56 protein-coding genes and 1 pseudogene (1 of these 57 running past the window's edge) are annotated in these 55,778 nt (G+C 65.8%); 29 read left to right on the top strand and 28 right to left on the bottom strand.

What is annotated here, in order from left to right; genetic code table 11:
- Positions 1-61, top strand: the 3' end of a protein-coding gene (locus tag HPS01S_RS15215; protein ID WP_066157922.1) for a PAS domain S-box protein. 1,844 nt of this gene lie to the left of the window's left edge; the window shows 61 of its 1,905 coding nt (coding positions 1,845-1,905); its start codon lies off the left edge, out of view; the stop codon is at positions 59-61.
- 15 nt (positions 62-76) lie between these two features.
- Here HPS01S_RS15215 and HPS01S_RS15210 read toward each other — a convergent pair whose 3' ends face one another.
- Genes HPS01S_RS15210 through HPS01S_RS15200 form a run of 3 tightly spaced genes read right to left on the bottom strand, consistent with a single transcriptional unit; the run spans position 77 to position 2,787 of the window.
- Positions 77-1,348, bottom strand: a complete 1,272-nt coding sequence (locus HPS01S_RS15210; RefSeq protein ID WP_143434224.1) for an MFS transporter — start codon at positions 1,346-1,348, stop codon at positions 77-79.
- Between the two features lie 28 nt (positions 1,349-1,376).
- Positions 1,377-2,201: an undecaprenyl-diphosphate phosphatase gene (locus HPS01S_RS15205; RefSeq protein WP_066157915.1), complete on the bottom strand. Its 825-nt coding sequence runs from the start codon at positions 2,199-2,201 to the stop codon at positions 1,377-1,379.
- Positions 2,202-2,211: 10 nt separating this feature from the next.
- On the bottom strand, positions 2,212-2,787 hold the full coding sequence (locus tag HPS01S_RS15200; RefSeq protein ID WP_157576340.1) for a DUF1439 domain-containing protein: 576 nt from the start codon (positions 2,785-2,787) through the stop codon (positions 2,212-2,214).
- Positions 2,788-2,970: 183 nt separating this feature from the next.
- Between HPS01S_RS15200 and HPS01S_RS15195 the strand changes: the two genes are divergently transcribed.
- Genes HPS01S_RS15195 through HPS01S_RS15185 form a run of 3 tightly spaced genes read left to right on the top strand, consistent with a single transcriptional unit; the run spans position 2,971 to position 5,442 of the window.
- Positions 2,971-3,507: a DUF6622 family protein gene (locus tag HPS01S_RS15195; RefSeq protein WP_066157908.1), complete on the top strand. Its 537-nt coding sequence runs from the start codon at positions 2,971-2,973 to the stop codon at positions 3,505-3,507.
- A gap of 37 nt (positions 3,508-3,544) precedes the next feature.
- Positions 3,545-4,639 carry a sensor histidine kinase gene (locus HPS01S_RS15190; RefSeq protein ID WP_066157905.1) on the top strand — a complete coding sequence of 365 codons (1,095 nt, stop codon included), beginning with the start codon at positions 3,545-3,547 and terminating at the stop codon, positions 4,637-4,639.
- On the top strand, positions 4,636-5,442 hold the full coding sequence (locus HPS01S_RS15185; protein WP_066157900.1) for a LytR/AlgR family response regulator transcription factor: 807 nt from the start codon (positions 4,636-4,638) through the stop codon (positions 5,440-5,442). The genes HPS01S_RS15190 and HPS01S_RS15185 overlap by 4 nt, the downstream gene beginning before the upstream one ends.
- A gap of 436 nt (positions 5,443-5,878) precedes the next feature.
- On the opposite strand, the gene hutC is transcribed toward HPS01S_RS15185, so the two are convergent.
- The gene (gene hutC / locus HPS01S_RS15180; RefSeq protein ID WP_066157897.1) at positions 5,879-6,580 is read right to left on the bottom strand and encodes a histidine utilization transcriptional repressor HutC; all 702 of its coding nucleotides are present in this window, start codon (positions 6,578-6,580) and stop codon (positions 5,879-5,881) included.
- A 123-nt stretch (positions 6,581-6,703) separates the two neighbouring features.
- Here hutC and HPS01S_RS15175 point away from each other — a divergent pair, with 123 nt between their 5' ends.
- Genes HPS01S_RS15175 through hutG form a run of 6 tightly spaced genes read left to right on the top strand, consistent with a single transcriptional unit; the run spans position 6,704 to position 14,077 of the window.
- Entirely contained in the window at positions 6,704-8,029 is a 1,326-nt protein-coding gene (locus HPS01S_RS15175; protein ID WP_066157894.1) for a YjiH family protein, read from the top strand.
- Positions 8,030-8,069: 40 nt separating this feature from the next.
- The gene (gene hutU, locus HPS01S_RS15170; protein WP_066157892.1) at positions 8,070-9,767 is read left to right on the top strand and encodes a urocanate hydratase; all 1,698 of its coding nucleotides are present in this window, start codon (positions 8,070-8,072) and stop codon (positions 9,765-9,767) included.
- Positions 9,768-9,787: 20 nt separating this feature from the next.
- The gene (gene hutH, locus HPS01S_RS15165) at positions 9,788-11,329 is read left to right on the top strand and encodes a histidine ammonia-lyase (protein WP_066157889.1); all 1,542 of its coding nucleotides are present in this window, start codon (positions 9,788-9,790) and stop codon (positions 11,327-11,329) included.
- A 5-nt stretch (positions 11,330-11,334) separates the two neighbouring features.
- Positions 11,335-11,919, top strand: a complete 585-nt coding sequence (locus tag HPS01S_RS15160; RefSeq protein WP_066157886.1) for a HutD/Ves family protein — start codon at positions 11,335-11,337, stop codon at positions 11,917-11,919.
- Complete coding sequence (gene hutI / locus HPS01S_RS15155; RefSeq protein ID WP_066157882.1) at positions 11,916-13,133, top strand: imidazolonepropionase; 1,218 nt, start codon at positions 11,916-11,918, stop codon at positions 13,131-13,133. Before HPS01S_RS15160 ends, hutI begins: the two co-directional genes overlap by 4 nt.
- A complete protein-coding gene (gene hutG, locus HPS01S_RS15150) occupies positions 13,130-14,077 on the top strand; it encodes a formimidoylglutamase (RefSeq protein ID WP_066157880.1) in 948 nt (315 codons plus the stop codon). Before hutI ends, hutG begins: the two co-directional genes overlap by 4 nt.
- A gap of 18 nt (positions 14,078-14,095) precedes the next feature.
- On the opposite strand, the gene HPS01S_RS15145 is transcribed toward hutG, so the two are convergent.
- A complete protein-coding gene (locus HPS01S_RS15145) occupies positions 14,096-14,530 on the bottom strand; it encodes a hypothetical protein (RefSeq protein ID WP_079365433.1) in 435 nt (144 codons plus the stop codon).
- Between the two features lie 133 nt (positions 14,531-14,663).
- Here HPS01S_RS15145 and HPS01S_RS15140 point away from each other — a divergent pair, with 133 nt between their 5' ends.
- Positions 14,664-15,269, top strand: a complete 606-nt coding sequence (locus HPS01S_RS15140; RefSeq protein WP_066157877.1) for a DUF924 family protein — start codon at positions 14,664-14,666, stop codon at positions 15,267-15,269.
- A gap of 10 nt (positions 15,270-15,279) precedes the next feature.
- Here the strand turns inward: HPS01S_RS15140 and HPS01S_RS15135 are convergent, their stop codons facing one another.
- Positions 15,280-15,666, bottom strand: coding sequence for a hypothetical protein (locus tag HPS01S_RS15135; protein ID WP_066157875.1), 387 nt, complete (start codon positions 15,664-15,666; stop codon positions 15,280-15,282).
- 161 nt (positions 15,667-15,827) lie between these two features.
- Here HPS01S_RS15135 and HPS01S_RS15130 point away from each other — a divergent pair, with 161 nt between their 5' ends.
- A complete protein-coding gene (locus HPS01S_RS15130; RefSeq protein ID WP_066157870.1) occupies positions 15,828-17,699 on the top strand; it encodes a glutamine--tRNA ligase/YqeY domain fusion protein in 1,872 nt (623 codons plus the stop codon).
- A gap of 56 nt (positions 17,700-17,755) precedes the next feature.
- Here HPS01S_RS15130 and HPS01S_RS21610 read toward each other — a convergent pair whose 3' ends face one another.
- From HPS01S_RS21610 to HPS01S_RS15120, 5 genes are all read right to left on the bottom strand, one after another.
- The gene (locus HPS01S_RS21610; protein WP_084397411.1) at positions 17,756-18,949 is read right to left on the bottom strand and encodes a DGQHR domain-containing protein; all 1,194 of its coding nucleotides are present in this window, start codon (positions 18,947-18,949) and stop codon (positions 17,756-17,758) included.
- A gap of 8 nt (positions 18,950-18,957) precedes the next feature.
- On the bottom strand, positions 18,958-19,500 hold the full coding sequence (locus tag HPS01S_RS21840; RefSeq protein WP_157576337.1) for a hypothetical protein: 543 nt from the start codon (positions 19,498-19,500) through the stop codon (positions 18,958-18,960).
- 107 nt (positions 19,501-19,607) lie between these two features.
- Positions 19,608-20,453 carry a DNA adenine methylase gene (locus tag HPS01S_RS21605; protein WP_084397409.1) on the bottom strand — a complete coding sequence of 282 codons (846 nt, stop codon included), beginning with the start codon at positions 20,451-20,453 and terminating at the stop codon, positions 19,608-19,610.
- Between the two features lie 232 nt (positions 20,454-20,685).
- Positions 20,686-21,444, bottom strand: coding sequence for an NYN domain-containing protein (locus HPS01S_RS15125; protein ID WP_066157868.1), 759 nt, complete (start codon positions 21,442-21,444; stop codon positions 20,686-20,688).
- A gap of 18 nt (positions 21,445-21,462) precedes the next feature.
- Positions 21,463-23,289 (bottom strand): 3'-5' exonuclease, encoded by a 1,827-nt coding sequence (locus tag HPS01S_RS15120; protein ID WP_174545256.1) that lies wholly within the window; start codon positions 23,287-23,289, stop codon positions 21,463-21,465.
- Between the two features lie 98 nt (positions 23,290-23,387).
- On the opposite strand from HPS01S_RS15120, the gene HPS01S_RS15115 reads away from it, so the two are divergent.
- Positions 23,388-23,678: a nucleotidyltransferase family protein gene (locus HPS01S_RS15115; RefSeq protein ID WP_066158165.1), complete on the top strand. Its 291-nt coding sequence runs from the start codon at positions 23,388-23,390 to the stop codon at positions 23,676-23,678.
- Entirely contained in the window at positions 23,675-24,031 is a 357-nt protein-coding gene (locus tag HPS01S_RS15110; protein ID WP_066157862.1) for a HepT-like ribonuclease domain-containing protein, read from the top strand. The genes HPS01S_RS15115 and HPS01S_RS15110 overlap by 4 nt, the downstream gene beginning before the upstream one ends.
- Before the next feature lie 194 nt (positions 24,032-24,225).
- Here HPS01S_RS15110 and HPS01S_RS15105 read toward each other — a convergent pair.
- Positions 24,226-24,788, bottom strand: a pseudogene (locus HPS01S_RS15105) (transposase); the annotation flags it as partial.
- A gap of 199 nt (positions 24,789-24,987) precedes the next feature.
- Here HPS01S_RS15105 and HPS01S_RS15100 point away from each other — a divergent pair.
- The gene (locus HPS01S_RS15100; RefSeq protein ID WP_066157854.1) at positions 24,988-25,851 is read left to right on the top strand and encodes a restriction endonuclease; all 864 of its coding nucleotides are present in this window, start codon (positions 24,988-24,990) and stop codon (positions 25,849-25,851) included.
- Positions 25,821-26,144, top strand: a complete 324-nt coding sequence (locus HPS01S_RS15095; RefSeq protein WP_066157851.1) for a hypothetical protein — start codon at positions 25,821-25,823, stop codon at positions 26,142-26,144. The genes HPS01S_RS15100 and HPS01S_RS15095 overlap by 31 nt, the downstream gene beginning before the upstream one ends.
- Positions 26,145-26,170: 26 nt before the next feature.
- On the opposite strand, the gene HPS01S_RS15090 is transcribed toward HPS01S_RS15095, so the two are convergent.
- Positions 26,171-27,085 (bottom strand): DUF3014 domain-containing protein, encoded by a 915-nt coding sequence (locus tag HPS01S_RS15090; protein ID WP_084397407.1) that lies wholly within the window; start codon positions 27,083-27,085, stop codon positions 26,171-26,173.
- 57 nt (positions 27,086-27,142) lie between these two features.
- Complete coding sequence (locus HPS01S_RS15085) at positions 27,143-28,906, bottom strand: T6SS phospholipase effector Tle1-like catalytic domain-containing protein (RefSeq protein ID WP_066157849.1); 1,764 nt, start codon at positions 28,904-28,906, stop codon at positions 27,143-27,145.
- Between the two features lie 140 nt (positions 28,907-29,046).
- On the opposite strand from HPS01S_RS15085, the gene HPS01S_RS15080 reads away from it, so the two are divergent.
- Positions 29,047-29,868: a hypothetical protein gene (locus HPS01S_RS15080; RefSeq protein WP_066157847.1), complete on the top strand. Its 822-nt coding sequence runs from the start codon at positions 29,047-29,049 to the stop codon at positions 29,866-29,868.
- Between the two features lie 95 nt (positions 29,869-29,963).
- On the top strand, positions 29,964-30,368 hold the full coding sequence (locus HPS01S_RS15075) for a hypothetical protein (protein ID WP_066157845.1): 405 nt from the start codon (positions 29,964-29,966) through the stop codon (positions 30,366-30,368).
- Positions 30,369-30,395: 27 nt separating this feature from the next.
- On the opposite strand, the gene yghU is transcribed toward HPS01S_RS15075, so the two are convergent.
- Positions 30,396-31,220: a glutathione-dependent disulfide-bond oxidoreductase gene (gene yghU, locus HPS01S_RS15070; RefSeq protein WP_066157843.1), complete on the bottom strand. Its 825-nt coding sequence runs from the start codon at positions 31,218-31,220 to the stop codon at positions 30,396-30,398.
- Positions 31,221-31,349: 129 nt separating this feature from the next.
- Here yghU and HPS01S_RS15065 point away from each other — a divergent pair, with 129 nt between their 5' ends.
- Entirely contained in the window at positions 31,350-32,897 is a 1,548-nt protein-coding gene (locus tag HPS01S_RS15065; RefSeq protein ID WP_066157840.1) for a sensor histidine kinase, read from the top strand.
- Positions 32,898-32,917: 20 nt separating this feature from the next.
- Here the strand turns inward: HPS01S_RS15065 and HPS01S_RS15060 are convergent, their stop codons facing one another.
- On the bottom strand, positions 32,918-33,877 hold the full coding sequence (locus HPS01S_RS15060) for a chemotaxis protein (protein ID WP_066157837.1): 960 nt from the start codon (positions 33,875-33,877) through the stop codon (positions 32,918-32,920).
- Positions 33,878-34,046: 169 nt separating this feature from the next.
- Between HPS01S_RS15060 and HPS01S_RS15055 the strand changes: the two genes are divergently transcribed.
- Positions 34,047-34,676 carry a hypothetical protein gene (locus tag HPS01S_RS15055; protein WP_066158161.1) on the top strand — a complete coding sequence of 210 codons (630 nt, stop codon included), beginning with the start codon at positions 34,047-34,049 and terminating at the stop codon, positions 34,674-34,676.
- Here the strand turns inward: HPS01S_RS15055 and HPS01S_RS15050 are convergent.
- Positions 34,673-35,611, bottom strand: coding sequence for a M14 family metallopeptidase (locus HPS01S_RS15050; RefSeq protein WP_066157833.1), 939 nt, complete (start codon positions 35,609-35,611; stop codon positions 34,673-34,675). The genes HPS01S_RS15055 and HPS01S_RS15050 overlap by 4 nt on opposite strands.
- A gap of 43 nt (positions 35,612-35,654) precedes the next feature.
- Here HPS01S_RS15050 and HPS01S_RS15045 point away from each other — a divergent pair, with 43 nt between their 5' ends.
- From HPS01S_RS15045 to HPS01S_RS15005, 9 genes are all read left to right on the top strand, one after another.
- A complete protein-coding gene (locus HPS01S_RS15045) occupies positions 35,655-35,972 on the top strand; it encodes a DUF2322 family protein (RefSeq protein WP_066158160.1) in 318 nt (105 codons plus the stop codon).
- A 243-nt stretch (positions 35,973-36,215) separates the two neighbouring features.
- Complete coding sequence (gene asd, locus HPS01S_RS15040) at positions 36,216-37,346, top strand: aspartate-semialdehyde dehydrogenase (protein ID WP_066157830.1); 1,131 nt, start codon at positions 36,216-36,218, stop codon at positions 37,344-37,346.
- Positions 37,347-37,628: 282 nt separating this feature from the next.
- Positions 37,629-40,241, top strand: coding sequence for a FimV/HubP family polar landmark protein (locus HPS01S_RS15035; RefSeq protein ID WP_307174074.1), 2,613 nt, complete (start codon positions 37,629-37,631; stop codon positions 40,239-40,241).
- 47 nt (positions 40,242-40,288) lie between these two features.
- The gene (gene truA / locus HPS01S_RS15030; RefSeq protein ID WP_066157826.1) at positions 40,289-41,086 is read left to right on the top strand and encodes a tRNA pseudouridine(38-40) synthase TruA; all 798 of its coding nucleotides are present in this window, start codon (positions 40,289-40,291) and stop codon (positions 41,084-41,086) included.
- 5 nt (positions 41,087-41,091) lie between these two features.
- A complete protein-coding gene (locus tag HPS01S_RS15025; RefSeq protein ID WP_066157822.1) occupies positions 41,092-41,766 on the top strand; it encodes a phosphoribosylanthranilate isomerase in 675 nt (224 codons plus the stop codon).
- A gap of 53 nt (positions 41,767-41,819) precedes the next feature.
- On the top strand, positions 41,820-43,112 hold the full coding sequence (gene trpB / locus HPS01S_RS15020; RefSeq protein WP_066157819.1) for a tryptophan synthase subunit beta: 1,293 nt from the start codon (positions 41,820-41,822) through the stop codon (positions 43,110-43,112).
- Positions 43,109-43,918, top strand: a complete 810-nt coding sequence (gene trpA, locus HPS01S_RS15015; RefSeq protein WP_066157816.1) for a tryptophan synthase subunit alpha — start codon at positions 43,109-43,111, stop codon at positions 43,916-43,918. The genes trpB and trpA overlap by 4 nt, the downstream gene beginning before the upstream one ends.
- A 52-nt stretch (positions 43,919-43,970) precedes the next feature.
- Positions 43,971-44,849, top strand: coding sequence for an acetyl-CoA carboxylase, carboxyltransferase subunit beta (gene accD, locus HPS01S_RS15010; protein WP_066157810.1), 879 nt, complete (start codon positions 43,971-43,973; stop codon positions 44,847-44,849).
- Complete coding sequence (locus HPS01S_RS15005; protein WP_066157803.1) at positions 44,846-45,505, top strand: LON peptidase substrate-binding domain-containing protein; 660 nt, start codon at positions 44,846-44,848, stop codon at positions 45,503-45,505. Before accD ends, HPS01S_RS15005 begins: the two co-directional genes overlap by 4 nt.
- Here HPS01S_RS15005 and nagZ read toward each other — a convergent pair whose 3' ends face one another.
- From nagZ to HPS01S_RS21600, 11 genes are all read right to left on the bottom strand, one after another.
- Complete coding sequence (gene nagZ / locus HPS01S_RS15000) at positions 45,506-46,597, bottom strand: beta-N-acetylhexosaminidase (protein WP_066157800.1); 1,092 nt, start codon at positions 46,595-46,597, stop codon at positions 45,506-45,508.
- A 1-nt stretch (position 46,598) separates the two neighbouring features.
- Complete coding sequence (gene acpS, locus HPS01S_RS14995) at positions 46,599-46,991, bottom strand: holo-ACP synthase (RefSeq protein WP_066157797.1); 393 nt, start codon at positions 46,989-46,991, stop codon at positions 46,599-46,601.
- Positions 46,988-47,764 (bottom strand): pyridoxine 5'-phosphate synthase, encoded by a 777-nt coding sequence (locus HPS01S_RS14990; protein ID WP_174545254.1) that lies wholly within the window; start codon positions 47,762-47,764, stop codon positions 46,988-46,990. Before HPS01S_RS14990 ends, acpS begins: the two co-directional genes overlap by 4 nt.
- A 2-nt stretch (positions 47,765-47,766) precedes the next feature.
- Positions 47,767-48,567: a DNA repair protein RecO gene (gene recO, locus HPS01S_RS14985; RefSeq protein ID WP_066157790.1), complete on the bottom strand. Its 801-nt coding sequence runs from the start codon at positions 48,565-48,567 to the stop codon at positions 47,767-47,769.
- Between the two features lie 6 nt (positions 48,568-48,573).
- Positions 48,574-49,605 (bottom strand): GTPase Era, encoded by a 1,032-nt coding sequence (gene era / locus HPS01S_RS14980; protein WP_079365462.1) that lies wholly within the window; start codon positions 49,603-49,605, stop codon positions 48,574-48,576.
- A gap of 39 nt (positions 49,606-49,644) precedes the next feature.
- Complete coding sequence (gene rnc / locus HPS01S_RS14975) at positions 49,645-50,349, bottom strand: ribonuclease III (RefSeq protein ID WP_066157787.1); 705 nt, start codon at positions 50,347-50,349, stop codon at positions 49,645-49,647.
- 34 nt (positions 50,350-50,383) lie between these two features.
- Positions 50,384-50,731 (bottom strand): DUF4845 domain-containing protein, encoded by a 348-nt coding sequence (locus tag HPS01S_RS14970; protein WP_066157784.1) that lies wholly within the window; start codon positions 50,729-50,731, stop codon positions 50,384-50,386.
- 26 nt (positions 50,732-50,757) lie between these two features.
- Positions 50,758-51,738: a signal peptidase I gene (lepB, locus tag HPS01S_RS14965; RefSeq protein WP_371836599.1), complete on the bottom strand. Its 981-nt coding sequence runs from the start codon at positions 51,736-51,738 to the stop codon at positions 50,758-50,760.
- Complete coding sequence (gene lepA / locus HPS01S_RS14960) at positions 51,738-53,546, bottom strand: translation elongation factor 4 (RefSeq protein WP_066157781.1); 1,809 nt, start codon at positions 53,544-53,546, stop codon at positions 51,738-51,740. The genes lepB and lepA overlap by 1 nt, the downstream gene beginning before the upstream one ends.
- 518 nt (positions 53,547-54,064) lie before the next feature.
- Entirely contained in the window at positions 54,065-55,507 is a 1,443-nt protein-coding gene (locus HPS01S_RS14955; RefSeq protein ID WP_174545253.1) for a DegQ family serine endoprotease, read from the bottom strand.
- A gap of 112 nt (positions 55,508-55,619) precedes the next feature.
- On the bottom strand, positions 55,620-55,778 hold a 159-nt coding region (locus tag HPS01S_RS21600), incomplete at its 5' end, for a MucB/RseB C-terminal domain-containing protein (RefSeq protein ID WP_174545252.1).

Below are 55,778 nucleotides of genomic sequence, written 5' to 3'. Positions count from 1 at the left end.
GGCCGAAGCCCGTCCGGGCGCGGGAGCCACATTCGGATTCACGCTGGGCGATCCCGCCTGACCCCGCCTGGGACGTTCAGTGGGGCGGCGTGCTGGCGGACGCCGCATCGTCCGGGCCTGTTGCCCCGGACTGGCGCGGGTCCATCTGCAGCACCGCCTGGGACCCTCCGCCCATGAGCACGAACTGCGCCTTGTCCTCGGCAGGCACCGGGCCGGCGACCCCCAGGCGCTTGAGGGTGTAGATCGCCAGCCCGCCCAGCACCGCGGCGAAGCACAGCATCAGGCTGTCGGAACCGGCCACCTCCATCACCGTGCCGGCCAGGGTCGGTCCCAGTGCCGCACCGGCACCATGCAGCAACAGGAGGCCTCCGGTGAACTCCACCAGCCGGCTGGAGTCGATCACATCGTTCACGTGCGCCACACCCAGGCCATAGATCGCGAAGATCAGGCCGCCGAGCAGCGGCGCCAGCGCCAGCAGCCAGGGCGCCGCGATGCCCGCCACCAGCCAGCCCAGGCCGCACAGGCCCGCACCGAGCAGGCACACCCACAGCAGCACCAGGCGCCGGTCGTGGGTGTCCGAGAAATGCCCGACCGGCCACTGGAACACCGCTCCACCCAGGATGGTCGCGGCCATGAAACTGGCCACAGCGCCATCGCCCAGCCCGGCGCCCTGCGCGAACGACGCCGCCAGCCCGTAGAACGACCCGGTGACCAGCCCCGAACAGAGGGCCGCCGCCATGCCCATGGGCGACGCGTCGTAGAGGCTGCGCATGCTCAGCCGGGGCGCCTGCACCGGCTCGGGTTCGTCCACCGGCGTCATGGTGATCGGCAGCAGTGCGAACGAGAACATCACAGAGACCAACGCGAACGGCACGAAGCCCAGCCGGTCACCCACCAGGATGAGCCACTGCCCCAACGCCAGCGCCACGAAATTGATCGCCATGTAGACCGCGAACAGCTTGCCGCGGTGTTCGCTGGGTGCCAGCGCGTTCAGCCAGCTCTCCACCACGATGTACAGACCCACCATGCACACGCCGGTGACCAGGCGCAAAAGGCCCCAGAACCAGGGGTCGATCCACAGCGCGTGCAGGATCGGCATGGTCGATGCCAGCGAGGCCATGGCCGCGAAGGCACGGATGTGGCCCACCCGGCGGATCACCTTCGGGCAGAGGTAGGTGCCCAGCACGAAGCCAGCGAAGTAGGCCGATGTCACCAGGCCCAGCGCCAGGCGCGAGAAGTCGGCCGCCCCCGCACGCAAGCCCAGCACCGAGAACAGCAGGCCCACGCCCACCACCAGCAGCCCGACGCCACCGAGCAGCGTGGACAGCCGCCAGAGCAGCGAACCCATGGTGGTCACCGGGCCGTGTTCTCCGCCCTCAGGCCGACCAGTCGACCCAGCCGAAGTGGGCGGTCAGCAGGATCAGCACACCGAAGGCGATCCGGTACCAGGCGAACGGCACGAAGCTGTGGCTGGCCACGTAGCGCAGCAGCCAGCGGATGCAGACCCAGGCGCTGAGGAAGGCAAACAGCAGGCCGACCGCGAACATGGGGATGTCGGCGGCCGACAGCAGCGCGCGCTCCTTGTAGAGGCTGTAGGCGCCGGCGCCGATCAGGATCGGAATGCCCAGGAAGAAGCTGAAGTCGGTCGCCACCTGGCGCGAGAGGCCGAACAGCATGCCGCCGATGATGGTGGAGCCCGAGCGGCTGGTGCCCGGCACCAGGCCGAAGCATTGCGCCAGCCCCACCTTGAGCGCGTCCAGCGGCGTCAGCTCGTCCAGCGACTGCACGCGCGCGGCCGAGGGCGGGCGCCGCTCGGCCCAGAGGATCACGAAGGCGCCGGCGATGAAGGCCAGCGCCACCACCGTGGGCGTGAACAGGTGCGCCTTGATGGCCTTGCCCAGCAACAGACCCAGCACCACGGCGGGCACGCAGCCGATCACCACGTTGAGCGCGAAGCGCTGCGCATCCCGCTCGGACGGCAGGCCGACGATGGTGGCCCGGATGCGCTGCCAGAACACGATGATCACCGCGAAGATGGCGCCGGTCTGGATCGCGATCTCGAACACCTTGGCGCGTTCGTCGTGGAAGTCCAGCAGCGTGCCGGCCAGGATGAGGTGGCCGGTCGACGAAATCGGAAGGAACTCGGTCAGCCCTTCCACCACGCCCATGATGGCGGCCTTGATCAGCAGCATGAGGTCCATGGTGTGGCCCTCAGCGCGCCAGGGGTTCGAGGGTGAGCTGCAGCCCGCCGGGCACGACGCGCAGCGCGCCGGGCCGGTAGCCGCGGCCGGCCAGCGACTCCAGGTCTTCCTTCTTGAAGCGGTGCACCACCGCCTCGTTCAGCAGGTCCTCGGCCAGCAGGCCGCCCACCTTCTTCACCTGCGCCGCCTGGGCGGCGTTCATCCCGTCCACGTCCAGCCGCTCCACCCGCGCCTGCGTCAGCCGCAGCGTGGTGTCCGAGGGCTCGAAGCGCAGGCCGTAGCTCAGCTCCAGCTGGCCCTTGATGTCCGACTGCCCGGGCAGGGGCAGCGCGATCAGATAGTTCACCAGGGTGCCGACCCGGTTCTCCTCGGGCCGCAGGCGCAGCCGGGGCTGGTCCAGCGTGGTTTCCAGCAGGCCCAGGTAGCGCTGCTTGACCGGGAAGCGCGTGGCGATGCGTTCGAGCAGCTGGGCTTCGCTGATGTTCACCTGGCGCGGGCCGGTGGGCAGGGCGTTGCAGCCGGCCAGGGCCAGCAGGGTCAGCGATGCGGCGGCCAGGCGGCGCCGGGGAAGCACGGGAAGCGTCATGAAGTCGGTGTCCTCGAAGGCCGCCACCCCGGGCGGGGAGCGGTCGGTCGATTGTAGGAAGCCTGCATTTCGCTCCCCGCTGGCCGCACTTCGCGAAGGTTTCCAGATGTTCCGTCTCGCGGCACTGGCCGGGCACGCGGGCGACCGGCACAGTGCGCCCATCGCCACCCGACGGAGAACCCCATGCTGATCCAGTTGCTGATGAACCACCCCGAAGCCGGCGCCGAGATCCTGCGGCGCACCCCGACCTGGGTCTGGGGCCTGCTGGCCGGCCTGTTGACGCTGGGCGCGACCCAGCTGCGCACCCGCCACATCGGCCTGCGCCGCGCGGCCGCGCCGGCGATGGGCCTGACCGCGTTCTCGCTGATCAGCCTGGGCAGCGACCTGGCCGCCGGCCCCTGGCTGGCTCCTGGCCTGCTGGTATGGCTGGCCGCGGGCGCCCTGGTGCTGGCCTGGCGCGGCCCGCGCGCCCTGCCGACCGGCACCGCCCGCGACCCCGCCACCGGCCTGTTCACCCTGCCCGGAAGCGCCCTGCCCCTGCTGACCATCGCCGCCATCTTCCTGCTCAAGTACGGCGTGGGCGTCGAGCTGTCCATGCAGCCCAGCCTGCGCCTGGACCCGCTCTTTGCCCTCTCGATGGCCGCCGGCTATGGCGCCCTCACCGGACTGTTCTCGGCCCGGCCCGTGGCGCTCTGGCTCATGGTCGGCCGCCGCGCATGACAGAATCGTCGCCGCTCCGCCAGCCACCGAATCAGCCATGAAATCCGCCGTCGCCCACCGCCTGTTCGGCTGGCTGCCTGCCGATGCACGCGAGCGGGCGCTGCGGCGTTTGCTGGTGATATGGGGCTTTTCACTCGCCATCGGCCTCATCCTCTGGGGCATCGGGGCACGCAGCCACCCGCTGGACATCTCGCTGGTCTACAGCTACGCGATCAGCACCTCGATCTGGTTCTTCAGCGACCCGCTGCGCATCGCGCTGCATGGCTGGCTGCGTACACCGCCGCCGCACTACTGGGCGTCCAATCTGCGTGTGTTCACCTACATGCTGGTGGCGGCGACACTGGGCTACACCCTGGGCACCGCCATCGGCGACGCCTATGCCGGCCGCTCGACCTGGGACCTGGTCAGCCAGTCGCCCAAACGGCTGTTCGGCATCTGGTTCTCGGGCATGGTGATCTCGGGCTTCTTCGTGATGGGCTTCTACCAGCGCGCCAAGGCCGAGGATTTGCGCCGCCAGGCCACCGAAGCGCGACTGAGGCTGCTGGAAACGCAGCTCGAACCGCACATGCTGTTCAACACCCTGGCCAACCTGCGGGTGCTGATCCAGACCGACCCGCCGCGTGCGGTCCAGATGCTGGACCGGCTCAACGACTACCTGCGCGCCACGCTGCGCGGTTCGCGCGCCGACGCCGCCGCAGGCTCCCACACACTGGCCGACGAATGCGCCCGGCTGGGCGACTACCTCGAACTCATGGCGGTGCGCATGGGGCCGCGGCTGGCCTTCGGCTTCGACCTGCCGGCCGAGCTGCAGGCGCACCCGGTGCCGCCGCTGCTGCTGCAGCCGCTGGTGGAAAACGCCATCCGCCATGGGCTGGAGCCGCGCGTCGAGGGCGGCCGCATCGACGTGGTCGCGCGCTGCGAAGGCCAGACGCTGCGGATCGACATCACCGACACCGGCGTGGGCATGGCGCCCGACGCGCAGCGCACCGACACCGATGGCGGCTTCGGCCTGGCCCAGGTGCGCGAGCGCATGGCCAGCCTGCCCGGTGGCGCCGGCGCCGTGCAGGTCATCAGCCAGCCCGCCCAGGGCACCACGGTGCGGCTCACGCTGCCCCTTCAGATCACCCCATGACATCCATCACCGCCCTGATCGCCGAAGACGAACCGCTGCTGGCCGCCGCGCTGCGGGCCGAGCTGGCGCGTGCCTGGCCCGAACTGCGCATAGCGGCGCAGGTGGGGGACGGTGCGAGCGCGGTGCGCCAGGCGCTGGCACTGCGGCCGCAGGTGCTGTTCCTGGACATCCGCATGCCCGGCATGACCGGCCTGGAGGCGGCCGCCGAGCTGGCCGAAGAGTGGCCGGACGATCACCCCTTTCCCTCGCTGGTGTTCGTGACGGCCTACGACCAGTACGCGGTGCAGGCCTTCGAGGCGCAGGCGGTGGACTATGTGCTCAAGCCGGTGGTGCCGGTGCGGCTGGCGCGCACGGTGCAGCGGGTGCAGCAGCGGCTGCAGCAACGGATGGACGGGCAGGCGTCACCCGCGCCGATGGCGGGCGCGGACGACGCGACCTTCGAGCGCCTGCGCGCCCTGCTTGCAGCGCCTGCCGCGCCCGCACTGAAGGTGATCCAGGCCGGCGTCGGCAGCACGATCCGGCTGGTCCCGGTGGACGAGGTGCTGGTGTTCGAGGCCGCCGACAAGTACGTGCGGGTGCTGACGGGCGAGGCCGAGCTGCTGATCCGCACGCCGCTGAAGGACCTGTTGCCACAGCTGGACGGCAGCGTGTTCTGGCAGGTGCACCGGGGCACGGTGGTGCGTGCCACCGCGGTCCGAACGGTGCACCGGGACGAGGCCGGCAAGCTGAGTCTGGAAGTGGCGGGGTTGATGGAGCGGGTGCCGGTGAGTCGGCTCTATGCGGGGCGGTTTCGGGCGATGTGAGCTGGCTGGCTGGCGTTCGGGCGGTTTCGCTCATCCACCTCGCGTCATGCGGGTGGTGAGGCCGGCGTTCTCCGGCTCACGCTCGCGGGCGACGCGCCCTGCCCGCCTGCATGCCTTCGCCAACCAGGTCACTGGCGCGCCAACTCTGTGGCAACCGCGAATGGAGCCTGCGCCCGCCGACCTCACCACCCCCATGCAGTGCGACCCGGACACTCGAAGAGAGACATGGCGTTTGATTCTTGGCGCGCCAACCCGTCTGCGGGGCTGGGGCGTGGGGAGCCCGGGCGCAGGCTCCATTCGCGGTTGCCCCCACAGCCGCGCACAGGTCCGGTGTTGACGAAGTGGCACCGGCAAACAGGCACCGACGCCCGCGAGGTGAGCCGGAGAACGGGCACCCCACGTCCCAGCCCACCCAACACAGCAGGCAAAAAAGAAGTCAAAAACTCCCCGTGAACTGGTACCGGGAAGCCGGATGCCACATAGCAGCGACAGAAGCCACCTTGCCCATCGACCGCGTCTGCCGCCGCAGCACCAGACAAGGCTCCCCCGCCTGCATCGCCAGCATCTCGGCCACAGCCTGCGGTGGATGCAGCGCCTCGATCTCGAACGACACGCCCTGCAGCGGCGCCACCCGCATCAGGTAGGCGTTCGGCGTCTGCGAGGTGAAATCCTGCGTCAGGTAGTCCGGCGCCACCTCCGGGTTCACATGCCGGTCCTCTACCTGGATCGGCTGGTCGTTCTCGAAGTGCACCACCACCGAATGGAACAGCGTGTGGCCCGGTGACACGCCGAACGCGCGCCCCAGCGCCTCGCCCGCCTTCACCCGCTCCAGCTTGTGCAACTCGCTGCGGTGCCGGTGGCCACGCGCCGCGATCTCCTCGGCGATGTTGCGGATCTCCACCAGCGTCGCCTGGTACTTCTGCTGCGCCACATAGGTGCCCGAGCCCTGCACCCGCTCGACGATCTGCTCCTCGCTCAGCTCGCGGATCGCGCGGTTCACCGTCATGCGCGAGACGCCGAACTCGCGCGCCAGCGCTTCCTCGCCCGGGATCGCGTCGCCCTCTTTCCAGGTGCCGTCGTGGATGCGCGCGAGCACGTGGCGCTTGATGGTTTGGTAGGCGGGCAGCTTGTCGGACATAGGGTTTTCCCGGGTTCGCCAGGCGATCAATGGCATTGACAGGCCGGATTCTGGCCCATAAAGTTGTATATACATTTAAACCAGACAGATTTAAAAGCTGTCTGTCAGACCAGGAGACACCACATGAACACCAGCGTCGCTGCCGCCAACGCCCCCAACCCCACCGCCGCCCTGCGCATGCTGGCCTACAGCAGCCTCGGGCTGGTGATGTTCTTCCTGCCGGTGGAAATCGCCGGCAAGTCCACCATCCTGTTCGACCACGCCGCCACCTGGCTGGCCACGCAGCAGCGCCCGCTGGCGATTGCCTTCGTGCTCGCGCTCATGGCCTGGGGCGCGGCCTCGCCCTTCGTCTCTGGCCGCTGGCGCGCCAGCACCACCGCCACCGTGTTCAGTGCGCTCAAGGTGCTGGGCCTGGTGCTGGCGCTGATGTACCTCACGGGCACCGGCCCGGCCGTGCTGTTCCAGAAGGACATGCTGCCCTTCCTGTTCGACAAGCTCGCACTCACCGTGGGCCTGATCGTGCCGCTGGGCGCGGTCGCGCTGGCCTTCCTGGTCGGCTTCGGCCTGCTGGAGCTGGTGGGTGTGCTGATGCAGCCCGTCATGCGCCCCATCTGGCGCACGCCCGGCCACTCGGCCATCGACGCCGTGGCCTCCTTCGTCGGCAGCTACTCGGTGGGCCTGCTGATCACCAACCGCGTCTACCTGGAAGGCAAGTACACGGCGCGCGAGGCCGCCATCATCGCCACCGGCTTCTCCACCGTCTCGGCCGCCTTCATGATCATCGTGGCCAAGACACTGAGCCTGATGGACGCGTGGAACTTCTACTTCTGGTCCACCTTCGTCATCGCCTTCGCCGTCACTGCCATCACCGCCTGGATCCCGCCGATCTCGCGCATGGACCACACGGGCGGCGTGAGCGATGCCCTGCCCGCCGGCCGCGGCCGCTGGCAGGCCGCCTGGGAGGCCGGCATGCACCAGGCCCGCAGCGCACCGTCGATCTGGCGCGTGCTCACCGAGAACCTGCGCGACGGCATCGCCATGGCCAGCGCCGTGGTGCCCACCATCCTCGCCGTGGGCCTGATCGGCCTGCTGCTGGCGCGCTACACGCCGGTGTTCGACCTGCTGGGCCTGCTGCTGGTGCCTTTCGTGTGGATCGCCGGACTGGCCGAACCCATGCTGACCGCCAAAGCCCTGGCTTCGGGCCTGGCCGAAATGTTCCTGCCCGCCATCCAGCTCAAGGGCGCCGACCCGGTGGTGCGCTACGTCGCCGCCGTGGTCTCGGTCAGCTCGGTGCTGTTCTTCTCGGGCTCCATCCCCTGTGTGCTGGCCACGCGCATCCCACTGTCGCTGCGCCAGATGGTCGCCGTCTGGTTCGTGCGCACCGTGCTCAGCCTGCTGATGGCTGCCGCCGTCGGCCACTTCGCCCTCGCCCAAGGCTGGATCGCCTGATCCCGCCGCTCACCACAGCTTGTTCTTCAGGAGTCACCCCATGTCCACCAACACCGATCCCCGCCTCGACCCGACCCGCGTCATCCGCGCCCCGCGCGGCAACACGCTGACCTGCAAGAACTGGATCGCCGAGGCCGCTTTCCGCATGATCCAGAACAACCTCGACCCCGAAGTGGCCGAGAACCCGCAGCATCTGGTGGTGTACGGCGGCATCGGCCGCGCCGCACGCGACTGGGCCTGCTTCGACCAGATCCTCGCGTCGCTGAAAGACCTGAACGAGGACGAGACCCTGCTGGTGCAGTCGGGCAAGCCGGTCGGCGTGTTCAAGACGCATGCGAATGCCCCGCGCGTGCTGCTGGCCAACAGCAACCTGGTGCCCAAGTGGGCCAACTGGGAGCACTTCAACGAGCTGGACCGCAAGGGCCTGTTCATGTACGGCCAGATGACCGCCGGCAGCTGGATCTACATCGGCAGCCAGGGCATCGTGCAGGGCACCTTCGAGACCTTCGTCGAAGCCGGCAAGCAGCACTACAACAATGATCTGTCGGGCCGCTGGATTCTCACCGCCGGTCTCGGCGGCATGGGCGGCGCACAGCCCCTGGCCGCCACGCTGGCCGGCGCCTGCTCGCTCAACATCGAGTGCCAGCAGAGCAGCATCGACTTCCGCCTGCGCACGCGCTATGTCGACAAGCAGGCGCGCGACATCGACCACGCGCTGGAACTCATCAAGGAACACACCGCCAAGAAAGAAGCCGTCTCCATCGCCCTGCTGGGCAACGCGGCCGAGGTGCTGCCCGAGCTGGTGAAGCGCGCGAAGGCCGGCGGCATCAAGCCCGACCTGGTGACCGACCAGACCTCGGCGCACGACCTCATCAACGGCTACCTGCCGGCGGGCTGGACCGTGGCGCAGTGGAAGGCCGCGCAGCGTGACCCGTCGCAGCACGCCGCGCTCAAGGACGCCGCCGCGAAAAGCTGCGCGGTGCACGTGCAGGCCATGCTCGATTTCCAGGCCATGGGCATCCCCACGGTGGACTACGGCAACAACATCCGCCAGGTCGCGTTCGACCAGGGCGTGAAGAACGCATTTGATTTCCCCGGCTTCGTGCCGGCCTACATCCGCCCCATGTTCTGCGAAGGCAAGGGACCGTTCCGCTGGGTCGCGCTCTCGGGTGATCCGGAGGACATCTACAAGACCGACGCCAAGATCAAGGAACTGTTCCCGAACAACAAGCACACCCACCGCTGGCTGGACATGGCGCGCGAACGCATCGCCTTCCAGGGCCTGCCGGCGCGCATCTGCTGGCTGGGTCTGGGCGAGCGGCACATCGCCGGCCTGGCCTTCAACGAGATGGTGAAGAACGGTGAACTCAAGGCGCCTATCGTCATCGGCCGCGACCACCTGGACACCGGCTCGGTCGCCAGCCCCAACCGCGAGACCGAGGCCATGAAGGACGGCACCGACGCGGTGAGCGACTGGCCGCTGCTCAACGCCCTGCTCAACACCGCTGGCGGCGCCAGCTGGGTGTCGCTGCACCACGGCGGCGGCGTGGGCATGGGCTACTCGCAGCACTCGGGCATGGTGATCGTGGCCGACGGCACCGACGCCGCGGCCGAGCGCCTGGCGCGCGTGCTGGTCAACGACTGCGGCTCGGGCGTGATGCGCCATGCGGATGCGGGCTACGAGCTGGCGATTGCCACGGCCAAGAAGCAAGGCCTCAAACTGCCGATGATTGGCTGATCGAAAGAGACACTGCACCCATGAGCACCACCCTGACCCTGAACCCCGGCCAGATGAGCCTGGCCGACCTGCGTGCCGTCTGGCAGCAGCCGGTCACCGTCGCGCTGAACGGCGAGGCCCGCGCCGCCATCAACGCCTCGGCCGCCGCGATCCACGCCATCGTGGCCAAGGGCGACGCGGCCTACGGCATCAACACGGGCTTTGGCAAGCTGGCCAAGACCCGCATCCCCGACGAGCAGCTGGAGCAGCTGCAGCGCAACCTGATCCTGTCGCACTCGGTCGGCACCGGCGAGCCGATGAACGACGCCACGGTGCGCCTCGTGATGCTGATGAAGGCCGCCAGCCTGGCGCGCGGTTATTCGGGTGTGCGCCCGGTGGTCATCGACACCCTGCTCGCGCTGCTGAACGCGGGCGTGATGCCGGTGATCCCGGTCAAGGGCTCGGTGGGCGCCTCGGGCGACCTTGCACCGCTGTCGCACATGACACTGGCGCTGATGGGCGAAGGCCCGGTGCGCGTGAACGGCGAGATCCGCCCCGCCGCCGAAGCGCTCAAGGCCGCCGGCATCGCGCCCCTCACGCTCGCCGCCAAAGAAGGCCTTGCGCTGATCAACGGCACCCAGGTGTCCACCGCGCTGGCGTTGCACGGCCTGTTCATGGCCGAGCGCCTGCTCGAAGCCGGCACCGCCATCGGCGCGCTCTGCGTCGACGCCGCCAAGGGCAGCGACGCGCCCTTCGACCCGCGCATCCACGCCGCGCGCGGACAGCCCGGCCAGATCGCGCAGGCGGCCGTCACGCGCACGCTGCTGCAGGGCAGCGAGATCCGCCGCTCGCACATGGACAACGACGAGCGCGTGCAGGACCCCTACAGCCTGCGCTGCCAGCCGCAGGTCATGGGTGCCTGCCGCGACCTCATCGCCAACGCCGCGCGCACCCTGCTGACCGAAGCCAATGCCGTGACCGACAACCCACTGGTGTTCACCGACACGAATGAAGTGCTCTCGGGCGGCAACTTCCACGCCGAGCCGGTCGCCTTCGCCGCCGACACGCTGGCGCTGGCCATCAGCGAAATCGGCGCCATCTCCGAGCGCCGCATCGCGCTGCTGATCGACAGCACGCTCTCGGGCCTGCCGCCCTTCTTGGTGGACAACCCGGGCCTGAACAGCGGCTTCATGATCGCCCACGTCACCGCCGCCGCGCTGGCCTCGGAAAACAAGTCGCATGCCCACCCGGCCAGCGTGGACAGCCTGCCCACCAGCGCCAACCAGGAAGACCACGTGAGCATGGCCACCTACGCCGGGCGCCGCCTGGCCGAGATGGCCGACAACACCGCCACCATCCTCGGCATCGAGTGGCTGGCCGCCGCGCAGGGCGTGGACTTCCACCGCCCGCTGGCCACCTCGCCGCGCCTGCAGGCCACGCACGCCACCCTGCGCGAGCGCGTACCGTTCTACGACCAGGACCGCCTGTTCGCGCCCGACATCGAGGCCGCGCGCAGCCTGGTGCTGCAGGGCCACGCCACCGACGGCAACGCCGACGCGCTGGCCGGCCTCTGGACGCACTGAGCGCCATGCGGCAGCTCTGCGCGCTCGACATCTCCCCGGTGCCCTGGCGCAACGGCGGTGGCCTCACGCGCGAGCTGCTGGCCTGGCCCTCGCCGCAGGACTGGCGCTGCCGCCTGAGCGTGGCGGACATCGCCAGCGACGGCCCGTTTTCGGCCTTCCCCGGCGTGGTCCGCCACTTCGTGGTGCTGGAGGGCGATGGCGTGGCGCTGGACTTCGGCGGCGAGCCGATCGAACAGTGCCCCTGCGACGCGCCGCTGGTGTTCGATGGCGCATCGGCGCCCGGCTGCCGCCTGCTGGGCGGCCCGGTGCGCGACTTCAACCTCATGATCCGCGGCGGCACTGGCGGCATGGCCGCCGTGTTGCCTGGCGCCGCCTGGCAAGCCCCCGTCGCTGCCCAGGCCGGCCTGTTCGCGCGGGTGCCAGGCCGCTGGCGCAACGGAACGGAAGAACTCACCCTGCCCGCCCTCGGCTTGCTCTGGTTCGACACACCACCGCCGGGCGACTGGCGCTTCGAACCCGACGCCCCCGCAACACCCGAAGCGCCCGTTGGCTGGTGGCTGCACCACATTCCCGAAGGCATCACCCCATGACCACCACCACCCTCTGGCACAACGCCCGCCTCGCCACGTTGGACCCCAGCCACGGCGCCGACGGCTGGGGCCTGGTCGAAGACGGCGCCTTGCTCACCGTCGGCGACCGGATCACCTGGGTCGGCCCGAACCGGGGCCTGCCCGCCCACGCCCGGCCCGCACACGAGGTGGACCTCGGCGGCCTGCTCGTCACGCCCGGCCTGGTCGACTGCCACACCCACCTGGTCTACGGCGGCCACCGCGCGGCCGAGGCCGAGATGCGGCTCAACGGTGCCAGCTACGAGGCCATCGCCCGCGCGGGTGGCGGCATCCGCTCCACCGTGGCGGCCACGCGCGCCGCCAGCGACGACGAGCTGTTCGCCAGCGCCGCCCGGCGCCTGCGGGTGCTGATGGCCGAGGGCGTGACCACGCTGGAGATCAAGTCGGGCTACGGCCTGTCGCTGGAGGCCGAGGCGCGCTGCCTGCGCGTGGCGCGCCAGCTCGGCAGCGACCGCCGCGTCGACGTGCGCACCACCTTCCTCGGCGCCCACGCGTTGCCGCCGGAGTTCGAGGGCCGGGCGGACGACTACATCACCGCCGTGTGCGAATGGCTGCCGGCGCTGCACGCACAGGGTCTGGTCGACGCGGTCGACGCCTTCTGCGAGAACATCGGCTTCACCCCGGCGCAGACGCGGCGCGTGTTCGAGGCCGCGCGCGCCCTGGGCCTGCCGGTCAAGCTGCACGCCGAACAGCTCTCCGACCAGGGCGGCGCCGCGCTGGCGGCCTCGTTCGGCGCGCTCTCGTGCGACCACCTGGAACACCTGAGCAGCGAAGGCATCGCGGCGATGAAGGCGGCCGGCACCGTCGCCGTGTTGCTGCCCGGCGCCTTCTACATGCTGCGCGAAACCAAGCTCCCGCCGATCGCCGCGCTGCGCGAGGCCGGCGTGCCCATGGCCGTGTCCACCGACCACAACCCCGGTACCTCGCCGGGCCTGTCGCTGCTGCTGGCGGCCCACATGGCCTGCAGCTTCTTCCGCCTCACGCCGCTGGAGGCCGTGCGCGGCATCACCGTGCACGCGGCGCGCGCGCTCGGCCTGCACGACCGCGGACAACTCGCCGCCGGACAGCGCGCCGACTTCGCCGCCTGGGACCTCGACCACCCGAACGAGCTGACCTACTGGTTCGGCCACAACCCCTGCCGCCGCGTGGTGGCGGCGGGCATGGAGCGCTCATGAACACCCCGACTCCCCCTTTCATCTGGCAGGGCCGCACCGACACCGAAGAAGTCGGCGACAGCCGCCGCTGGCACCACGTGGTGCGCCCCTTCGACGCGGCCTCGCAGGGCGGCGTGGCCCTGATCGGCTTCGCGGTCGACGAAGGCGTGCGCCGCAACGGCGGCCGGCCCGGTGCCGCCGAGGGGCCGCGCGCGCTGCGCGGCGCGCTGGCCAGCCTGCCGCTGCTGGGTGAGCCGGCGCTGTGGGACGCGGGCGACGTGGACGGCGCCAGCCACACTCTGGAAGACGCGCAGCAGGCTCTGGCCAGCCGCATCGCCGACGTGGTGGCCCGGGGCTGCCGGCCGCTGGTGCTGGGTGGCGGCCATGAAATCGCCTGGGGCACGTTCCAGGGCATCGCGCGCGCGCACCCCGACCGACAGCGTGTGCTGATCGTCAACCTCGACGCCCACTTCGACCTGCGCATGGCCGCCCAGGGCAACTCGGGCACGCCGTTCCGCCAGATCGCCGACTGGTGCCAGGCCCAGGGCCGGCCGTTCGATTACCACGTGCTGGGCATCAGCCGCTTTGCCAACACGCAGGCGCTGTTCGACCGCGCGGCGGCGCTGGGCGTGCGCCACCGGCTGGACGAAGAACTGCAGTCCGCCGGGCAGCTGGCGCTGGCGCAGGCCGCACTGGCCGACGACCTGGCGCGCTGCGACGGGGTCTATCTGACGATCTGTCTGGATGTGCTGCCGGCACCGTGGGCGCCCGGCGTCTCGGCCCCGGCCCCGCTGGGCCTGCCGCTGGCCCATGTGGAAGCACTGGTGGACCAGGTGATGGCCAGTGGCCGCGTGCTGGCGGCCGACCTGGCGGAACTCAACCCCCCGCTCGACGAAGGGGGGCGCACCGCGCGCGTGGCCGCCCGGCTGGCGGCGCGCATCGCGCGCGGCTTCGCGGCCCGCTGAGGGCCGCGGCGGCCACCGTCAGTCGCGGTCCTTGTGGTGACCGCGGCCGTGACCGCGACCGCGGTCGTGCCAGTGTCCGTGACCATGACCGCGGTCGTCCCAGCGGCCCGGGCGGTCGCGCCAGTGGCCACCGATCACCACCGGGCGCGGGGGTGCGTAGACCACCGGCGGGCCGTACACCACGGCCGGCGGACGGTGGTAATACACCGGGGCGGGCTGCACCACCACCGGCGGCGCGTAGTAATAGGCGGGCGGCTGGTGCACCACCACCGGCGCGTTCGAGGCGCCGATGCTGACGCCCGGGCTGTTCACGCCCACGGACCAGTACACATCGCGGGCATGCGCCTGGCTGGCGGCGGTGGACAGCGCCCAGGCGCCGGCCACCAGGCTCACGGCGGCCAGGCCACGGGCCCAGGCCGAGGTGCGTCGCAGGCTGGGTGAAAGGGTGTTCATCGTGAGGTTCTCCATGTGTCGGGGCCTGGATTCGGACCCGGTGCCCGAATTACAGGCCGAATCCCGGTAACCTGCACCTCACGCTCGGTCAATCTCGTAGCCATTCGTAACAGCACCCCCTTGGTTTACCCGCATGTCTGCACAACCCAAAGACATTCTCGATTTCTGGTTCGGCGACGGCCTGTCGACCGGCTGGCCCAGCGACGACCGCAGCGCGCTCTGGTTCGGTGGCGGCCCCGCGCTGGACCGGCAGATCAGCGAACGCTTCGGCAGCCGCGTGGAGCAGGCGCTGGACGGCCAGCTCGTGGAGTGGGAGAACGACCTGCTGGACCGGCTGGCGCTGGTCATCCTGCTGGACCAGTTCACCCGCAACGTGCACCGGGGCCAGGCGCGCGCCTTTGCCGGCGACGGTCGGGCGCAGCGGCTGGTGCTGCAGATCCTGGCGCTCGACCAGGACGCCGATCTGCCGGCCATTGGCCGGGTCTTTTTCTACATGCCGCTGATGCACGCCGAAAGCCCGGCGCTGCAGGACGAGTGTGTGCTGAAGTTCGAGGCCCTGGTGCGCCAGAGCCCGCCCGCGCTGCAACAGAAGCTGCAGGGCAACCTGAAGGCCGCGCGCGAGCACGCCGACATCGTCCTGCGCTTCGGCCGCTTTCCGCACCGCAACGCCGTGCTCGGTCGCAGCAGCACGCCCGAAGAAAGCGCGTTCCTCACCCACGGGCCGCGCTTCGGCCAGTGAGGGCGCGCGCTCAGTTCCCCAGCACGAACATCAGCGCGGCCCCCGCCACCGCGCCGACCAGCAGCATCACCACCTGCCTGATGCCACCACCCTGGTGCGCGGGCGGCAACTCGTCGGGCAGATCGTCCGCCACGGTGTCTTGCACCTGGGTCGGGGGGTAGGACGGGTCCGCCGCCACGCTGATGCGCCGCAGCGGGCTGCCCGGCGCCGCCCAGGCGGCCCACAGGCCGTGCGCCTCGGCAGGCACCACCGCGCCGCTCTCCACCGCCGCTTCCACGTCGCTCCAGCGGATCAGCACCTGGACCGAAGGCAGGAACACGTCGTCCACCTGCGTGGATTGCCACTCGGACTGCTCGTCCATCACGAACGTGTCCGGGTTGTCCTGGTCCTTGTTCATCGTCGGTTCCTTCGGTCGGCGCGGCGCGTCGGCCTGTTTTGAAAGTGGCGCCAACGATATCGGAAACCCTTTGCCGCTGACACCCCCCAAACGCTCCCCCTGTCGGCTTGCAGGCCGGACCGCCCCGGAATCCGCGCGGGGCGCCGCCCTAGAATGGCCGGATGAGCTCGAACACCCCCAAAAACGCCCCTTCCGGCCCCTCTAAAAACAACGTTCCCGCCGCCGACGACGGCGAGGAGCACAAGGTCTCCAACTTCCTGCGCCAGGTCATCGAAAAAGACCTCGCCACCGGCACCTACGCCCAGCGCAAATGGGGTGGTGGCCCGGGTGATGCCGCCTTCCACGACGCAGGCCAGCCCGACCCGGCCAAGATCCGCACCCGCTTCCCGCCCGAGCCCAACGGCTACCTGCACGTGGGCCACGCCAAGAGCATCTGCCTGAACTTCGGCCTGGCGCGCGACTACGGCGGCGTCTGCCACATGCGCTTTGACGACACCAACCCCGAGAAGGAAGAAAAGGAGTACGTGGACTCCATCCTCGACGCGGTGCAGTGGCTGGGCTTCAACTGGCAGAGCAGCTTCAACGGCAAGACCGAGGACCACCTGTACTACGCGTCGAACTACTTCGACTTCATGTACCGCGCGGCCGAACACCTCATCACCGCCGGCCACGCCTATGTGGACGAACAGACCGCCGAAGAAATGCGCGTCAACCGCGGCGACTTCGGCAAGCCCGGCGTGGACAGCCCCTTCCGCGCCCGCACGCCCGACGAAAACCTGGCCCGCTTCCGCGAAATGCGCGACGGCAAGCTCGCCGACGGCGCCGCCGTGCTGCGCGCCAAGATCGACATGGCCTCGCCCAACATCAACATGCGCGACCCGGCCATCTACCGCATCCGCCGCGCCACGCACCACAACACGGGCGACGCCTGGTGCATCTACCCCATGTACACCTTCGCGCACCCCATCGAGGACGCGCTGGAGCAGATCACCCACAGCATCTGCACGCTGGAATTTGAAGACCAGCGCCCCTTCTACGACTGGCTGATGGAGCGCCTGATCGAAGGCGGCCTGCTCAAGGCCCCGCCGCCGCGGCAGTACGAATTTGCGCGCCTGAACCTCACCTACGTGATCACCAGCAAGCGCAAGCTGGCGCAACTGGTGAACGAACGAGCAGTCAGCGGCTGGGACGACCCGCGCATGCCCACCATCGTCGGCCTGCGCCGCCGCGGCTACACGCCCGAAGCCATCCAGCTGTTTGCCGAACGCATCGGCGTGACCAAGAGCGATTCCTGGATCGACTACAGCACGCTCGATGGCTGCCTGCGCGAAGACCTGGAAAATAAAGCCCACCGCGGCATGGCCGTGCTCGACCCCGTCAAGCTGGTGCTCACCAACTGGGCCGAAGTGTTCGGCTCTGACGCCTACACCGAAGACTGCACCCAGCCCGCCCTGCCCCACAGCGCCATCGCTGAAGGCCAGACCCCGCCGCCCGACCGCGTGTTCAAGATCGGCAAGGACGTGTGGATCGAACGTGAAGACTTTGAAGAAGTGCCGCCCAAGGGCTACAAGCGCCTGTTCCCCGGCAACGTGGTGCGCCTCAAAGGCGGCTACGTCATCGAATGCACCGGCGTCGGCGCCAAAGACGCGGACGGAAAGGTGACCGAAGTGCACGCCAAAGTGATCGCCGGCACCAAGAGCGGCACCCCCGGCGCCGACAGCGTCAAGGCCAAAGCCGCCATCACCTGGGTGGGCGCCGCCGACGGCGTGCAAGCCGAAGTGCGCCTGTACGACCGCCTGTTCACCGACCCGCAACCCGACGCGGGTGGCAAGAACTTCCTGGACGCGCTCAACCCCGACAGCCTGAAGGTGGTGACGGCCTACGTGGAACCGTCACTGGCCGCCGCCCAGCCGGACCAGAAATTCCAGTTTGAACGCCATGGCTACTTCGTGGCCGACCGCACGGACCATGGCGTGGGCGGGCAAGTGGTGTTCAACCGGGTGACGGGGTTAAAGGATTCTTGGGGAAAGTAAGCATCACATTCGCAACAAAAGGGCCGCTGATTAAGCGGCCCTTTTTTATGCAATTCTCAATCGCCTATCAGATCTGCCAACAATAGTTCACCGCGCAGCATCCTTAAAAAGGTCGCCTGACCACCACTCCCCGGTGCAAAATTTCTCGTAGTAAAGTCCGAATCGACTAAGCTGATGTGATCTAGACAGCGAGAGAACTCATCAATCGAAGGAACCCGCCCTTCTCGTCTCGCATCCAATTTGGGATAAATATCTTCGCGAAGATAAACCATAAATGCTTTAAATGCATTTGATCGCGGCAGCAGATTTCCCACTCGATCTTTATCCTCCCAAGACTTCGGCCATTTATTTCGAATGGCGCAAAAGTAATTGTAGACAATCTCGGTAATATCCACCTCTTTGCCCTCAAGGAATAAGTTCCTAAAAGGGAGCCTTTCAAGATCACCCAGCGAAGCTCTACCAATTTTTTTACCCGCAAGCAGCATATTTCTATCTTGCACAGGATTAGCAGACAAGAACTTAATCAGAGCCTCAACAAAAGATGCTTGCGTCAACGGTTCCTTTTTTCGACCGGGCGTCGCGGTACCAAGCCTTTTGATGCGATGATAAAAGGGACTCGATTTTTCTCTATCAAGAGACACTGCCACGTTGTGACAAGTTTTATGAGGACTCGGAGATAAGGCCAACTCGGTAAGATCATAAACCAAACTCTTATTAACCTTTGTCTGCGCCAGATTCACAGTTGCGAAAATATTCGCCTGCTCAGAAACATCTGCACCAACAAAAATCGCAACATTTATTTCGAATGGCTTGTCAGAAAAATCCAAGCACCAATTTCCTTCCTCATCCATAAAAGCAGCTATTCTGTGCTGCCCATCAATGACTTTCGCAATTCTTTCAAACGGGATTGCCTCCTCATCGCCTTCGCCCTGAAACGGTCGTAGCGAGAGCGTGCCGAGACTATCAGTAATAGACTCATACTCAGCGCAACGCTCATCCACCGCCAAGATAACGGAGGTCGGGAACGTAGCATCATCACCATCGATATATTGCTTTATTTCTTTAATTCGCTTAGGACTCACCGGCCGCTGAATCCCCAAAAACATCTCAAGATCCCGCTGATCCCTAACAAGTCTACGAACATCAGAGTAAGAAATCTCAACCAAGTCTTTCGCAGGAATTGATGCAATATAAAAATCACCAATAGGTTGCCGGACTTTCAAAACAGAAAGCTGAAGAGCATTTTTCATAGTTCCAGTCACCCCTTTCCTGCAATCCGACTTTGAAACGCATTAGACACCGCATCTTCACTGTTTCGGTTTGTTTCCACGAAATCACCAGCAGTTCTAGCCTCATAGAGCAAGGTCAGATACCAACAAAACAAAGAGAAAACGTAGATCCATGCAGAGTATTCAACCAAAAAGTAGGACAAGAAGGAGGACTTAAAGGTATCCGGATTGTTTTTCAATGAGCCATAAGCCACAGCCGTGGAGAGCATTACCAAAAAAGACAAAAAAGCGACCAATCCGAATCCCTTGTAGACGCCTCTTACGCCTTCCGCGATCCTTCGCTTAAGCTCCTCTCCTGAAACATCAGTATAGCCCTCATAAACAACATAAAGTATTGGCGTCAAGAACGTCGCCGTATACACAAACAATTCTGATGCATTCACAGCACCTTTCAGCTGCAAAAATAGCTTCTCAAATATCTGACCTGCACCCTGAGGAACAGGGGACAAAAACGCTGTATAAATTATTGGCAAACTAGTCAGTATCAGCAATACTGTGAACTTCTTAAGCACAACCCTGTGAACAGGAAGTGAAAAGTACGTCAAGCACTGAATCAATGGGACCCAAGACAATGCAACCTTCAAAAACCGAAGGAATGAGATCCACGGTATTATAGTTTTTATCCATTGAAGCATTTTATAACAACCTCCTCATACCTGCCTCTCGCTGAAGCCTTGCCAGAAATCACACTAGCTCTATTGAGCACTTGAATTTCACCAATATCCTCGTAAAGACGAACGATGCTGTCATGATATGCATTGGTCACAAAAACATAAGCACCACGAGCCTTCGCATTCTTTACGGACTCTCTCAGACGCAATTGATCTTCCCATGAAAATATATGCTCATTATATTTTACAAATCCGTTTAGGTTATGCTTGACCGTATATGGCGGGTCTACAAAGACAAAGTCACCCTTGCAAGCTTGATTCATCGCCAACTCAAAATCACCCGCTATCAAGTCCGCCTTTTGCAGCCTTCTTGAGACTTCCTCAAAGTCATCAGCTGCGAGCACTACGTTCTGTTTTGTACCCACTGGAACATTGAACTCACCTTTTTTATTAACGCGATACAAACCATTCCAGCAAGTTCGATTGAGATAAATAAACTGAGCAGCACGCGACTCCGGCTTTCGAAGCTTCTTCGCCCGCATCTCATAATAGTATGCTGAACAATGTTTGTTCTGGTGATGCCTCAATAACTGACTGACCTCGAGCCAATTATCCCTAATAGCCCGATAAGATTCAATCAATCGCTCATTTTTGTCAGCCAGAATTGCTCTCGCAGGCGTCAAACCAAAAAAAACTGCACCACTCCCAACAAATGGCTCAATAAATCGACTCCACGAGCCGGGAAACAGATTCGAATGTTGCTCAACGAGCCAACGCTTTCCGCCCGCCCATTTCAAAAACGGAGGACACCTAATCCCATCAATAGCATCTGACGCAACCACGAATGCACTCATTAAATTTAAGATCTGTAGGGCAGGTGTTTATTGAAAACAAACTAGAAACTCAACTGAGAAGTTTCACGACCAGTATCCGACCGTAGCATCCCATCATACGGTTTACGAACTTACGAGGGCCTTCGAGCCTGCCTCCGCGCAGCCCCATAGCCCATCCAAAGAAGAGTCTTACGCTTGCGCTCTCGAGAGGCATACAAGCTAAGTACGTCTTGGCGACATCAGGCACCCACATTCAGCGTGCAACACGCTTCATTCGAATCTGTGGGTTGTTAAGGACCACGCCGTCGGGACGTGTCACCGGAGTGTCCTTGACCTCCACATAGTTCAACGTGCGCACCAGATCGCTCAGTTTCTTGAACCCGTAGTTCCGCGCGTCGAATGACGGGTGAACCTTGCCAATGTGCCCGCCCACGCCACCCAGAGGCGCCCAACCATCCTCACGGGCGTTCGCGTCGATAGCGGCAATCATCAAAGGCTGGAGCTGCACCAGCTCCTTGACAGGCACGTCAACGCGTTCGGCTGCGGCCGCTTGGGGGTCCGCCGGCTTCTGCCGCAGGATCTCCAGATAGATGAACTTGTCGCAAGCTGCCACGAAGGGCTCTGGCGTGTGTCGCTCACCAAACCCATAGACCTCCAAGCCAGCCTCTCGGATGCGGGTCGCCAGCCGGGTGAAGTCACTGTCAGACGACACCAGGCAGAAGCCATCCACGACTCCAGCGTGCAGAACATCCATGGCGTCGATGATCAATGCAGAATCGGTCGCGTTCTTGCCCGTCGTGTACCGGAACTGCTGGATCGGCTGTACCGCATTTGCATGTAGAACTGTCTTCCAGGGCGTTAGGTTCGTGGTCGTCCAGTCACCGTATGCGCGCTTGATCGTTGCGGTTCCGTAACGGGAAATTTCGGACATCAGCTCCTGTACCAGCGCCGCCTGTGCGTTGTCGGCGTCGATCATCACCGCCAGGCGGCTGCTGTTTGGTTTGCTAGCCATCGGTCCTCCTATCTGTACTTATTGCGCAAGGCGACTGGCAAAGCCACCTGAACCACTCGCCCCAATCACCAACCGCTGCGTCGCCCGCGTGGCCCCCACATAGAACAGCCGCGCTTCCTCGCGCTCGTCTTCGCCCTCGGCGGGCATGCGCCCGGCACCCACCAGCGCCACCACCGGGAACTCCAGCCCTTTGCTGACGTGCAGCGTCATCACCTTGATGCTGTCGTGCGCGGGGTCGAACACGCTGGATGACTTGCGGCGCACTTGGTGCGGCAGCTTGCGTTTGCGCAGGAATTCGGCGCACATGTCCATTTCGCTGTGGTGGCGGCAAAGGATGGCCATGTCGGCCCAGGCGTGGCCTTCGCGGTGGGCGGAGGCCAGCAGCTCGGCCACCTGGGCCACCTCTTCGCGCAGGGTGGGCAGGCACACGATGAGCGGCGCCTCGCCGTCGCGCCCGCAGCTCACGGGCTTGAGCAGCGGCACGCCGTCGTCGTCCTTGTCTTCGGCCGTGAGTAGATCAGCCGCAACCAAGCTGGCGGTTTGCAGGATCTGCCGCGTGTTGCGGTAGTTGATCTTGAGGATGGTGGTGCGCCCCTGCGCCTGGATGCCCACGCTCTTGAAGCTGAAGTTTTTGCTCTTCTGCGTGCGGTCGTAGATGCTCTGCGCGTCGTCGTACAGCACGAGCAGGCTGTTGGTGGTGGGGTCCACCATTTGCACCACCAGGCGCAGCCATTCGGGCGCGAAGTCGTGGCCTTCGTCAATCAGCACGGCCTGGTATTGCCCGCTGGGGATCTGGCGGCGGTCCACGCCGGTGATGACGCGCTGGACCATGTCTTCAAAGAAGGCGTCCCAAGGCAGGTTCTTGGGGGGCAGGTCTTGCCCGTAGGCCACCAATTGCTGTCGACACCACTTGTGGAAGTGCACGGCGTGCACACGGTCGGCAATGCCTTTGGCGGCCATCACGCGGGCAATCTGTCGGGCCAGCGGCTCGTTGTAGCAGAGGATGAGGATGGGTTTGCTGGTGGCGGTCTGGGCTTTGGCCAGGTGCTCGGCGCGGTAGCCCAGCAGCATGGTCTTGCCCGAACCGGCCACGCCGTGGATGACGCGGTGCCCGTCGCCCAGGCTGCGGGCCAGCTGCTCCTGCTGCAGGTCCATCACCCGCATGATGCTGGGCAGTTCGGCGGCTTCGTCAGCGTCATCAAACAGCTCGCCGGTCACCTGCAGGCGCACCTCGGGGAACATGATCCAGCGCACCCGGTCCATCTGCGGCAGCGACATGACGCCGCCCATCATGAAGGGGAACATGTCCCACAGGCGGCTTTGCAGCGCCTCGGACTCCACGTGTTCGCCCATCTCGTCCTGGCAGATGACGCGGTGCGGTTCGATGGCGTGGGCGAGTTCGGCCTTGTCGAACTGCGCGCGGGTGATGTTGGGCAGCACCACGCCGTAACTCCACGGAAAGGCCAGCTTGCCCTGGTGCCGGCCTTCGGGCTGCACCAGCTGCGGGTCGCGCTCCAGCGCGTTGACCACCTGGTGCGCGTACTGCCGGGCCTGCTCCAGCGGGTTGGGAATGGTCTTGGGGCCGAGCTCGCCGTGGATGTCCCAGGTCTGCTTGTTGGCCTGGATGAGGGTGGAGAGCCGGAAGTCCTTGACCTCCAGGATCAGGATGCCCCGGCGCGGGTGCATGACGACAAAGTCCGGGTGCAGGTAGCGGGGGCCAACGGCCACGTCGTACCAGAGCAGGTAGTCGGCGTCGAGTTTCTGTTCCAGCCGCTCAGCTGTGCGGCGTTCGCCCGGCGTCATGCGTGCAACGCAACTCCCCAGGGCGGGTATCAGTGTGGCCATCTCACTTGTGTCTTTTTGTTTCCCTGGGCGGCATGATGCCCGCTTTTTGCGGGAACGTGCTCGTTTACCTGCCAACCTCGGCCACCTACACTACGCCCATGCGCCCTTCCCAAGCCCTTGCCCAACACCGCGATGCCGTCTGCAGCGCCGCGCGGCGCTATCGCGTGAGCAATCCAAGGGTGTACGGCTCGGTGCTGCAGGGCCGCGACACCGAGGGCAGCGATCTGGACCTGCTGGTGGACCCGCTGCCCGGGACCACGCTGTTTGACCTGGGCGGCTTGCAGGACGAGCTGGAAGAGCTGATGGGCCTGCGGGTGGACGTGAGAACCCCCAAGGACTTGCCTGCGAGCTTCCGCGCGCAGGTACTGGCCGAAGCCCGCCCGGTATGAACGAAAACCGCCTGCCGGACTACCTTCAACACATGCGGCAAGCCGCCGCAGACGCCGTCGGCTTCGTCGAGGGCATGAGCCGGGACGAGTTTCTGGCTGACAAACGCACGCAGCAAGCGGTGGTCATGAGCCTGATCGTGCTGGGCGAAGCGGCCACCAAGGTGATGGACCGTTACCCCGATTTCGCCAACGCCCAAGCGCAGATTCCCTGGCGCAGCATGCGCGGCATGCGCAACCGGATCGCGCACGGGTACTTCGATATCGATCTGGGCGTGGTCTGGGATACGGTTCAAAACGCGCTGCCGGGGTTGCTGGTTGCGGTACAGCCACTGCTGGACGACTCAGGGGCTTGAGCTTCAATGTGCGCCCCTCGGTCAAACTCGCCCTTTGACCGAGGCAACCGCACTTACTACGTCAGCGTCGAACGCCTGCGAGCCTTTGGGCAACTGGCTCCGCTGCAACGGCTGCAGTGGGTGGAGCTGTGTTCGCACTTTGTGCGGCTAGGGCAAAAATCGCTCCAAGCGGCCAAAACTGTTTCTCATGTTTTACATAACCGTCGAAATGAATGCAGATCGCTGATCTGCTGCCTGATCTCGGCCAGCAACTGTGCATCACCCGCTGGCGTGCGCCCCTTGCGGCCATCGCGCCAGTCCTCGCTGCGGTGATGCAGCTCGTACACATGCGAGCGCGCCACGCCCAGCACCCGGCAGACCGTCTTCATTGGTCGTCCCCGGGCAACAAGGGCGAGCGCGCAATCCACTTTTTTTCAGCGGCGTACTCCACGGCTTCCTTGAGGATCTCGTTCTCCAGGGTCTTCTTGCCCAGCACCCGCTGCAGCTTGGCGATCTCGGCCCGGGCTGCGGCCAGCTCCGATGCCGGCACCACGGCCTCGCCGGCACTGACGGCCGTCAGGGCGCCTTGGCGATCGAGCTTTCTCCACTGGAAAAGCAAGCTGGCTGCAACGCCTTCCTGGCGTGCCACCAGCGACACGCTCATGCCCGGTTCGTAGGTGCGCCGCACCAGCGCTGCTTTCTCCGCGGGGGACCAGCGCCTGCGGCGCTGGTCTTTCAAGATGACTTCAACAGTGTCCGTATGCCTAGTCGTACTCACAGTCCTACTCCTATCTTCAAAGATAAGCGATAGGACGGGTCCGGAGGTTCAGGGGGCTATCTCAGTCGCAGGAGCGATCAACGCCAGAACGATGAAAAGTGGCTGCACGTGTGCCTTGGCACCGCAAGTCTTGTGCATGGTGTCCTCCCCGGTTCTCTGTGCGGCATCATCGGCCGCTGCAAGCAGTGGAAGGATATCAATGGGTCGGAGCAGACGTCACGGACGGAATTCACGCAAACGACAGTCGGCGCTGTTTCTCGAAAAAGGTCTGGCCGCACTGGTGTTGGGCGTCGTGATGCTGGCCGCACCCTTGTTTGTGAACGGAAGTCCGGTCCTGAATGCGGTGGCTCAGGGCGTCCGGATTCCTGCGCTGCTGGCGATGGGCATCGGTGCGGTGCTGCTGGCGGTTCATGCACTGACGCGGAAGCCCGCCGAGCGCGCAGCATCGGTCCAGGCACCGGCACTCGACGAGCAGCCGCCCGCGTTGGCATCGTGGAGCGACGACGTGCTGTCCAGGATCGAGTGGCGCCGCTTCGAGGCGCTGGTCGAGGCGCTGTTTGCGCAGGCGGGTTTCGAGACGCGCAGCCAGTCGCACGGTGCCGACGGCGGGGTGGACATCTGGCTGCACTCGAAAAACGCCGAGGGGCCGGTGGCGGTGGTGCAGTGCAAGCACTGGCAGGGCAAGCCGGTGGGCGTGCGAGAGATGCGCGAGTTTCTGGGTGTCATGGCGTCGCACGGTCTCAAGCGCGGCACCTATGCCACTTCATCAAGCTTCACCAACGACGCCCTCGCGTTCGCCAAGGCCAACGGCATCAACGCGCAGGATGGCGGCAGTCTGCTGCGAATGATCCGCCACCGCACGCCCGAACAGCAGGCCGAACTGCTGGCTGTGGCGACCGAAGGCGAATACTGGCGCCCGACCTGTGCGAGCTGCGGCGTGAAGATGGTAGAACGTTCACCCAGAAGCGGCGGCTCGTCGTTCTGGGGTTGCGTGAATTTCCCGCAGTGCCGAGCGACGCTGCCCAAACGCCCATGCCCCGCCCCCACCACCACGTCTACGTGATCGAGCTGCACCCGGATGTGCTGCAGGAGCGCAAGTTCCGTCAGTGCAATCCGGGCTATGTCCAGGGCAAGCCGTGCGTGTACGTGGGCATGACGGGGCTGGACCCGGATGTGCGGTTCGACAAGCACAAAGCGGGCATCCAGGCGAATGGCTATGTCATGAAGTACGGCCTGCGCCTGCTGCCGGACCTGTACGAGGGTTTCAACCCGATGTCCTATGAGGATGCGCAGCAGCGCGAGGTCGAGATCGGCATCGACCTGCGCTCGGCGGGCTTCGGGGTGTGGCAGGCCTGAACCGTTTCAGGTCGGGTGCGCGGGGTCTACTTCTTCACCAGATGCTGGCGGAGGTCGGCCAGCTTGGCCTGCAAGCGCCGCTGGTTGTCGGGCCCGACGCGGATGAGGATCTTGCGCCCGGCCGACAGGTTCTGCAGCTGCGGGTCGGCAAACTCGTAGCGCACCCAGGGCCGTTGCGAAGGCACGGAGCCTTTGACTTCCACCAGATGGACCGCCGGCGCCTGCGCGGGCACGGGCGTGTCGATCAGGTGGTCGATCACCTGCACCAGCCGGTCGTTGAAGTAGCGCCCCGGGAAGCCCTGTTCCGCATAAGCCTGCTGGAACAGCGGGTAGAGGCGGCGGTACATGCCCACCGCCTGGGCCGTGTCGATCGACTCGATCAGGCCCACCAGTGGCTGGTAGCGCCGGCTGTTGTCGGGGTGGATGGTCTCGGTGCCGTCGGCGCTGTTGCGCTGGGTGGTGAAGCGTTGCGGCGTGGGGCTGACGGGCCAGACGGTGACCGGCGCGTGTGGCCGTGCGAGGTTGTCCACGGTGGCCACCGCGTGGGACAGGAAGCCGTCGATCTGCAGGAAGTTGAGCACGTTCTTGCGGCCGATCAGGCGCTCCAGCATCTGGTTCACCTGCGGCCCGGCGTCGGCCAGCGCAGGCAAGGGTTCCTTGTCGGCCAGGCCGTCGGCGCCGGGTTCGGCGGCGTCGATGGGGTGTTCGACCGCGGGCGCGGCCGGCGATGCGGCGGGGGCTGGCGGCGGTGCGGGCTCGGCGGGCGCGGCCGGGGCGGCGGCCACCGGTGCGGCTTCGGGTGCGGGCACCGCCTGGTAGCGCTTCCAGGCGTAGTAGCCGCCTGCGGCCACGAGGGCGAGCACGATGGCCGCCACGATCAGGGAGGGAGTGCGGGAAGGTTCGGGGGGACGGTATTCGTCGCGATCCAGTTCAGGTTCCATGGGCCTCATCTGCGCCGTAGCGGTGGACAGGCGGACCATCCTACGCGTCTGGAGGGGTCAGGTCCACCCTGCGCCCCGACCTCCCGCCCTGCCCGGCCACAAAACCAGCCACACCACCCCCACCAGCCCGACCCACTTCAGCAGCGCCAGCAGCGACATCAGCACGCCAGTGAAGGCCGCGACGAAGAAGTATTCGCTGTGGGTGAGCGTGATCGTGAGCCAGGTGAACAGGTTTTCGCCGACGTCGGAAAACACCATCAGCGGCAGCGCCCAGCCCAGGCGGTTGAGCCAGCGCGAAACGGGCTGGCCCACGCGCCGCAGCCCGGCCCCGCGCGCGAACCCGGCCACGCAGAAACGCGACAGCACCTGGGCGTAGGCCACGATCAGCCCCAGGTCCCACAGCAGCGACCAGCGCGGTGAGCCGAACAGGTTCACCTGCTGCAGACCGGTGATCAGTCCTTCCCAGATCTGGCCCCGCTCAACGGCGGCGAGACCGTCGTAAAACCACAGCATCTGCCAGCGCACGAAGTCCAGGTTGGTGGCCAGAAACGCCGGGTAGCTGGAGAGCGCCTGCCACAGGTCGGCCCAGAAGTTCTGCTGCGCGTAGTACTCGCCCTTGAGCAGCATCTGCCCGATGCCGCCGTACAGCACCAGGAAGGCCAGGCCCCAGCCCAGGATGGGCCACCAGGGCTGGGGCCGCGCCCAGTCGGTGTCTTTCGGGTAGGCCACGGCAAGGGACTGCACGCTGGGGTGTTCTTCGGCGGGGATGGTCTGCCGGCCACCGGCGCCGTCGTCCACCAGCCCCGGGGTGCGCACCGCCATGCCGGTGACGGCCCACAGCGGGGTGCGGTGCAGTTCGCTGTGGGCCACGGGCACCAGCGGTTTGGGGCTGGACGGGTCGGCGTACAGCGCTTGCAGCACCTGCTGGTCGGTCATGGGCTGACCGTCTGCCGCGTTCAGGCGAAGGCCGCATTGCACGGCCTCGCCCACCAGCCACCCCATGGCCCGGTCGGCCAGCGCCAGTCGGTCGGGCGTGTAGCCGCCCCCCACGTCGCAATGAGCGCCAGAGAACCAGAGCTGTTTCAGCGACACGGGCAGACCGCGGTCGGACCGGTACTGGCCGTTGGGGTCGACGTACTGCCGGGGAGCGAACTGCGCGCGGTATTCGTCCAGGGCCAGCGCCTGCCGGACGTTGAGGAAGCGCTTGCCGCCCACGTCGGCGCGCGCGGTGAACTGTTTGGAAAACGGCGGCATGCCGACAGACGCCACCGTGTCCCAGACGCCCACGAAGTGGATGTTGACGTGCTGTTCGAAGGGGTCGGCGAACAGCTGCGTGGCCTGCCGGGCGATGCGGCGCGCGCTGTCGCCGCGGCTGTCGCGGTCCGAGAAGTAGACGTGCAGCAGCGACGGCACCATCGAGACCATGTGCGGCTGCAGGATGCCGAACATGTTCACCAGCCCCGCAACACTGCGCGCCGTGAAGGCCCCGCGCGAAAAGCCGAAGACGTAGAGCTCGTCGCCGGGCTGGTAGCTCGACATGAGGAACTGGTAGCACTCGGCCATGTTCTCGTAGACCCCGCGGCCGAAGGCCAGGCCGGCCAACCGCTCGCCGTAGCGGTTGATGCTGTCCCACACGGTGGCGCCGGGCAGCTCGCCCGGGTTGCCGACGCCGGGGTCGTAGAACACCAGCTGCTGCTCATCGCCGTGGGTGCGGAGCAATTGGCACAGCCGCACGACGTTGGTGTCGTTCTCGCCGCCAGTGAGGTTGTTGTTGGTCCCGTCGCAGCAGAGCACGATCTGGCGTGGCGTCGAAGCGTTCATGGGTCTGCTCCTTCACAAGCCGTGGGAGCTGCAAGTGTGATCCCAAAAATGCCCGGCCACTCCCCCCTGAATGAGGGAGGCGCAGGCCTGCGTTGAGGAGTAGCTTGGCAGCACCTCTCACCAACCATTCGGAGGTTTCCATGGGCGACACGAACGACAAGCCACCGGCCAAAGAGGGCTGGCTGGTCAAGCTGAATCTGGTGCTGACGATGGTGCTGGCGGCACTGGGTTTCTGGCTGAACTTCAACTCCCAGCAGCAGAAGCTGGCCTTCGACGAGCAGAAGCTGGCCATCGAAAAGCTGCAGTCCCTGCTGGCCACGAACCGCGATCAGCGCGAGGAGCGCGGCTCGCGCGAGCAGATGCGGCTGCAGTTGTTCGACAAGGTGTCGGTCTCCCTGCAGAAAGGCGAGGACCGGCATGTCGAGGCGGCGCGCGCGCTGGTCGAAAGCCTGCTGTCCACGAACGACCCGGTGGAGTCCGAGCTTCGGGTGGGCCTGATCCGCGCGCTGTCCCTGGGCGCGCCGCCGGCCAAGCAGCAGGAGCTGATCGAGGCCGCCAACAAGGAAGCGACTTTCAGGACCGAGCAGAAGGCACTGGAAGCCGACGTGCTGCGGCGGGCGGAAAAGCCCCTTGCACGGGAGAGTCCCCTGGCTGCATACCGGGTGGATGTCTTCTACTGCGCCGGGGTCTCGGCGGCCGCCAATGAAAGCAAGGCCCAGTGGGTCCAGAAAACGCTCAGGGAACGCATCGCTGGCATACAGGTGCGGGTCAGGGAACTGGCGCCGTCCATCAACGCCAGTCCGGGCTATGGCATCACCCGCAGCGAGGTGCGATATGAAACCGCCACGGAAGCCCGCGCCGCCGAAGAGCTGGCCAGCATCCTCTCCACCGGCGGCACCCGGCTGCCGCTGAGGCCCGTGAACAACGCCACGCCCCTGTACCTGAGCGTGTTTGCCTGCTGACCTGCGGCTTTGTCCTACACGCGCCTCAGGCTTCGTCGGACGCGCGGGCTCTGCGGGTTCAGGGATGATCGGTCCACCATCACAGGAGACCCACCATGAATGCACTGGCTTGCAGCGTTTTCTCCGTCGCCCTCTGTGGATCCCTCGTCCCTGCGTGGGCCGCGGGCGACCGGCCGTCCGTGCAGGCGCAATACCAGGCCGACCGCCAGGCCTGCCTGTTGCTCACCGATCCCGTGGCGCGGCAGGACTGCCTGCGCGAAGCCGGAGCGGTGCGCCAGGAGGCGCTGCAGGGTCAGCGTGCGCCCACACCCGATGCCGCCACGCTGACCCGCAACGCCCTGGTGCGCTGCCAGGTGCACCCGGCGGGCACCGAGCGCGACATGTGCGAACGCATGGTGCGGGGCGAAGGCCGGGTGCAGGGTGATGTGGCCAGCGGCGGTGTGTTGCGCGAGCTCACGGTGACGGTGCCCGCCCCGACGCCGGTCGACGCCGCGCGTTGACTCCGAAGCACCGCTGGCGGGGCCGCTTCAGTGCCGCTCGGGCACCTGCCCTGCCTCGTCGCCCCACACGCGGTTGATGCGGCGGCCACGCTGCACGGCCGGGCGTTCGCCGATGGTCTGCGCCCAGCGCAGCACGTGCGTGTACTCGTGCACCGAGAGGAACTCGCCCGCGTTGTAGATCTTGCCCTCGACCAGGGCGCCGTACCACGGATAGATGGCGATGTCGGCGATGCTGTATTCGTCACCCGCCATGAAGGTGTGCGTGGCCAGGTGGCGGTTGAGCACGTCGAGCTGGCGCTTGGTCTCCATGGCGAAGCGGTTGATGGGGTACTCGAACTTCTCGGGCGCGTAGGCGTAGAAGTGCCCGAAACCGCCGCCCAGGTAGGGGGCAGAGCCCATCTGCCAGAACAGCCAGTTCAGCGCCTCGGTGCGCGGCCCGTGCGCCTTGGGCAGGAAGGCACCGAACTTCTCGGCCAGGTACAGCAGGATGGAGCCAGACTCGAACACGCGCGTCGGCGGTTCGGTGCTGCGGTCCAGCAGGGCCGGGATCTTGGAGTTGGGGTTGACCTCGACGAAGCCGCTGGAGAACTGGTCGCCCTCGCTGATCTTGATCAGCCAGGCGTCGTATTCGGCGCCGCTGTGGCCCAGAGCCAGCAGCTCTTCGAGCATCACGGTCACTTTCACGCCGTTGGGCGTGGCCATCGAATACAGCTGCAGCGGGTGTTTGCCCACCGGCAGGGCCTTGTCGTGCGTGGGGCCGGCGATGGGGCGGTTGATGTTGGCGAACTGACCGCCATTGGCCTGGTCCCAGGTCCAGACAGCGGGGGGGATGTAAGGGGTGTTGGTGCTCATGAGCCCATGCTAGTCCAGCGGCAGAAACCCTGCCATGGCACAACCCCAAAGAGGTGTGGCAAGCGCAGAGGCCCTGTGATAGCCTGCTCCGGGAAGATCCGCCACCGACCTGACCAGACTCCCGGGTCCATGCTGTCCACCCTCCACCACACCGTTCTGCAAAGCATCATCGACCACCTGCCCAGCGGAGTCACGATGTTCGATGCCGGGCAGCGTCTGGTGGCCTACAACCAGCAGGCGCGCAAGCTGCTGGATTTTCCGGACGAGCTGTTCGCCCACGGCATGCCCACGCTGTACGACTTTGCCCTGTTCAACGCACGGCGGGGTGAATACGGACCAGGCGACCCCGAACAGCAGGCACAGGCGGTGAGTGATCGCGCCAGGTCACTGCAACCGCATGTGTTCGAACGCCAGCGGCCCGACGGCACCGTGATCGAAATTCGCGGTACCCCCTTACCCACCGGCGGATTCGTCTCGATCTACACCGACGTCACCGAACGCAAGCGCTCCGAGCAGGAATCCCGCCGCCTGGCGGTCTATCTGGACGCCGTGATCAACGCGCTGCCGCAGGGTGTGACGGTGATCGACGAGCACCTGGTGATACGGCTGTGGAACCGCAGTTTCGAGCAGCTGCTGGACCTCCCCGAGGGTCTGATGAAACCGGGGGTGACCTTCGAGGATGTGGCCCGCAGCAACGCCCAGCGCGGCGAGTACGGTGAAGTGGACGTGGAGGCCAAGGTGGTCGAAGCGGCTGCGCTGGCGCGCCAGTTCCTGCCGCACCGGCTGATCCGCCAGCGCCCGAACGGGCGCACGCTGGAGATCGTGGGCAGCGCCCTGAGCATCGACGGGCAGATCCGCGGCTTTGTCACCACCTACACCGACGTCACCGAGCTGCGCGAAGCCCAGCAGGCCCTGGAGCGACTGAACGCCGAGCTGGACCAGCGGGTGACCGAGCGCACACGGGCGCTGCAGGACCTCAACAAGGAGCTGGAGTCGTTCACCTACTCGGTGTCGCACGACCTGCGCACGCCGCTGCGCAGCATCCAGGGCTTTTCCACGCTGCTGCTGGAGACCGAGGCGGAGAAGCTCAGCGAGCAGGGCCGCACTTCGCTCCAGCGCATCCAGTTCAACGCCGGCCGCATGGGCTCGCTGATCACCGATCTGCTGTCCATGGCCCAGCACAGCCGGGGGGATCTGGACCTGCAGCAGGTGAACCTGAGCGCCATGGCGCAGGGGGTCGCCAACGAGCTGCAGCGGGCCGACCCGGACCGTCAGGCCGACTGGCGCATCGTGCCCGGGTTGTGGGTGCAGGCCGATCCGGGGCTGCTGCGGCTGGTGCTGCAGAACCTGCTGGGCAACGCATGGAAGTACACCGCGCGGCGGGACATGGCGGTGATCGAACTGAGTGGCAGCGGCGAGATCGACCGCATGTGCTGGTTCGAGCTGCAGGACAACGGCGCCGGGTTCGACATGCAGTACGCCGACCAGCTGTTCCAGCCCTTCCAGCGGCTGCACCGTCCGCACGAGTTCGAGGGCACGGGCATCGGGCTGGCAATCGTGCAGCGCATCCTGCAGCGCCACGGGGGCTCGATCAACGGACAGGCCGAGATCGGCCAGGGTGCACTCTTCCGCTTCTGCCTGCCCTGCGTGCAGGCCCAGGCGCCCCGGGGACTCTGAATCGCCCGGAACCGGGGTGCTCAGTGCACGAGCACCTTCCTCAGGGCCGACGCCAGCTCCGAAGCCACGAACTTGGCCACGTAGGCGTCAGCGCCCACGGACTGCACATGGGCCTCGTTGGTCGAACCGGTGAGGGAGGAATGGATGACCACCGGGATGGACTTGAAACGCGGGTCCTGCTTGATGTTGCGCGTGAGTGTGAAGCCGTCCATGACCGGCATCTCCAGGTCGGTCAGCACCAGGGCCACACGGTCGGCGGCCGAACGACCCTCGGCGCGGGCTTCGTCGTCGATCGACTGCAGCCGGTCCCAGGCCTCCTGCCCGGTCTTGGTCATGACAAAGCTCACCCCCATGGCACCCAGCCCCTGCTCGATCAGCATGCGCGCGACCGGCGAATCGTCGGCGGCCAGCACGATCGAACCGGGGGGCAGGACCACCTGGTCGCCCACGGCGTCGAGGGCGGTCTCGTTGGCAGCTGCCGGCATCACGCTGCGCAGAATCTGCTCCACGTCCAGCACCTGCACCAGACGCGTGCTGCCGTTCTCGCCCGCCAGCTTGGCAATGCTGGTCACCAGGTCACCGCCATTGCCTTCGGCGGCCAGCACGTCGCTCCACTCCAGCCGCACGATCTCATCCACTTCCTCCACGGCAAAGGCCTGGGTGGTGCGGGCGTACTCGGTGACCATCAGGATGCTGTGCCCGCGCTTGGGCGTGCAGCCGACCATGGCGGGCAGGTCGATCACAGGAATGATCTGGCCACGGATGTTGGCCACGCCCAGCACCTGTGGCGGTGCGTTGGCGATGCCCGTGATCTTGGGCATGACCAGGATTTCGCGCACCTTGAAGACGTTGATGCCGAACAGCTCGCGGCGGTCGCTGCCGGGCGCCTCGCCCAGGCGAAACAGCATCAGCTCGAACTGGTTGTTGCTGGTGAGCTGCGCGCGCTCGTTGACGTCGTGCAGCGTGGTACTCAGGCTCATGGGGGGCTCCGGAGGGAATATCACTTGCAGGATACGAAGCAAGCGCCCAAGCCTAAGTCCGGATCAGCGCGGCGAAAACCCGCTTATTCACTCGCCCTGTGCACCAGCCGCAAAACGGAGGACACTTGATTCACAGTTCATGCCCGCCGCCAACCCACCCGCTCCCGCCATGACCCGACGCCCCCGAAAAGCCATCGACGCGGAACCCGCCAGCATTCCGGACGCTTCGCCCATCGGTCGGGCGCTGCTGTCGCTGATCGGCAAGGTGCCCTCCTCCCGGGAGCCGGTGAGCAGCGCACCCATGGACGACGCCCGCAAGGCGGCCAACGCTGCGGCGGCCAAGGCCGCGCTGGCCGCAGGCGCGCTGGCGCTGCCACCCGGCGTGGTGGGCTGGCTGACCATCCTGCCGGAGATGATGGGCGTCTGGAAGATCCAGCGGCAGATGGTGGCCGACATCGCAGCGCTCTACGGCAAACACGCCACGCTCACGCCCGAGCAGGTGGTGTACTGCCTGTTCCAGCACACAGCGGCGCAAGGGGTGCGCGACCTGGTGGTCCGTGTCGGCCAGCGCACGCTGGTGCGGCGCGCCTCGCCGGTGCTGATCCGCACGATCACGCGGCGGATCGGCGCCAGGCTGGCACAGAAGGCCGCGGGCAGAGGCGTGGCGCGCTGGATTCCGGTGGTCGGCGCTGTCGGCATGGGGGCCTACGCGTACTACGACACCGCACAGGTCGCAGCCACGGCCATCGACCTGTTCGAGGGCGTGATCGAGGTGGAAGCGGTGGAGATCGACGGTTAGCCACCCCGGCTGGCGAGTGCGAAGCTGATCGCTGCGCGCACTGCCGTGGTCTGCGCCAGATTGCATTGGGACGGTGTCGCCCGCGGGCTGTCCGGGTACACCTCGGTGGTCGTGGTGTAGCGCGCGCCCGTGATGCTGGCGCACAGGCCAAGCTCGCGCAACGGATACCGGATCACACCGGGCGCCACCAAGGGCGAGCCGATGATGCCACCAGCCGCATCTGCGGGCGCGATGTGCGTGACCCTGGAGACCTCGTCGATGATGGCCTGCTGGAACCCGGGTTGGGGGTTCTCGGTGTCGTCCACCAGATAGAAGCCATCGGGAATCGTGCCGGGTTCGAAGGCCTCGCCGTCGCGGGCCGCCTTGGCCGGCCGGAACTCGGATTCGTCGCTGTCGGTGGTTTCGTGCAGGTCGATGTGAGCGATGAACCGCCCTTTGAACGGCGCGACCAGACGCATCAGCGCCGCCGACTCGGGCGCCGGGCTCGGCTCGCGGAACGAGCGGTTGGGGTCGACGGCATCGTGGTTCCAGCGCTGGACGCGCTCATAGGCCCATGGACTGACGCAAGGCACCACCAGCAGGTTGACCCGGTCACTGAACGCCGCGGCATCCTGCGCCAGGAACTGCAGGGCGCCATGAACGCCACTGGTCTCGTAGCCATGCACACCGCCGGTGACCAGGACGACCGGCAAGTCGCTGCCCCACCCCCGACTGCGAACGGCCAGCAACGGCAGACGCCCGTCGCCGGACTCCACCTCTCCATAGGTCTGCACGTCGAAATGACCGCGCAACCGGTCCACCGCCGCCACCACGTCGTCGCGGTGGGAGCGCTGTCGCCGCTGGCGCGAGCGCCAGAGGGCCCGCTCTTCCGGGCCCCAGGGCTTGCCCGGCGTTCCGATGGGATAGAAGGATGTGGTGGCCTCTGAAGACGTCATGGACGGACTTTCTGTGGTGCGGTGGCACAGCGACAATGCAGCCATGAATTTTGCCGAACGCCTCAGATCCCTTCCGTCGGTCGCCCACCTTGCGTCGCTGGACCTGCTCGACGCCAGCGGCGCCCTGGTGGCCAGCATCCACAACCAGCCTGGTCAGACCGGCTCGCTGGCGGTCTACCACGCGCTCGCCAAGCAGTACGGCGGCACCATCACGCCCGAAGCCGCGGTACTCGGTCTGCAGTGGTATGGCGAACACACCGCAGACGCCATGGCGAACCCTGGCAAGCACCCCAACATCGACCGGCTGCTGGCCTGGTCGCAGGGAACGGCCATCTATCTGGTGCGGCCACACAACGCCTGACCGGCGGTCAGATTCACGTCAAGGGGCGTGAACTACAATTGCGGGCTATGTTTGACGCCAGCCCGTTCTCCCTGAACACCGCACCCGCCGCCATGGCCGGTGTTGCTGCGCGCGCAATCTCCATCAAAACCACGACCATTAAGGGCTGATCCAGCCTGGTTCGTCGTGCGCCCTCCCCGGCCAGACGAGCCGGGCAAGTCGGTCTGGTCTGGACCTGTTTATTCACTTGAAAGGGCATTCTCAATGAGCAAGTTGGTTGGTCTGGTCGGCTGGCGCGGCATGGTCGGCTCCGTTTTGATGGATCGCATGGTCGAGGAAAAGGACTTCGACCTGATCGAGCCGCTGTTCTTCTCCACCTCCAACGCCGGCGGCAAGGCGCCTGCCATGGCGAAGAACGAAACCACGCTGCAGGACGCGAACAACATCGACGCCCTCAAGCGCTGCGAGATCATCATCACCGCCCAGGGTGGCGACTACACGAACGAGGTCTACCCCAAGCTGCGCGCCGCCGGCTGGAACGGCCACTGGATCGACGCCGCCTCCGCCCTGCGCATGGAAAAGGACGCCGTCATCGTGCTCGACCCGGTCAACATGCCGGTGATCAAGAACGCCTTGGCCAAGGGCGGCAAGGAATGGATCGGCGGCAACTGCACGGTCTCCTGCATGCTGATGGGCGTGGGCGCGCTGTACAAGGCCGGTCTGGTCGAGTGGATGAGCACCCAGACCTACCAGGCAGCCTCGGGCGGCGGCGCCCAGCACATGCGCGAACTGCTGACGCAGTACGGCACGCTGAACGCCGAGGTGAAGGCCCTGCTGGACGACCCCAAGAGCGCCATCCTGGAAATCGACCGCAAGGTCATCGCCAAGCAGCGCAGCCTGAGCGGCGCCGAGACCGCCAATTTCGGCGTGCCGCTGGGCGGTTCGCTGATCCCCTGGATCGACAAGGACCTGGGCAACGGCATGTCCAAGGAAGAGTGGAAGGGCATGGCCGAGACCAACAAGATCCTGGGCATGGGCGAAGGTTTCGGCTCGGCGCCGATCCCGGTGGACGGGTTCTGCGTGCGCGTGGGCGCCATGCGCTGCCACAGCCAGGCCCTGACCTTCAAGTTGAAGAAGGATGTGCCGGTGGCCGACATTGAGGCCATGATCGCCGCCGACAACCCCTGGGCCAAGGTGGTGCCGAACACCCGCGAAGCCACCATCAGGGACCTGACGCCGGTGGCCGTGACCGGCACCATGAGCATCCCGGTCGGCCGCATCCGCAAACTGGCCATGGGCCCCGAGTACGTGGGCGCCTTCACCATCGGCGACCAGCTCCTGTGGGGCGCCGCCGAGCCGCTGCGCCGCATGCTGCGCATCCTGCTCGACGCCTGATTCGTCACTACTTCTTACTTACATTCACAAAAAAGCCGGCCTGCGCGCCGGCTTTGTCGTTGTGACGCCGCAACGCGAACAACGCCCGTGGGCCGACCAAAGGCCACCCCGGAAACTCAAGCGGATTCTCAGCTTGTCACCGTAATGCGTTGATGTTAAGGTCAATTCTCGGTTTTTTACGTCGAGGTTCAAGTGCCCAAATCCACCCGCCATACCCCCTTGTTCGGGACCATGACCACCCTCGGGGGCGTCGGTCGCAGAGGAACTTCGCGGTTACATGCCGTGGCAGCAGCTGCACTGCTGTCTGCCGGCCTCATGCAGCACGACGACGCGCTCGCTCTCGCGCTTGGTCGCGTGGCGGTGCAGTCTTCGTTGGGCGAGCCTTTGCGGGCCGAGGTGGATGTGCTCGAAATCACGCCCGAAGAGGCCTCCAGCCTGCGCGTCGGACTGGCAGCACCTGAAGCCTTCAGGTCCTCGGGCATGGACCTCAGTTCGGCCATCGCCGGACTCCAGATCACCCTGCAGCGCCGGGCAGACGGCCGTGCATACCTGAGCGTGGTGGGCTCGCGCCCTGTCAACGAGCCCTTCGTGGACATGGTGCTAGAGGCCAATTGGTCGTCCGGCCGGCTGGTGCGGGAATACACACTGCTGCTGGACCCACCCAAGACCACGGCGGCGCCACCAGCACCGCTCAACGCTGCCGCGGCAGCACCTGCGCCAGCCCCGGCGGCTCGCAGCAATGCCGCCGCAGCACCCGCTGCCCCGAGCCGAGCGGCCACCCCATCGGCGGCCGCAACCCCCAAGGCAGACAAGCCCGCTGCGGCAGCCCCTGCGGCGGCCAAGCCGGCAGCAGCGCCCTCCGCCGACGGCCCGTCCAAACAGGTCACCACCAAGGCTGGTGACACCGCTGGCCGCATCGCAGCGGCCAACCTGCCCGCCAATGCATCGCTTGACCAGATGCTGGTGGCCATGCTCCGCGCCAATCCGCAGGCGTTCATCGGCAACAACGTCAACCGGATGAAAGCCGGCGCGATCCTGAACCTGCCGACCGAAGCAGCATCCATCGACGTCTCTGCCGGAGAAGCCAAGCGCATCGTGGCGGCCCAGAGCCGCGACTTCAACGAGTTCCGTCGCCGGCTGGCGGGTGCAGTCCCCGAAGCACCTGTGGCGGCCGCCGACCGCCAGGCGTCCGGCAAGGTGCAAACCGAAGTCGAAGACAAGAAGCCGGCCCAGTCGGCTCAGGACAAGCTGACGCTGTCCAAGGGCGCGGTTGCGGGCCAGGATGCCAAGGAAGACAAGATCGCCCAGGAACGCCAGGCCAAGGAAGCATCGACCCGGGTGGCAGAGCTTTCTCGCAACATCGACGAGCTGTCCAAGCTGGGACCGGCCGCGGCATCGGGTGCGCCAGCGGCTCCTGCAGCCAAACCCGCCGCCAGCACCCCGGCCCCGTCTCTGCCTGTGGGGGCTCCAACCGCACCAGCTGCGGCGCCCGCACCTGTGGCCGCCACACCTGCCGCACCCTCCCCGGAACCGGCCGCAGCCCCGGCCACCCCAACCCCTGCCGCGGAATCTGCACCTGCTCCGGCGCCCGAGGCACCTGCCGCCGCTGAGCCTCCTGCTCCCCCTCCGGCACCAGCCCCAGCTCCTGCACCGAAACCACGTCCAGCGCCTGCCCCCGCGCCTGTCGAAGAGCCGTCGTTTGTCGGCCAGCTGATGGACAACCCCATGGTGCTGCCTGGCGCGGCCGCCCTGCTGGCGTTGCTCGGAGGCTTCGCGTTCTACCGCGCGCGCCAGAAGAAGAAGGGCAGCGGCGTCGACAGCTCCTTCCTGGAAAGCCGCCTGCAGCCCGACTCATTCTTTGGCTCCAGCGGGGGGCAACGCATCGACACCAACGAAGCCGCGGCGTCCGGATCGTCCATGGTGTATTCGCCCAGTCAGCTGGACGCCGCCGGTGATGTCGATCCCGTGGCGGAGGCCGACGTTTACCTCGCCTACGGCAGGGACCTGCAAGCCGAGGAGATCCTCAAAGAAGCCATGCGCAGCGCACCCACCAGGGTCGCCATTCACAACAAGCTGCTCGAGATCTACGCCAAGCGCCGCGACTCGAAGGCTTTCGAGGTGGTCGCCACGGAGGCCTATGCACTCACGCAAGGCCAGGGACCGGAGTGGGAGCACGCCTGCGAACTGGGCAAGGAACTGGATCCTGCCAACCCGCTGTACCAGCCCGGAGGAAGTCCGGCGGTCAAACCCGGCGCGGCCGTGCCGATGGCCACCGGCGCCACCATCCCGTTTGGCAGCAGCACGCTGGGAGACAACGCCAAGTCGGGAGACGCAGGCGATCTGGATCTCGATCTGGACTTCATGGAAGAGTCCTCGCGCTCGCCGCTGGCTGCCGCCAACGGCAAGGCCGACGCTCCGGTGTCGGCAATGGACGACCTGTCCCAGACCGACGCCCTGACCCCTGAGCCCGCCCAGTTGGCCGACCAGGCGTCGCGGCCCATGGATTTCGATCTTGACTTCCCGTCGGACCCCATGCCGCTGACCTCAATGCCCGCGGCAGAGCAGCCTACTTTCGACCATGCGGAAGTCCTGCCCGACTTCGACATCGACACCCCGGCGAGTGCACCCGCAGATGCACCAGCCTCTCCGGAACTGATGTCCTTTGATCTGGGCGACCTGAGCCTCGACCTCAATGGCAAGCCCGAGGCAGGCGATCCGCTGGCGGGCAACGAGCTGGGCGCGGAAAGCCCGCTGGAAACCAAGCTCTCGCTGGCAGAGGAGTTCCGCGCCATCGGCGATCTGGAAGGCGCGCGCTCCCTGGCCGAAGAGGTGCTGGCAGAAGCATCGGGCTCGCTCAAGACCAAGGCCAGTGCTTTCCTGGCAGACCTCTCCTGATCCTCGCCCCCTCTGCCCCCCTCCCCGACGCGCCCACACCGGCCCCGCTGCCGGCCGGTGGGCGCATCGCATTGGGCGTGTCCTACAACGGCCGGAACTACGACGGCTGGCAGAGCCAGCCCAGCGGCCAAACAGTCCAGGACAAGCTCGAAAGGGCCCTGGCCCGCTTTCTGGATGTGCCTGCGGTGAATACCCTTTGCGCCGGGCGCACCGATGCTGGCGTGCACGGACTGAACCAGGTGGTGCATTTCGACAGCCCGCTGGTGCGGCCTGAAAACGCCTGGGTGCGCGGCACCAACAGCTTCCTGCCGCCCGACATCGCCGTGCAATGGGCGCGCAAGGTGCCACCAGGCTTTCACGCACGGGCCAGCGCCACCGGCCGGCGCTATGCCTACGTACTGCTCGAATCGCCCGTGCGCCCCAGTGTGGACCATGGACAGGTGGGCTGGGTGTTCCGCCCGCTGGACCTGGCCGCCATGCAAAGCGCTGCCAACGCGCTGCTGGGCGAACACGACTTCACGTCGTTCCGAGCGTCGTCCTGCCAGGCTCACAGCCCGGTCAAGGACATGCGCCGCATCGAGATCGCCCGGCGCGGTGCCTACTGCCGCTTCGAATTCGAAGCCTCGGCCTTCCTGCACCACATGATCCGCAACATCATGGGTTGCCTGATTGCTGTCGGGACCGGGAACCGCCCGCCGTCGTGGATGGCCGAGGTGCTGGCCGCCCAAAGCCGCGACGCCGCCGCGCCCACCTTTGCACCCGACGGCTTGTATTTCCTGGGTCCGGTCTACGATCCGTCCTGGAACATCCCGGACCGCACACCCGCTTTCGACTGGTTGCCCTGAGCCCCATGCCCCACCGCACCCGCATCAAGATCTGTGGCCTTACGCGCGAAGGTGACGTGGACGCGGCTGTCCGGGCCGGCGCCGATGCCATCGGCTTCGTGCTCTACCCGCAGAGCCCGCGCTTCGTCAGCCCCGAACGAGCCGGCGAACTGGCACGCCGGCTACCGCCCTTCGTCACGCCCGTGCTGCTGTTCGTCAACGCCAGCCCCGAGTTCATCACCCAGGGTCTGGCCGCTGTGCCCAACGCCCTCCTGCAATTCCACGGCGACGAGACACCGGCCGACTGCGCCGCTGGCGGCCGCCCGTTCATCCGCGCCGCGCGCATCCCGCCGGGACCTGCCGGCACGGGCTTCGATCTCCTAAAATACGCGTCTGATTTCGCTGCCGCGCAGGCCATCCTGCTCGACGCCCATGTCGAGGGCTATGGTGGCGGAGGTCAATCTTTCGACTGGACGGCTTTCCCTTGGTCACACCCCACACTAAACGCCAGCTCTCGCCTCGTTTTGTCTGGTGGACTCACGCCTGCAAACGTGACCGATGGCATTGCGCTCGTACGGCCCTGGGCCGTTGACGTGAGCTCTGGGGTCGAAGCCGCCAAAGGCATCAAAGACCCCGACAAGATGCTCGCTTTCGTGGCCGCCGTGCGGGCGGCCGACGCGCCACACCCCCGCCCCAGCTGACCCTTGATTCCAATGTGAACGGGTGGCTCGGGCCCAGCAACGAGACCCCTCACATGGACACCAGCACCTACCAGCAACCCGACGCCCGCGGCCACTTCGGCATCTACGGCGGCAGCTTCGTGAGCGAAACGCTCACCCACGCCATCAACGAGCTCAAGGCCGCGTACGCGAAGTACCAGCACGACCCCGAGTTTCTGGCCGAATTCCGCAAGGAACTGGCCCACTTCGTCGGCCGGCCCAGCCCGGTCTACCACGCCGAGCGCATGAGCCGCGAACAGGGTGGCGCGCAGATCTTCCTCAAGCGAGAGGACCTGAACCACACCGGTGCCCACAAGATCAACAACGTGATCGGCCAGGCCATGCTCGCCAAGCGCATGGGCAAGCCGCGCGTGATCGCCGAGACCGGCGCCGGACAACACGGCGTGGCCACCGCCACCATCTGCGCCCGCTACGGCCTGGAGTGCGTGGTCTACATGGGCAGCGAGGACGTCAAGCGCCAGAGCCCCAACGTCTACCGAATGAAGCTGCTGGGCGCGACCGTCGTGCCCGTCGAGTCGGGCAGCAAGACGCTGAAGGACGCGCTCAACGAAGCCATGCGCGACTGGGTCGCCAACGTGGACAACACCTTCTACATCATCGGCACCGTGGCCGGCCCGCACCCCTACCCGATGATGGTGCGCGACTTCCAGAGCGTGATCGGCAACGAATGCCTGGTGCAGATGCCGCAAATGCTGAAAGAAGCCGGCTGTGTGGGCGAGCAGCCCGACGCCGTGGTCGCCTGCGTGGGCGGTGGCAGCAACGCCATGGGTATCTTCTATCCCTACATCAACCACACCGGCACGCGCCTGATCGGCGTGGAGGCGGCGGGGGAAGGCCTGGACAGCGGCAAACATTCTGCGTCGCTGCAGAAGGGCAGCCCCGGCGTGCTGCACGGCAACCGCACCTACGTGCTGCAGGACGACAACGGCCAGGTGACCGAAACGCACAGCGTCAGCGCGGGCCTCGACTATCCCGGCGTCGGCCCCGAGCATGCCTTCCTCAAGGACATCGGCCGCGCCGAATACGTCGGCATCACCGACAAAGAGGCGCTGGAGGCCTTCCACTACCTCTGCCGCACCGAGGGCATCATCCCCGCGCTCGAATCGAGCCATGCGGTGGCCTACGCCATGAAGCTGGCCAAGACCATGAAGCCCACGCAGTCGGTGCTGGTCAACCTCTCCGGCCGCGGCGACAAGGACATCGGCACCGTGGCCGACCTGTCCAACGCCGACTTCTACTGCCGCCCCAGCTGCCGCGGCCAGTCCGTCAAGGGCGGCGCCGATTCCGTTGTGAAGGTGTCCAAATGAGCCGCATCGAAAAAACTCTGGCCGACCTGAAGGCCAAGAACCGCAAGGCCCTGATCCCGTTCGTCACCGCTGGCTTCCCGTATGCCGACATCACGCCCAAGCTGATGCACGGCATGGTCGAAGGCGGTGCCGACATCATCGAACTGGGCGTCCCGTTCTCCGACCCGTCCGCCGACGGCCCGGTGATCCAGAAAGCGGGCGACCGCGCGCTGTCGCTGGGCATCGGCCTGGCGCAGGTGATCGCCATGGTGCGCGAGTTCCGCAAGGAGAACGACCGCACGCCGGTGGTGCTGATGGGGTATGCCAACCCGATCGAGCGCTACGACCAGAAGCACGGTGCGGGCAGCTTCGTGCGCGACGCCTCGGCCGCCGGCGTGGATGGCGTGCTGGTGGTGGATTACCCGCCCGAAGAATGCGAGGAGTTCGCAGCCGCGCTGCGCGCCGCGAACATGGACCTGATCTTCCTGCTGGCCCCCACTTCCACCGACGAGCGCATGGCGCAGGTCGCGCGCGTGGCGAGCGGTTATGTCTACTACGTCTCGCTCAAGGGCGTGACCGGCGCCGGCACGCTGGATGTGGGCCAGGTCGAAGCCATGCTGCCGCGCATCCGCGCGCATGTGAGCATCCCGGTCGGCGTGGGCTTCGGCATCCGCGACGCCGAGACCGCCAAGGCCATTGGCAAAACCGCCGACGCAGTGGTGATCGGCAGCAAGATCATCCAGCTGATCGAGGACGAGCCCTTCGAGAAGGTGGTGCCGGTGGCAGCCCACTTCATGCGCACCATCCGGAAAGCGCTGGACGCATAATCCGCCATCTTTAAGCCGGCCCCAGAGTCCGGCCCATCGTTAGGAGTTTCCGATGTCCTGGCTTGAAAAACTGCTGCCGCCCAAGATCACGCACACCGACCCGGCCGAGCGCCGCAGCGTGCCCGAGGGTCTGTGGATCAAGTGCCCCAGCTGCGAGGCCGTGCTCTACAAGACGGATCTCGAGAAGAATCAGAACGTCTGCCCGCACTGCAGCCACCACCACCGCATCGGCGCTCGCGCACGCCTGAACGCCTTCCTGGACGCCGAAGGCCGTTACGAGCTGGCGCAGGAAGTGCTGCCGGTCGACGCGCTGAAGTTCAAGGACAGCCGCAAGTACCCCGAACGCCTGAAGGAAGCCCTGGAAACCACGGGCGAGACCGACGCGCTCATCGTCATGGGTGGTGCGGTGCAGGGCATCAGCCTGGTCGTCGCCTGCTTCGAGTTCGACTTCATGGGCGGCTCCATGGGTTCCGTGGTCGGCGAGCGATTCGTGCGTGGCGTCGAGGAAGCCATCGCCCAGAAGGTGCCCTTTGTCTGCTTCACCGCCACCGGCGGTGCGCGCATGCAGGAAGGCCTGCTGTCGCTGATGCAGATGGCCAAGACCAACGCGGCGCTGACCCGCCTGGCCAAGAAGAACCTGCCCTACATCAGCGTGCTGACCGATCCGACCATGGGCGGGGTCTCCGCCGGCTTCGCCTTCGTGGGCGACGTGGTGATCGCCGAGCCCAAGGCGCTGATCGGTTTTGCCGGCCCGCGTGTGATCGAGAACACCGTGCGCGTGAAGCTGCCCGAAGGCTTCCAGCGCGCCGAGTTCCTGCAGACCAAGGGCGCGGTCGACTTCATCTGCGACCGCCGCGAACTGCGCAAAACCGTGGCCAGCACCCTGGCCATGCTGCAGCGCCAGAGCGCCGACGCGGTGGTGCCGGATTGAGCGAGACGCCGCTGACGCTGAACCAGCTGCCGCTGTTTCCGCTGCAGACCGTGCTGTTCCCCGGCGGCTGGATGCCGCTGCGCATCTTCGAGGTGCGCTATCTCGACATGATCAAGCGTTGCCACGCGGCGGGAGCGCCGTTCGGTGTGGTCTGCCTCAGCGAAGGCAGCGAGGTGCGGCGCGCCGACCCGGCTTCGCCCGACGGCTTTGCGCACGAGGCGTTTCACCAGGTCGGCACCATCGCCCGCATCGAGCAGATCGAGCACCCGCAGGCCGGCCTGATGCTCATCCACTGCCGCGGCCAGCAGCGCTTTCACATCACCGCCAGCCGTCGCCTGCCCCACGGCCTGTGGGTGGCCGACGTGCGGCTCGATGAGCCTGAGCGGGTCGTGGCGGTGCCGGAACACCTGCGCAGCACGCGGGACGCTCTGCAACGCGTGCTGGCCAACCTGCGCGAGCGCGAACCCGGATCCATGAACGAGCTGCCGCTGCAGCCGCCCTACCAGTGGGACGACAGCGGCTGGGTCGCCAACCGCTGGGCCGAACTGCTGCCCGCACCGGCCGAACTCAAACAACGGTTGATGGCGCTGGACAACCCGATGCTGCGGCTGGAGCTGATTTCGGATCTGCTGGACAAGCTCGGCGTCGAGCGGTAGTCAGGGAATCAGCGACAACGCCTGCATGTAGCGCGCGCTGACCATCAGGCGGTCCCAGTTCATGGCCGGGCCCTGCGGCAGCAGGGCCTGCCGACGCTCTTCGCTGGCGGGGCTGGGCACCCAGTCGCCTTGCACCAGTGCCTTGGACAAGGCCTCGATCGCTTCGTCGATGGGCGCGCCGCCGTCCACGACGCTCTGGTTGCACAGCAGCACCATGTCGCCCCCCGCACCGAGCGCTGCCAGCGCCGCCTCGGTGAAGCTCACGCCCCGGCCGTCGATGTGGCGCGCGGCTTCCATGCTCAGGTCGTCGCTGAAAATCGCGCCGGTGAACCCCAGGCGGTGCCGCAGCACCTCCTGCAGCCAGCGTGCTGAAAAGCCTGCGGGCCGGCTGTCCACCTTCGGGTAGATCACATGCGCCGGCATCACCGCGTCCAGACTGGCCGACAGCCAGCCGTAGGGCGCCGCGTCGTCGGCCAGGATGGCTTTGAGACTGCGCCGGTCGACGGGAATAGCCAGGTGCGAATCGGTCTTCACAAAGCCGTGGCCCGGGAAGTGTTTGCCACAGTTGCCCATGCCACTGGTGCGCAGGCCATGCATCAGCGCCTGTGCCAGCACCGCCACCATCCGCGGGTCGCGGCCGAACGAGCGGTCGCCGATCACCGAGCTTTCGCTGTAGTCCAGATCCAGCACCGGCGTGAAGCTCAGGTCGACACCGCAGGCGCGCAGTTCGGCGCCGAGCACGTAGCCGGCCGCGGTGGCCGCATTGGTGGCCCGCATCGCAGAACCGCCCTCGCACTCGCCCCGCGCGGGAGCCGAGAGCCACAGCTGTCCGAACGCCGCCATGGGGGGCAGGTGGGTGAATCCGTCTGTGCGGAAACGCTGCACGCGGCCGCCCTCGTGGTCGACAGCGATCAGCAGGTCCTCTCGCACCGCCTTGACCTGGGCGCACAGCGCCGTCAGCTGCTCCCGGCTTTGCCAGTTGCGGCCGAAGAGGATGATTCCGCCGACCAGGGGGTGTGCCAGGCGCTGGCGGTCGGCGTCGGTCAGCTCGAACCCGGCGACGTCGATGATCAACGGGGCGTGTGTGTGCATGTCAGTCTCTCTCCACCACCACGAAGCTCGCGGCGTAGTCGGTCTCGTCGGTCACGGTCACGTGTGCGCGCAGGCCCTGGGCCTCGAACCAGGTTTTCAGCGTGCCATGCAGCACGATCACTGGCTGACCACTGGGCATGTTGAGGATTTCGCAGGCCCGCCAGGTCATGGGCATGCGCATGCCCAGGCCGATGGCCTTGGAGAACGCCTCCTTGGCGGAAAACCGCGTCGCCAGGTAGCGCAGTCCGCGCCCGGGCCAGCGCTCGCTTCGGCGCTGCCAGATCGCCAGTTCCTGCTCGCCCAGCACCTTCCGCACGAAGCGCTCGCCCTGGCGCTCGAAGGTCGCTTCGATGCGCCGGATATCGCAGACGTCGGTGCCGATGCCGAAGATCATCGGAACGCTTCGGCGATGCAGCGGTTGTAGTCGGTCACGGTGGCGGCGTAGCCCAGCTCCAGCGCATCGGCGATGAGCGCGTGACCGATCGACACCTCCGCCACACCCGGCACCGTGCGCAGAAACTCGGTGAGGTTCTCGCGGTTGAGGTCATGGCCCGCGTTCACACCCAGCCCTGCTTCCAGGGCCGCCTGCGCCGCAGAGCGGTAGCGTTCGAGCTGCTGCCCACGGTTAGGGGTGTGCCAGGCGGCGGCATAGGGCTCGGTGTAGAGCTCCACTCGGTCAGCCCCCACGGCCCGGGCCGCCGCCATCTGTCCGGGCTCCGGGTCCATGAACAGACTCACACGAGCGCCCAGGGCTTGGGCCTGCGCGATCACGGGCCGCAGCCGGTCGGCGTCCTGAGGAAAGCTCCAGCCGTGGTCGCTGGTGAACTGGCCTTCGCTGTCGGGCACGAAGGTCAGCTGGTGCAGCGGCAGGCCACGCGCCCGGACCTCGCGCGCGACATCCATGAGGTTGTGGAACGGATTGCCTTCGATGTTGTATTCGCGGTCCGGCCAGTCCTGCATCAGCTCGGCGAGATCGAACACGTCGTGGCTGCGGATGTGGCGCTCGTCCGGCCGGGGATGCACCGTGATGCCTCGCGCACCGGCTTCGAGGCACAGGGTGGCCGCGCGGGTGACGGACGGAATGCCCAGGTGGCGCGTGTTGCGCACCAGCGCGACCTTGTTGAGATTGACCGACAGCGCGGTCGGGTGGTGAGCAGCGTGGGCCATGGTCAGGAGGATGTGGGGCCGGAAGAAGCAACCGGATCAGGAACCGCTTTCGGCCGGACCAGCGACTGCAGGTCCAGCAACAGCTGGCGGGTCCGGAACACCCGGACGCCACTATGGTAGTGCAGCAGTGCGCGCAACTGAGGCTGCAGGCTCTGCTGGCAGCCAGCGCAGGCGCGCAGGCTGGCTATCAGCGGGTCACGGTCATTCAGCGCGGTCTGCAACAGCAGCCACTGGCTGGCTTCGAGCGAGTGCACATCGTCGCCGTGCGCCACACGCAGTCCGGACTCGGCGCCCAGCACATAGGAAGTCCCCTCCTGCAGAGGCGCCAGCGTGCTGCCTTCGCAAGACAGATCGGGCAGCAGTCCGGTGTCGCGCAACAGCAGCAGCTCGAAGGCGCGCAGGACCAGCTGCTGCGCATCGGACCGCTCGGCCAGCAGCTGCACCGCCAGCGCGTAGTGGTCAAACAGGCCGGGGTGCGGGTCGTCGCGCGCCAGCAGGCGCATCAGCAGCTCGTTGAGATAACTGCCCGAAAGCAGCGCATCGCCGGTGGGCATGACGTGCCCGCCCTGCCACTGTGCCGCCTTGAGCGTGCGCACTTCGGCGTCTCCACCCCAACTCAGGGCCAGCGGCTGCAAGGGCAGCAGCACGGGACGGAACTGCGAAGTCGGCTTCTTGACCCCCTTGGCCACCAGGGCGATGCGTCCGTGGTGGCGGGTGAAGACTTCCAGGATGAGACTGGACTCGCTCCAGTCGTAGCGGTGCAGGACGAATGCGGGTTCTTCAGAAGTCCGGCGCGTGGCCATGACCCGTCACTCGTAACCGAACGACCGGACGCGCGCGTCGTCGTCGGCCCAGCCGGAGCGCACCTTGACCCACAGCTCCAGGAACACCTTGCAGTCCCAGATCTTTTCGAGCTCCTGGCGGGCCTCCGTGCCGATGCGCTTGAGCTTCTCGCCCTTTTCGCCGATCACCATGCCCTTGTGTCCCTCGCGCTCAACCACGATGGTGGCCGCGATGCGCTTGAGCCCGCCCTCTTCCTCGAACTTGTCGATCACCACGGTCGACGTGTAGGGCAGCTCGTCGCCGGTCAGTCGGAACAGCTTCTCGCGCACCATCTCGGCCGCCATGAAGCGCTCGCTGCGGTCGGTCAGCTCCTCGGGATCGTGCATCCAGGCCTGTTGCGGCAGGTACTTGGCACAGATAGCGAACAGGCGATCGACATCCCGGGCGTTCTTGGCCGACATCGGCACGAACTCGGCGAACGGGTGCTTCTCCTGCATGGACTTGAGCCAGGGGGCCAGTTCGCCACGCCTGTGCACCAGATCGAACTTGTTGGCCAGCAACACCACAGGCACGTTCGAGGGCAGCAGTTCCATCACCTTGGCGTCCGCCGGATGGAAGTGCCCCGCCTCGACAACAAACAGGATCAGGTCGACATCGGTCACCGCGCCGAGCACGGTCTTGTTGAGCGCACGGTTCAGCGCGTTGCCGTGCCGCGTCTGGAAGCCAGGTGTGTCGACGAACACGAACTGGTTCGGACCCACGGTGCGGTAACCCGTGATGCGGTGGCGCGTGGTCTGCGCCTTGCGCGAAGTGATGCTGATCTTCTGTCCCACCAGCGCATTGAGCAGCGTGGACTTGCCCACGTTGGGCTTGCCGACGATGGCCACATAGCCACAGTGCTGCTGCTCCGGCGCCACAGGTTCGTGCTCCTGTGCCGGGTCGGCGACGGCCTCTGCTGGCGTCTTGCGCAAGGCCTTGGCCAGCATGGCCTCGAGCGATGCGTCGGTGGGAACAGGGGCCGCAGGGGCACTGGAGGGAGGACGGGAGGATTTGCTCATGAATGGATCCGGACAGAAACCGGCCAAGCGCCGAGATCGTCAGCCGCCCGCCTTGGTGGGTGCGGGCTCGGCGGCCCGCAAAAACGTCAGCATCGCAGCCGCTGCCGCCTGCTCTCCAGCCCGCCGCGACGCACCGATGCCGCGCTCGCTGCGACCGGCCTCCGGGACCGTGCACTCGACGTCGAAGGTCTGTCGATGCGCCTCACCCATGGTGGCCACCACCCGGTACTGAGGCAGTTGCATCTTGCGCGCCTGCAACCACTCCTGCAAATCGGTTTTGGGATCCTTGCCCATGGCCCCCATCTGGGCACTGAGCTCGATATCACCATACAGGCGCCGCACCAGCAGCGAAGCAGTCTCGAAACCGGCGTCCAGATACACCGCCCCGATCAAGGCCTCCAGGGCATCCGCGAGAATGGAGGGGCGCTTGTGTCCTCCGGACCGCTTTTCGCCGTCACCCAGCCGCAAACAGGCCGAAAGACCCAGGCGTGTCGCGATCTGATGCAACGTGTCCTGCTTGACCAGGTTGGCCCGCACACGTGAGAGATCACCCTCTGGCAACTGACTGAGTTTTTCGAACAGCAGACCAGACACAGCCAGACTCAGCACCGAATCGCCCAGAAACTCCAGCCGTTCGTTGTGGTCCGCCGAAAAGCTTCGGTGCGTCAACGCGCGTTCAATCAGGCGCGGACTGGAAAACACATGTCCCAGGCGTTTTTGCAACGCCGTCAATTCCTGGCTCAAAGGCGTGCGCCCCCGGCCGGACAGCCACCCAGTGTCATTGAGAGGACCCGTTGTACTTCATCACCAGGTAGGCAGGACCCGCCAGCGGAATTTCACGAACATAGTCGAACGACACCACCACTTTGTCACCCTGCTTGCCGATCTCCAGATCCTTGCCAGAGATGCTGCTGATGTCATCAATCTGGGCGGCCTTGTCGAACAGGGAACGCACCTCGGCAACGGTCGATCCGTCCGCAGCCTTCTTCACGGCCTTCTGCACCGCCAGATATTCGATGTAGGTGGGCACCACCTGGGCGACCACCACACCAGCGAAGGCCAGCAAAATGCCCACGAACAACAACCCGAAAAACGTCAGGCCGCGTTGCCGCTGTTTCTGCTTCATCACCCCACCTCCAGTAGTTGCGTGTCTTACTCGAACGAACCGATCCGCCCGAAATCGCCAAAATTCATCCAGACAAAGAAGGCCTTGCCCACAATGTTGGACTCTGGGACAAAACCCCAGAAACGCGAATCGAGCGAGTTGTCCCGATTGTCACCCATCATGAAATAGTGCCCAGGGGGTACTTTGCACACGACGCCTTCGGCCGGATAGCGACAATTTTCACGGAACGCAAAATCCGTGATGGGCGACACGAACGGCGGCCGCATGTCGTCGTTGAGGGTGTTGTAGCGCCGACCACCCAGCTCCTCACCGAACTGTTTGGTATAGCGCATCTGCTCGCCATCAAAATAGTCGGGCTGGTTGATGCGGGGCACGGGCTGGCCGTTGACCGTGAGGCGCTTGTTCAGATAGGCCACCTCGTCGCCTGGCACGCCAATCACCCGCTTGATGTAGTCCAGGCTCGGTTGCGGGGGATAGCGAAACACCATGACGTCCCCACGCTGCGGTTCGTTGTTGGCAATCACCTTGGTGTTGATCACCGGCAGCCGCACGCCGTAGTGAAACTTGTTCACCAGAATCAAGTCCCCGACCTGAAGTGTCGGAATCATCGAGCCCGACGGGATCTTGAACGGTTCGAACAGAAAGCTCCGCAGCACAAACACCGCCAGGATCACCGGGAACAGGCCGGCGGTCCAGTCCAGCCACCAGGGTTGCGCCAGCAGCTTGTGGCGCGCCATCGACAAATCTTCGTCCGAGGACTGTGCAAAACCTTGGCGAGCCAGTTCAGCCGCACGTTCGTTGCGCGTCGACACCAGCCGCTCGGCGTCTCGCCTACGCTTCGGGAAAAAATAGAACTTCTCGGCCAGCCAGTAAACACCCGTGACCGCCGTGGCCAGAAAAAGCAGCAGCGCGAAGTTCCCCTCGATGGCGCCAAAGAAAAACGCCGCCGCGTAGGCCCCGAAAGCCGCCAGGATCACCGCGGTGATCGCGCCCATGGTCTGTTGCATCACTCCTCCACCTGCAGGATGGCCAGAAAAGCCTCCTGGGGCACTTCGACCGAGCCGATCTGTTTCATGCGTTTCTTGCCTGCCTTCTGCTTTTCGAGGAGCTTGCGTTTGCGGGTGATGTCACCGCCGTAGCATTTTGCCAGCACGTTCTTGCGCAGCGCCTTGATGGTCTCGCGTGCGATCACGTTGCCACCAATGGCCGCCTGGATCGCCACGTCGAACTGCTGGCGGCTGATGATCTCGCGCATCTTGGCCGCCACGGCTCGGCCGCGGTACTGGGACTGGGAGCGGTGCACAATGATGGACAGCGCGTCCACCTTCTCGCCGTTGAGCAGGATGTCGACCTTCACCACGTCGGACGGCCGGTATTCCTTGAACTCGTAGTCCATCGACGCATAGCCGCGGCTGACCGACTTGAGCTTGTCGAAGAAGTCCAGCACGATCTCGCCCAGCGGCATGTCGTAGGTCAGCATGACCTGCTTGCCGTGGTAGGCCATGTTCAGCTGCACCCCGCGCTTCTGGTTGGCCAGCGTCATGACCGCACCCACGTATTCCTGCGGCATGTACAGGTGCACCGTCACGATGGGTTCGCGAATCTCTTCGATGCGGCCCTGGTCCGGCATCTTGGACGGGTTCTCCACCATGATGACTTCGCCGTCGGGCTTGACCACCTGGTAGACCACGCTGGGCGCGGTGGTGATCAGGTCCTGGTCGAACTCGCGCTCCAGCCGCTCCTGCACGATCTCCATGTGCAGCAGCCCCAGGAAGCCACAACGGAAACCAAAGCCCAGTGCCTGCGACACCTCGGGTTCGTAGTGCAGCGCGGCGTCGTTGAGCTTGAGCTTTTCGAGCGCGTCGCGCAGCGCGTCGTACTCGCTGGCCTCGGTCGGGTACAGGCCGGCAAACACCTGCGGCTGCACCTCCTTGAAGCCGGGCAACGCTTCCTCGGCAGGGCCGAGGTTGTTGGGCAGCTTCTTTTCCAGCGTGATGGTGTCGCCCACCTTGGCGGCCTGCAGCTCCTTGATACCGGCAATGATGTAGCCCACCTCGCCCGCCTCCAGCGACTCGCGCGGCTGGTTGGCCGGCGTGAACACGCCCAGGTTGTCGGCGTTGTAGGCGGCGTTGGTCGCCATCATCTTGAAACGCTCGCCCTTTCGCAGGCGGCCATCGACCACGCGCACCAGCATCACCACGCCCACATAGGTGTCGAACCAGCTGTCCACGATCATGGCGCGCAGCGGTGCGTCCGGGTTGCCCTTGGGGTGGGGAATGCGCGCGACCACGGCCTCGAGGATGTCCTCAACACCCATGCCCGTCTTGGCCGAGCAGGGAATCGCATCCGTCGCATCGATGCCGATCACATCCTCGATCTCGGCCTTGGCGTTGTCCGGATCGGCGTTGGGCAGATCCATCTTGTTCAGCACCGGCACCACCTCGACACCCAGGTCCAGCGCCGTGTAGCAGTTGGCCACGGTCTGCGCCTCCACCCCTTGGCTCGCGTCCACCACCAGCAGCGCGCCTTCGCACGCCGACAGCGAGCGCGACACTTCATAAGAGAAGTCCACGTGGCCGGGTGTGTCGATCAGGTTGAGGTTGTAGACCTTGCCGTCGCGCGCCTTGTACTGCAACGCTGCGGTCTGCGCCTTGATGGTGATGCCGCGCTCTTTCTCGATGTCCATGGAGTCGAGCACCTGTTCGCTCATCTCGCGGTCGGACAGGCCGCCACAGCGGGAGATGATGCGGTCGGCCAGCGTGGACTTGCCATGGTCGATGTGCGCGATGATCGAAAAATTGCGGATGTGGTGCATCGGAAAACAGCCAGAAACCAGGCCCCGCCACTCTCTGGAAGGCCATAAAAAAGGGCGCGTCAACTGGTGACGCGCCCGTAACCAACAATCAATGGCAACTGCGATAGTTGGGATTTCATTGTAGGCAAAAAGCCCCGGCTGCACAGCCCGAAACCACCCTCTACCGCCTGTTGCAACGCAGCAACGGGAAACTTATTCACAGGTCGTCCACAACAAAATGAACATGTTGTGCGCCACCTGTGGAGCAAGCGAGAACAACTTGAGGGCGCTCTCACATCGTGAACGCTGAACATTGTTCGACACTGCAATCAAGGTCTTGGAGCCCCGATTTTATCGAAATCAGTCAACTTGCACCTCAAGATTGTGAGTGTTCACAAACTTTCGGTTCAAACGGAAGACCCAAATCGATAGCGGGTAACCTGTGGCAAAACAACCAACTCCCAGAACAAGCCCATAAACCCAAGCGGGATCAAGGGTTTATTCGGGGCAGCTCAGAGGATTTCGAGCTTTGCGCTGGCTCAGCGCTGAGGCCGGATCACCGCGTACTGGGCCCACTCACCGCGCCGGAAAAGAACATTCACCGGCTTGGACTTGTCCAGCTTGGCCAGCACCGCCTCCAGTTCCTTCACGCTGCCCACTTCGGTGTTCGCGACCGCCACAATCACGTCGCCCTCCTTGAGCCCGGCACGCGCCGCCACCCCTTCCGCCGTCTCGACACGCACCCCCGACTTGATGTTCAGTTCTTTTTTCTCTGCAGCATTGAGATCACCCACGGTCAGCCCCAAAGAGGGCAGGCTGCTCGAAGCGGGCGGCTTGGCCTCCGGTGCTGCAGCCTTCCGGTCGCTGCGCTCAGGCTCCAGCTCGGCCACCGTGATACTCAGATCGCGCTGGGCGCCGCGCCGGAACACCGTCATCGAACTGCGATTGCCCGGCTTTGTATTGCCGACGATGCGCGGCAGGTCGACCGACCGTTCGATCTCCCGGCCATCAAATTTCAGGATCACGTCACCCGGTTCGAGTCCGGCCTTGGCGGCAGGTGAGTTCGCTTCCACCGCGTTCACCAGAGCACCACGCGCCTGCCCCAGACCGATGGATTCGGCCACCTCTTTGCTCACCTGACCGATTTGCACACCGATGCGACCGCGGGTCACACGACCACTGGAACGCAACTGATCGGAGACCCGGACGGCCTCATCAATGGGGATGGCAAAGGAGATGCCCTGAAACCCACCCGAGCGGGAATAGATCTGGCTGTTGATGCCCACCACCTCACCGCGCATGTTGATCAGAGGCCCTCCCGAGTTGCCCGGATTGATGGCGACATCGGTCTGGATGAACGGAAGGAAATCCCCGGTGTCACGCTTCTTCGCACTCACGATACCGGCGGTCACCGTGTTCTCAAGACCGAAAGGGGAGCCGATGGCCATCACCCATTCACCGACCTTGAGCCGGTTCACATCACCGATGCGGACAGCGGACAGCCCGCTGGCGTCGATCTTCACCACAGCCACGTCGGTTCGCTTGTCGGCGCCCACCAGCTTGGCCTTGAACTCGCGTTTGTCGGGAAGGGTGACCACCAGTTCGTCGGCGCCATCGACCACATGCGCGTTGGTCATGATGAGGCCATCGGAACTGAGAATGAACCCGGAGCCCACCCCGCGGGGTTGGGCCTCTTCACCGGATCCGCCGCGCTCCTGGCGTGGACCGCGCGGCACCGCCCCAGGCGGAACCGGTATGCCGAAACGACGGAAGAACTCAAGCATCTGTTCGTCGGTGCTGCTTCCCCCATCGGCGTTGGCTCGCTCCAGCGTCCGGATGTTGACCACGGACGGCCCCACCTGGTCAACAAGATCTGTGAAATCAGGCAGCCCGCGCATCTGCTGCGCATGGGCGGGGGCAGGCAATGCAGACGCCCCGACCATGACCAGCCCGATCAGTGAGGCACTCAGCAGCAACGACATCGCTCGACGGGAACGGAGAACGGCCATATTCATGTTCATCCTTGCGGTGAGAGAGTTTTTGCAGACACAGGAAACACCCGGCAGCCACACCATGGTGGCTGAGTCTCAGGTTTCAACGGGTTCGTTCGAGAGCCGAAGCAAACCGCTTGAGAGTGGCCGGTGGCACCTCACCGAGCGCGGTCAGCCAATAGGAGCCAATGCGCCTGCTGAGGGAATGGGTCGCGCCGGTCACGGCCGACTTCTCCGTTCCATGGCGCTGCGGATCAAACGG

This window comes from Hydrogenophaga pseudoflava NBRC 102511 (genome assembly GCF_001592285.1).
GTDB lineage: Bacteria > Pseudomonadota > Gammaproteobacteria > Burkholderiales > Burkholderiaceae_C > Hydrogenophaga > Hydrogenophaga pseudoflava.
Note: the sequence above shows the minus strand (reverse complement) of the source record. Positions and strands in the feature narration are given on the sequence as shown.

Bases quoted from the DNA above. Each gene is read 5' to 3' on its own strand.
- HPS01S_RS15130 (WP_066157870.1), top strand. From the start codon at position 15,828: ATGAGCTCGAACACCCCCAAAAACGCCCCTTCCGGCCCCTCTAAAAAC.
- HPS01S_RS14970 (WP_066157784.1), bottom strand. From the start codon at position 50,731: ATGAAGCAGAAACAGCGGCAACGCGGCCTGACGTTTTTCGGGTTGTTG.
- HPS01S_RS15135 (WP_066157875.1), bottom strand. From the start codon at position 15,666: ATGAACAAGGACCAGGACAACCCGGACACGTTCGTGATGGACGAGCAG.
- HPS01S_RS15210 (WP_143434224.1), bottom strand. From the start codon at position 1,348: ATGGGTTCGCTGCTCTGGCGGCTGTCCACGCTGCTCGGTGGCGTCGGG.
- hutU (WP_066157892.1), top strand. From the start codon at position 8,070: ATGTCCACCAACACCGATCCCCGCCTCGACCCGACCCGCGTCATCCGC.
- HPS01S_RS15085 (WP_066157849.1), bottom strand. From the start codon at position 28,906: ATGAACGCTTCGACGCCACGCCAGATCGTGCTCTGCTGCGACGGGACC.
- nagZ (WP_066157800.1), bottom strand. From the start codon at position 46,597: ATGCACACACACGCCCCGTTGATCATCGACGTCGCCGGGTTCGAGCTG.
- HPS01S_RS21610 (WP_084397411.1), bottom strand. From the start codon at position 18,949: ATGAAAAATGCTCTTCAGCTTTCTGTTTTGAAAGTCCGGCAACCTATT.
- HPS01S_RS15095 (WP_066157851.1), top strand. From the start codon at position 25,821: ATGCCCCGCCCCCACCACCACGTCTACGTGATCGAGCTGCACCCGGAT.
- asd (WP_066157830.1), top strand. From the start codon at position 36,216: ATGAGCAAGTTGGTTGGTCTGGTCGGCTGGCGCGGCATGGTCGGCTCC.
- HPS01S_RS15115 (WP_066158165.1), top strand. From the start codon at position 23,388: ATGCGCCCTTCCCAAGCCCTTGCCCAACACCGCGATGCCGTCTGCAGC.
- HPS01S_RS15190 (WP_066157905.1), top strand. From the start codon at position 3,545: ATGAAATCCGCCGTCGCCCACCGCCTGTTCGGCTGGCTGCCTGCCGAT.
- HPS01S_RS15090 (WP_084397407.1), bottom strand. From the start codon at position 27,085: ATGGAACCTGAACTGGATCGCGACGAATACCGTCCCCCCGAACCTTCC.
- HPS01S_RS15160 (WP_066157886.1), top strand. From the start codon at position 11,335: ATGCGGCAGCTCTGCGCGCTCGACATCTCCCCGGTGCCCTGGCGCAAC.
- HPS01S_RS15055 (WP_066158161.1), top strand. From the start codon at position 34,047: ATGACCCGACGCCCCCGAAAAGCCATCGACGCGGAACCCGCCAGCATT.
- hutH (WP_066157889.1), top strand. From the start codon at position 9,788: ATGAGCACCACCCTGACCCTGAACCCCGGCCAGATGAGCCTGGCCGAC.
- HPS01S_RS15025 (WP_066157822.1), top strand. From the start codon at position 41,092: ATGCCCCACCGCACCCGCATCAAGATCTGTGGCCTTACGCGCGAAGGT.
- trpA (WP_066157816.1), top strand. From the start codon at position 43,109: ATGAGCCGCATCGAAAAAACTCTGGCCGACCTGAAGGCCAAGAACCGC.
- HPS01S_RS15125 (WP_066157868.1), bottom strand. From the start codon at position 21,444: ATGGCTAGCAAACCAAACAGCAGCCGCCTGGCGGTGATGATCGACGCC.
- HPS01S_RS15195 (WP_066157908.1), top strand. From the start codon at position 2,971: ATGCTGATCCAGTTGCTGATGAACCACCCCGAAGCCGGCGCCGAGATC.
- HPS01S_RS15175 (WP_066157894.1), top strand. From the start codon at position 6,704: ATGAACACCAGCGTCGCTGCCGCCAACGCCCCCAACCCCACCGCCGCC.
- trpB (WP_066157819.1), top strand. From the start codon at position 41,820: ATGGACACCAGCACCTACCAGCAACCCGACGCCCGCGGCCACTTCGGC.
- HPS01S_RS15060 (WP_066157837.1), bottom strand. From the start codon at position 33,877: ATGAGCCTGAGTACCACGCTGCACGACGTCAACGAGCGCGCGCAGCTC.
- HPS01S_RS15145 (WP_079365433.1), bottom strand. From the start codon at position 14,530: ATGAACACCCTTTCACCCAGCCTGCGACGCACCTCGGCCTGGGCCCGT.
- HPS01S_RS15110 (WP_066157862.1), top strand. From the start codon at position 23,675: ATGAACGAAAACCGCCTGCCGGACTACCTTCAACACATGCGGCAAGCC.
- accD (WP_066157810.1), top strand. From the start codon at position 43,971: ATGTCCTGGCTTGAAAAACTGCTGCCGCCCAAGATCACGCACACCGAC.
- HPS01S_RS15140 (WP_066157877.1), top strand. From the start codon at position 14,664: ATGTCTGCACAACCCAAAGACATTCTCGATTTCTGGTTCGGCGACGGC.
- HPS01S_RS21605 (WP_084397409.1), bottom strand. From the start codon at position 20,453: ATGAGTGCATTCGTGGTTGCGTCAGATGCTATTGATGGGATTAGGTGT.
- HPS01S_RS15200 (WP_157576340.1), bottom strand. From the start codon at position 2,787: ATGACGCTTCCCGTGCTTCCCCGGCGCCGCCTGGCCGCCGCATCGCTG.
- HPS01S_RS15080 (WP_066157847.1), top strand. From the start codon at position 29,047: ATGGGCGACACGAACGACAAGCCACCGGCCAAAGAGGGCTGGCTGGTC.
- HPS01S_RS15205 (WP_066157915.1), bottom strand. From the start codon at position 2,201: ATGGACCTCATGCTGCTGATCAAGGCCGCCATCATGGGCGTGGTGGAA.
- lepA (WP_066157781.1), bottom strand. From the start codon at position 53,546: ATGCACCACATCCGCAATTTTTCGATCATCGCGCACATCGACCATGGC.
- era (WP_079365462.1), bottom strand. From the start codon at position 49,605: ATGAGCAAATCCTCCCGTCCTCCCTCCAGTGCCCCTGCGGCCCCTGTT.
- hutC (WP_066157897.1), bottom strand. From the start codon at position 6,580: ATGTCCGACAAGCTGCCCGCCTACCAAACCATCAAGCGCCACGTGCTC.
- hutI (WP_066157882.1), top strand. From the start codon at position 11,916: ATGACCACCACCACCCTCTGGCACAACGCCCGCCTCGCCACGTTGGAC.
- HPS01S_RS15075 (WP_066157845.1), top strand. From the start codon at position 29,964: ATGAATGCACTGGCTTGCAGCGTTTTCTCCGTCGCCCTCTGTGGATCC.
- hutG (WP_066157880.1), top strand. From the start codon at position 13,130: ATGAACACCCCGACTCCCCCTTTCATCTGGCAGGGCCGCACCGACACC.
- HPS01S_RS15100 (WP_066157854.1), top strand. From the start codon at position 24,988: ATGGGTCGGAGCAGACGTCACGGACGGAATTCACGCAAACGACAGTCG.
- HPS01S_RS15185 (WP_066157900.1), top strand. From the start codon at position 4,636: ATGACATCCATCACCGCCCTGATCGCCGAAGACGAACCGCTGCTGGCC.
- HPS01S_RS14955 (WP_174545253.1), bottom strand. From the start codon at position 55,507: ATGTCGTTGCTGCTGAGTGCCTCACTGATCGGGCTGGTCATGGTCGGG.
- HPS01S_RS14990 (WP_174545254.1), bottom strand. From the start codon at position 47,764: ATGGCCCACGCTGCTCACCACCCGACCGCGCTGTCGGTCAATCTCAAC.
- HPS01S_RS15045 (WP_066158160.1), top strand. From the start codon at position 35,655: ATGAATTTTGCCGAACGCCTCAGATCCCTTCCGTCGGTCGCCCACCTT.
- HPS01S_RS15065 (WP_066157840.1), top strand. From the start codon at position 31,350: ATGCTGTCCACCCTCCACCACACCGTTCTGCAAAGCATCATCGACCAC.
- HPS01S_RS15050 (WP_066157833.1), bottom strand. From the start codon at position 35,611: ATGACGTCTTCAGAGGCCACCACATCCTTCTATCCCATCGGAACGCCG.
- recO (WP_066157790.1), bottom strand. From the start codon at position 48,567: ATGGCCACGCGCCGGACTTCTGAAGAACCCGCATTCGTCCTGCACCGC.
- HPS01S_RS15120 (WP_174545256.1), bottom strand. From the start codon at position 23,289: ATGGCCACACTGATACCCGCCCTGGGGAGTTGCGTTGCACGCATGACG.
- acpS (WP_066157797.1), bottom strand. From the start codon at position 46,991: ATGATCTTCGGCATCGGCACCGACGTCTGCGATATCCGGCGCATCGAA.
- yghU (WP_066157843.1), bottom strand. From the start codon at position 31,220: ATGAGCACCAACACCCCTTACATCCCCCCCGCTGTCTGGACCTGGGAC.
- lepB (WP_371836599.1), bottom strand. From the start codon at position 51,738: ATGCAACAGACCATGGGCGCGATCACCGCGGTGATCCTGGCGGCTTTC.